The 57,671-nt window shown below is 46.8% G+C and carries 44 protein-coding genes, 1 tRNA gene and 4 pseudogenes (2 of these 49 running past the window's edge); 27 read left to right on the top strand and 22 right to left on the bottom strand.

Translation table 11 applies throughout. From position 1 onward, the window contains the following. The 11 genes and pseudogenes from BQ8005_RS00800 to BQ8005_RS00855 form a co-directional block, all read left to right on the top strand. Positions 1 to 1,303, top strand: partial view of a GH92 family glycosyl hydrolase gene (locus tag BQ8005_RS00800; RefSeq protein WP_075316751.1) — the 3' portion only. It extends 1,019 nt beyond the left edge of the window; 1,303 of the gene's 2,322 nt are visible here — the last part of the coding sequence; its start codon lies beyond the left edge, outside the window; it ends in the stop codon at positions 1,301 to 1,303. Between the two features lie 35 nt (positions 1,304 to 1,338). Next, a pseudogene (locus tag BQ8005_RS17560) lies at positions 1,339 to 2,817 on the top strand (beta-N-acetylhexosaminidase); the annotation flags it as partial. A gap of 552 nt (positions 2,818 to 3,369) precedes the next feature. Then, positions 3,370 to 5,592, top strand: a complete 2,223-nt coding sequence (locus BQ8005_RS17565) for a GH92 family glycosyl hydrolase (RefSeq protein WP_075318818.1) — start codon at positions 3,370 to 3,372, stop codon at positions 5,590 to 5,592. Between the two features lie 14 nt (positions 5,593 to 5,606). Beyond that, positions 5,607 to 8,108 carry a beta-galactosidase GalB gene (gene galB, locus BQ8005_RS00820; protein ID WP_075316752.1) on the top strand — a complete coding sequence of 834 codons (2,502 nt, stop codon included), beginning with the start codon at positions 5,607 to 5,609 and terminating at the stop codon, positions 8,106 to 8,108. 183 nt (positions 8,109 to 8,291) lie between these two features. Next, entirely contained in the window at positions 8,292 to 9,929 is a 1,638-nt protein-coding gene (locus BQ8005_RS00825) for a sialidase family protein (RefSeq protein WP_075316753.1), read from the top strand. Between the two features lie 188 nt (positions 9,930 to 10,117). After that, positions 10,118 to 11,305, top strand: a complete 1,188-nt coding sequence (locus BQ8005_RS00830; protein WP_234983979.1) for a cyclically-permuted mutarotase family protein — start codon at positions 10,118 to 10,120, stop codon at positions 11,303 to 11,305. Between the two features lie 77 nt (positions 11,306 to 11,382). Then, a tRNA-Ser gene (locus BQ8005_RS00835) sits at positions 11,383 to 11,470 on the top strand. Between the two features lie 412 nt (positions 11,471 to 11,882). Beyond that, positions 11,883 to 12,263 carry a winged helix-turn-helix transcriptional regulator gene (locus BQ8005_RS00840; RefSeq protein ID WP_075316755.1) on the top strand — a complete coding sequence of 127 codons (381 nt, stop codon included), beginning with the start codon at positions 11,883 to 11,885 and terminating at the stop codon, positions 12,261 to 12,263. 27 nt (positions 12,264 to 12,290) lie between these two features. Continuing rightward, positions 12,291 to 13,292, top strand: a complete 1,002-nt coding sequence (locus BQ8005_RS00845; protein WP_075316756.1) for an NADP-dependent oxidoreductase — start codon at positions 12,291 to 12,293, stop codon at positions 13,290 to 13,292. A gap of 14 nt (positions 13,293 to 13,306) precedes the next feature. Beyond that, positions 13,307 to 14,152: a nitroreductase family protein gene (locus BQ8005_RS00850; protein WP_075318819.1), complete on the top strand. Its 846-nt coding sequence runs from the start codon at positions 13,307 to 13,309 to the stop codon at positions 14,150 to 14,152. Between the two features lie 34 nt (positions 14,153 to 14,186). Beyond that, positions 14,187 to 14,948 carry an EFR1 family ferrodoxin gene (locus BQ8005_RS00855; RefSeq protein WP_075316757.1) on the top strand — a complete coding sequence of 254 codons (762 nt, stop codon included), beginning with the start codon at positions 14,187 to 14,189 and terminating at the stop codon, positions 14,946 to 14,948. 125 nt (positions 14,949 to 15,073) lie between these two features. Here the strand turns inward: BQ8005_RS00855 and BQ8005_RS00860 are convergent, their stop codons facing one another. Then, positions 15,074 to 15,484 carry a cupin domain-containing protein gene (locus BQ8005_RS00860; protein WP_075316758.1) on the bottom strand — a complete coding sequence of 137 codons (411 nt, stop codon included), beginning with the start codon at positions 15,482 to 15,484 and terminating at the stop codon, positions 15,074 to 15,076. Between the two features lie 142 nt (positions 15,485 to 15,626). Between BQ8005_RS00860 and BQ8005_RS00865 the strand changes: the two genes are divergently transcribed. Then, the gene (locus BQ8005_RS00865) at positions 15,627 to 15,998 is read left to right on the top strand and encodes a winged helix-turn-helix transcriptional regulator (protein WP_021846486.1); all 372 of its coding nucleotides are present in this window, start codon (positions 15,627 to 15,629) and stop codon (positions 15,996 to 15,998) included. A 260-nt stretch (positions 15,999 to 16,258) separates the two neighbouring features. Here the strand turns inward: BQ8005_RS00865 and BQ8005_RS00870 are convergent, their stop codons facing one another. From BQ8005_RS00870 to BQ8005_RS00880, 3 genes are all read right to left on the bottom strand, one after another. Beyond that, complete coding sequence (locus BQ8005_RS00870; RefSeq protein WP_075316759.1) at positions 16,259 to 16,843, bottom strand: hypothetical protein; 585 nt, start codon at positions 16,841 to 16,843, stop codon at positions 16,259 to 16,261. A 12-nt stretch (positions 16,844 to 16,855) separates the two neighbouring features. Beyond that, positions 16,856 to 17,335, bottom strand: coding sequence for an RNA polymerase sigma factor (locus BQ8005_RS00875; protein ID WP_021846488.1), 480 nt, complete (start codon positions 17,333 to 17,335; stop codon positions 16,856 to 16,858). A 239-nt stretch (positions 17,336 to 17,574) separates the two neighbouring features. Continuing rightward, positions 17,575 to 18,399: a DUF4377 domain-containing protein gene (locus BQ8005_RS00880; protein ID WP_075316760.1), complete on the bottom strand. Its 825-nt coding sequence runs from the start codon at positions 18,397 to 18,399 to the stop codon at positions 17,575 to 17,577. Positions 18,400 to 18,682: 283 nt separating this feature from the next. On the opposite strand from BQ8005_RS00880, the gene BQ8005_RS00885 reads away from it, so the two are divergent. After that, entirely contained in the window at positions 18,683 to 19,462 is a 780-nt protein-coding gene (locus BQ8005_RS00885) for a DUF5694 domain-containing protein (protein WP_159436187.1), read from the top strand. Between the two features lie 257 nt (positions 19,463 to 19,719). Here BQ8005_RS00885 and BQ8005_RS00890 read toward each other — a convergent pair whose 3' ends face one another. Beyond that, positions 19,720 to 20,922, bottom strand: a complete 1,203-nt coding sequence (locus BQ8005_RS00890; RefSeq protein ID WP_075318820.1) for an MFS transporter — start codon at positions 20,920 to 20,922, stop codon at positions 19,720 to 19,722. 15 nt (positions 20,923 to 20,937) lie between these two features. After that, entirely contained in the window at positions 20,938 to 21,264 is a 327-nt protein-coding gene (locus BQ8005_RS00895) for a DMT family transporter (protein WP_021928755.1), read from the bottom strand. A gap of 157 nt (positions 21,265 to 21,421) precedes the next feature. Between BQ8005_RS00895 and BQ8005_RS00900 the strand changes: the two genes are divergently transcribed. Beyond that, complete coding sequence (locus BQ8005_RS00900; RefSeq protein ID WP_021928157.1) at positions 21,422 to 21,985, top strand: Crp/Fnr family transcriptional regulator; 564 nt, start codon at positions 21,422 to 21,424, stop codon at positions 21,983 to 21,985. A gap of 77 nt (positions 21,986 to 22,062) precedes the next feature. On the opposite strand, the gene mobV is transcribed toward BQ8005_RS00900, so the two are convergent. After that, on the bottom strand, positions 22,063 to 23,433 hold the full coding sequence (gene mobV, locus BQ8005_RS00905) for a MobV family relaxase (RefSeq protein WP_075316762.1): 1,371 nt from the start codon (positions 23,431 to 23,433) through the stop codon (positions 22,063 to 22,065). Positions 23,434 to 23,860: 427 nt separating this feature from the next. Here mobV and BQ8005_RS00910 point away from each other — a divergent pair, with 427 nt between their 5' ends. Then, positions 23,861 to 24,190 carry a virulence RhuM family protein gene (locus tag BQ8005_RS00910; RefSeq protein ID WP_075316763.1) on the top strand — a complete coding sequence of 110 codons (330 nt, stop codon included), beginning with the start codon at positions 23,861 to 23,863 and terminating at the stop codon, positions 24,188 to 24,190. A 48-nt stretch (positions 24,191 to 24,238) separates the two neighbouring features. Here the strand turns inward: BQ8005_RS00910 and BQ8005_RS00915 are convergent, their stop codons facing one another. The 7 genes from BQ8005_RS00915 to BQ8005_RS00945 all read right to left on the bottom strand — a co-directional run bounded on the left by BQ8005_RS00915 (position 24,239) and on the right by BQ8005_RS00945 (position 31,495). Further along, positions 24,239 to 24,532, bottom strand: coding sequence for a helix-turn-helix domain-containing protein (locus BQ8005_RS00915; protein ID WP_075316764.1), 294 nt, complete (start codon positions 24,530 to 24,532; stop codon positions 24,239 to 24,241). 30 nt (positions 24,533 to 24,562) lie between these two features. After that, entirely contained in the window at positions 24,563 to 24,859 is a 297-nt protein-coding gene (locus BQ8005_RS00920) for a helix-turn-helix domain-containing protein (RefSeq protein WP_013616389.1), read from the bottom strand. Positions 24,860 to 25,090: 231 nt separating this feature from the next. Further along, positions 25,091 to 25,699 carry a metallophosphatase domain-containing protein gene (locus tag BQ8005_RS00925; protein ID WP_075316765.1) on the bottom strand — a complete coding sequence of 203 codons (609 nt, stop codon included), beginning with the start codon at positions 25,697 to 25,699 and terminating at the stop codon, positions 25,091 to 25,093. Continuing rightward, positions 25,680 to 28,049, bottom strand: coding sequence for a DUF262 domain-containing protein (locus BQ8005_RS00930; protein ID WP_075316766.1), 2,370 nt, complete (start codon positions 28,047 to 28,049; stop codon positions 25,680 to 25,682). Before BQ8005_RS00930 ends, BQ8005_RS00925 begins: the two co-directional genes overlap by 20 nt. Continuing rightward, positions 28,046 to 29,977, bottom strand: a complete 1,932-nt coding sequence (locus BQ8005_RS00935) for a DUF262 domain-containing protein (RefSeq protein WP_075318821.1) — start codon at positions 29,975 to 29,977, stop codon at positions 28,046 to 28,048. Before BQ8005_RS00935 ends, BQ8005_RS00930 begins: the two co-directional genes overlap by 4 nt. Positions 29,978 to 29,990: 13 nt before the next feature. After that, positions 29,991 to 30,542: a 3'-5' exonuclease gene (locus BQ8005_RS00940; RefSeq protein WP_013616393.1), complete on the bottom strand. Its 552-nt coding sequence runs from the start codon at positions 30,540 to 30,542 to the stop codon at positions 29,991 to 29,993. After that, a complete protein-coding gene (locus BQ8005_RS00945) occupies positions 30,530 to 31,495 on the bottom strand; it encodes a helix-turn-helix transcriptional regulator (protein ID WP_075316767.1) in 966 nt (321 codons plus the stop codon). Before BQ8005_RS00945 ends, BQ8005_RS00940 begins: the two co-directional genes overlap by 13 nt. A 177-nt stretch (positions 31,496 to 31,672) precedes the next feature. On the opposite strand from BQ8005_RS00945, the gene BQ8005_RS00950 reads away from it, so the two are divergent. Further along, complete coding sequence (locus BQ8005_RS00950; protein ID WP_075316768.1) at positions 31,673 to 32,191, top strand: hypothetical protein; 519 nt, start codon at positions 31,673 to 31,675, stop codon at positions 32,189 to 32,191. 133 nt (positions 32,192 to 32,324) lie between these two features. Here BQ8005_RS00950 and BQ8005_RS16990 read toward each other — a convergent pair whose 3' ends face one another. After that, positions 32,325 to 33,308, bottom strand: coding sequence for a hypothetical protein (locus tag BQ8005_RS16990; protein ID WP_083610471.1), 984 nt, complete (start codon positions 33,306 to 33,308; stop codon positions 32,325 to 32,327). Between the two features lie 140 nt (positions 33,309 to 33,448). On the opposite strand from BQ8005_RS16990, the gene BQ8005_RS00960 reads away from it, so the two are divergent. Both BQ8005_RS00960 and BQ8005_RS00965 read left to right on the top strand, forming a co-directional pair. Continuing rightward, entirely contained in the window at positions 33,449 to 34,714 is a 1,266-nt protein-coding gene (locus BQ8005_RS00960; RefSeq protein WP_075316769.1) for an RtcB family protein, read from the top strand. A 206-nt stretch (positions 34,715 to 34,920) separates the two neighbouring features. Beyond that, positions 34,921 to 35,259: pseudogene (locus BQ8005_RS00965) on the top strand (type II toxin-antitoxin system death-on-curing family toxin); the annotation flags it as partial. 256 nt (positions 35,260 to 35,515) lie between these two features. Here BQ8005_RS00965 and BQ8005_RS16995 read toward each other — a convergent pair. Next, the gene (locus BQ8005_RS16995; protein ID WP_013616401.1) at positions 35,516 to 36,487 is read right to left on the bottom strand and encodes a hypothetical protein; all 972 of its coding nucleotides are present in this window, start codon (positions 36,485 to 36,487) and stop codon (positions 35,516 to 35,518) included. Then, the gene (locus BQ8005_RS00975) at positions 36,456 to 37,436 is read right to left on the bottom strand and encodes a DNA-processing protein DprA (protein ID WP_111936086.1); all 981 of its coding nucleotides are present in this window, start codon (positions 37,434 to 37,436) and stop codon (positions 36,456 to 36,458) included. The genes BQ8005_RS16995 and BQ8005_RS00975 overlap by 32 nt, the downstream gene beginning before the upstream one ends. Positions 37,437 to 37,557: 121 nt before the next feature. On the opposite strand from BQ8005_RS00975, the gene BQ8005_RS00980 reads away from it, so the two are divergent. The 5 genes and pseudogenes from BQ8005_RS00980 to BQ8005_RS17875 all read left to right on the top strand — a co-directional run bounded on the left by BQ8005_RS00980 (position 37,558) and on the right by BQ8005_RS17875 (position 44,888). Next, positions 37,558 to 37,923, top strand: coding sequence for a hypothetical protein (locus BQ8005_RS00980; RefSeq protein WP_075316770.1), 366 nt, complete (start codon positions 37,558 to 37,560; stop codon positions 37,921 to 37,923). 20 nt (positions 37,924 to 37,943) lie between these two features. Then, entirely contained in the window at positions 37,944 to 38,396 is a 453-nt protein-coding gene (locus BQ8005_RS00985) for a DUF6557 family protein (RefSeq protein ID WP_013616404.1), read from the top strand. Between the two features lie 123 nt (positions 38,397 to 38,519). Beyond that, positions 38,520 to 39,410: a hypothetical protein gene (locus BQ8005_RS00990; RefSeq protein WP_013616405.1), complete on the top strand. Its 891-nt coding sequence runs from the start codon at positions 38,520 to 38,522 to the stop codon at positions 39,408 to 39,410. Between the two features lie 1,257 nt (positions 39,411 to 40,667). Further along, positions 40,668 to 42,038, top strand: coding sequence for an ATP-binding protein (locus BQ8005_RS01000; RefSeq protein ID WP_075316771.1), 1,371 nt, complete (start codon positions 40,668 to 40,670; stop codon positions 42,036 to 42,038). Positions 42,039 to 42,043: 5 nt separating this feature from the next. Beyond that, a pseudogene (locus BQ8005_RS17875) lies at positions 42,044 to 44,888 on the top strand (TOTE conflict system archaeo-eukaryotic primase domain-containing protein). A gap of 198 nt (positions 44,889 to 45,086) precedes the next feature. Here the strand turns inward: BQ8005_RS17875 and BQ8005_RS01010 are convergent. Beyond that, positions 45,087 to 46,127: pseudogene (locus BQ8005_RS01010) on the bottom strand (phage integrase SAM-like domain-containing protein); the annotation flags it as partial. A gap of 299 nt (positions 46,128 to 46,426) precedes the next feature. Between BQ8005_RS01010 and BQ8005_RS01015 the strand changes: the two are divergent. From BQ8005_RS01015 to BQ8005_RS01030, 4 genes are all read left to right on the top strand, one after another. After that, a complete protein-coding gene (locus BQ8005_RS01015) occupies positions 46,427 to 47,752 on the top strand; it encodes a DEAD/DEAH box helicase (RefSeq protein ID WP_075318823.1) in 1,326 nt (441 codons plus the stop codon). Positions 47,753 to 48,032: 280 nt separating this feature from the next. After that, complete coding sequence (serC, locus tag BQ8005_RS01020; RefSeq protein WP_075316773.1) at positions 48,033 to 49,100, top strand: 3-phosphoserine/phosphohydroxythreonine transaminase; 1,068 nt, start codon at positions 48,033 to 48,035, stop codon at positions 49,098 to 49,100. 130 nt (positions 49,101 to 49,230) lie between these two features. Further along, a complete protein-coding gene (locus BQ8005_RS01025) occupies positions 49,231 to 50,154 on the top strand; it encodes an NAD(P)-dependent oxidoreductase (RefSeq protein WP_075316774.1) in 924 nt (307 codons plus the stop codon). Positions 50,155 to 50,182: 28 nt separating this feature from the next. Continuing rightward, positions 50,183 to 51,430: a DUF1015 domain-containing protein gene (locus BQ8005_RS01030; RefSeq protein WP_075316775.1), complete on the top strand. Its 1,248-nt coding sequence runs from the start codon at positions 50,183 to 50,185 to the stop codon at positions 51,428 to 51,430. Positions 51,431 to 51,546: 116 nt separating this feature from the next. On the opposite strand, the gene BQ8005_RS01035 is transcribed toward BQ8005_RS01030, so the two are convergent. From BQ8005_RS01035 to BQ8005_RS01050, 4 genes are all read right to left on the bottom strand, one after another. After that, the gene (locus BQ8005_RS01035; protein ID WP_021847703.1) at positions 51,547 to 52,317 is read right to left on the bottom strand and encodes a patatin-like phospholipase family protein; all 771 of its coding nucleotides are present in this window, start codon (positions 52,315 to 52,317) and stop codon (positions 51,547 to 51,549) included. A 39-nt stretch (positions 52,318 to 52,356) separates the two neighbouring features. After that, positions 52,357 to 53,262, bottom strand: coding sequence for an ion transporter (locus BQ8005_RS01040; RefSeq protein ID WP_075318824.1), 906 nt, complete (start codon positions 53,260 to 53,262; stop codon positions 52,357 to 52,359). Between the two features lie 157 nt (positions 53,263 to 53,419). Next, a complete protein-coding gene (locus tag BQ8005_RS01045) occupies positions 53,420 to 54,790 on the bottom strand; it encodes an efflux transporter outer membrane subunit (protein ID WP_075316776.1) in 1,371 nt (456 codons plus the stop codon). A gap of 30 nt (positions 54,791 to 54,820) precedes the next feature. Next, a protein-coding gene (locus BQ8005_RS01050; RefSeq protein ID WP_075316777.1) for an efflux RND transporter permease subunit crosses the window boundary here: on the bottom strand, positions 54,821 to 57,671 show its 3' portion. Its footprint extends 284 nt past the window's final position; 2,851 of the gene's 3,135 nt are visible here — the last part of the coding sequence; its start codon lies beyond the right edge, outside the window — the gene reads right to left on this strand; it ends in the stop codon at positions 54,821 to 54,823.

Here is a 57,671-nt window from a genome sequence, read left to right on the forward strand (position 1 = left end):
GAGCCTGTTTACCGACATCGACGGCCGTTATCGCGGTTTGGACCGGGAAATCTATACCGCCGAAGCGGATAAGCCGATGTACACCATCTTCTCTTTGTGGGATACCTTCCGCGCCCTGCATCCGTTGCTGACCATTATCGAACCGGAAAAGAACGTCCGCTTCATCAATGCTTTGCTGAAACAGTATCAGGACGGAGGCATTCTGCCCATGTGGGAACTTGCCGGTAACTATACCGGTACGATGATTGGTTACCATGCCGTTCCTGTGATTGTGGATGCCTACATGAAGGGAGAACGCGGATTTGATGCCAAACTGGCTTTGGAAGCCTGTTTGCGTAGCGCGGAATATGATACGTTGGCGCCGATTGCCACTACTGATTATCTGAAGCACGCCGCCTTGATGCCCATCTCTAAATATTATAAGAATACATTGGGTTATGTGCCCTGTGACAAGGAACACGAGGCGGTGGCCAAGGGACTGGAATATGCCTACAACGACTGGTGCATCAGTCAATTGGCGGGAGCCTTGGGCGAGGATGAGGTGCAGCGGCGTTATGCCGAATTCGGACGTTCATACCGTCACTATTTTGACCCTTCCGTACGCTTCATGCGCGGAAAGGACGCGGAGGGCAAGTGGCGCACGCCGTTCAATCCCCGTTCGAGCAATCACCGTGAAGACGACTATTGCGAAGGCACCGCCTGGCAATGGACGTGGTTTGTTCCGCAAGATGTGGACGGGCTGGTTGAACTGATGGGAGGCCGTGAAGGTTTTATCGGTAAGCTGGACTCTCTGTTTACCGCCGATTCCGCTTTGGAAGGAGACCAGACTTCTGCCGACATCTCCGGGCTGATAGGGCAATATGCGCACGGTAATGAGCCAAGCCATCATATCCTGCACCTGTATAATAAGGTGGGACAGCCATGGAAGACTCAAGAACTGGTGGACAATGTGCTTCACAACCAATACTTCAACGACCCTAACGGACTTTCCGGTAATGAGGATTGCGGCCAGATGTCCGCGTGGTATGTGATGAACTCCATGGGATTCTATCAGCTTTGTCCCGGTAATCCGGAGTATTCCATCGGCCGCCCGTTGTTCGATGCCGTTACTGTTCGTCTTCCTCAAGGTAAGGAGTTCCGCATTGTGGCGAAGAACAATTCGGCGGCTAACAAATATATAGAGAGTGCTACGCTGAACGGAAACGTCTTGTCGAAACCTTACTTCACCCATCAACAGCTGATGGAAGGTGGAGTGCTGGAAGTGGTGATGACGGATAAGCCGACGAAGTGGGGCGCCGAATAAAATTCATAGTATAAATGATTTAAACACAGCCTGATATGTATCATGTAAAAACATTCTTGAGTGTCTTCCTGTTTGCGGCATCCTTTTCGTTTGGAAATGTGTCGGCGCAGCGGGTTATTCCCGTACCGCGGCACGTGGAGCAAACGAAAGGAGATGACTCGTTCCGTATTACGGAAGAGACGAAGATATATACCAATCTGAAAGGAGCGGAGAGAGAGGGGTTGCTTGCCTATCTCTCTTCCCAGCCTTCTTTCCTGAATAGGAAAATAGTCGCGAAGAACGTGGCCGGCTCTATTTCCCTTCAGAAGCTGCCGTCCGCCTCTTCTTCCTCCGAGGGATATACGCTGGTAGTGAATGCCGATGGCATAACCGTTTCATCGACTACGGACACCGGACTTTTCTATGGCTTGCAGACGCTGCTTCAGTTGGCGGAACCTGCCGGAGACAATCTTTGGCGAGTGGATGCCGTCCGTATAGAGGATGCGCCCCGCTTTGAGTACCGAGGCCTGATGATTGATGTTTCACGCCATTTCCGCACGAAAGAGTTTCTGATGAAACAGATAGATGCGTTGGCGCGTTACAAAATCAACCGCTTGCACCTGCATCTGACGGACGCTGCCGGATGGAGAATCGAAATTAAGAAATATCCCCGGCTTACGGAGTTTGCCGCATGGCGTCCTGAAGCCATTTGGAAAGAGTGGTGGAATGTTCCCGGAGGTCGTAAATATTGCGAGGAAACAGACCCTTCCGCATCCGGTGGTTACTACACGCAGGACGATATCCGTGAATTGGTGCGCTATGCCGCCGAGCGTCATATCACCATTGTTCCCGAAATCGAGATGCCCGCTCATTCGGAAGAGGCTTTGGCGGCTTATCCTGAACTTTCGTGCCAGGGAAAGCCCTATACGAGTGCCGATTTCTGTGTGGGCAATGAGAAAACATTCGCTTTCTTGGAAGACGTGCTGACCGAAGTGATGGAACTTTTCCCGTCCGAGTATATCCATGTGGGAGGCGATGAGGCCGGTAAACAGGCTTGGAAGAGTTGCCCCAAGTGCCAGCAGCGTATGAAGGATGAGGGGTTGAAAGACCTGAATGAACTGCAAAGCTATCTGATTCATCGGATGGAGGTATTCCTCAACAAGCACGGCCGCAAGCTGTTGGGATGGGATGAAATCATGGAAGGCGGTCTCGCTCCCAATGCTACCGTGATGTCATGGCGTGGGGAAGAAGGCGGGCTCAAGGCTGTGAAGTCGGGCCATCGTGCCGTGATGACGCCGGGCGCTTATTGCTATTTCGATAACTATCAGGACGCGCCCTATTCGCAACCGGAGGCAATCGGAGGTTATTTGCCTTTGTCCAAGGTTTATTCCTACAATCCTGTTCCCGATTCGTTTACGGCGGAAGATGCCAAACTGCTGTATGGGGTGCAGGCGAATCTGTGGGCGGAGTATATTCCTACGGATGAGCATTATGAGTATATGATTTATCCCCGTATTCTGGCGCTTGCGGAAGTGGCTTGGAGCCAGCCGGAGCGTAAGGCGTACAATCTGTTCCGTCAAAGCGCTTTGCGTGAAGTGGATTGGCTGCTTTCCAAGGGGTATCATCCTTTCCCGCTGAAGAAGGAGATAGGCGACCGTCCTGAGTCGCTTCAACCCATCAAGCATTTGGCTTTTGGAAAACCGGTGAAGTACAATGCTCCTTATAACGAGTACTACAAGGCGCAGGGCGACAAGGCGCTGACCGATGGGCTTCGCGGAGGATGGACCAATGCCGACGGCGTGTGGCAGGGCTTTATCTCGCGCGACCGTCTGGATGTGACCATTGATTTGGAGAAGGAAGAGGAGGTTCGCACAGTCAGCGCAGACTTTATGCAGGTCGTAGGACCGGAAATCTTCTTGCCTGCCGAAATCATCATTTCTGCTTCTTCGGATGGAGAGAACTTTACGGAATTGACACATCTGAACAACGTGGTATCTAAAGATTCCATTGTCTGCATCAAGAAATACGGTTGGAAAGGGGAGACCCGTGCCCGCTACATCCGTTACCAGGCGCATGCCGACAAGAACATCGGCGGTTGGATTTTTACGGATGAGATTGTAGTAGAAGGCGGTGAACGGCAACCGGTGGATTATGTGAATCCGTTTGTGGGGACTACCAACTACGGTACGACCAATCCCGGTGCGGTGTGTCCGCAAGGCATGATGTCCGTGGTTCCCTTCAACGTGATGGGAGCTGTGAACGGTAACATCGATAAGGACAGCCGCTGGTGGTCCACGCCATACGAATACAAGAATACCTATTTTACCGGCTACGCTCATGTCAATCTGAGTGGTGTGGGATGTCCCGAATTAGGTTCCTTGTTGCTGATGCCCACTGCGGGTGAACTGAATGTGGACTATATGCAGTACGGAAGTTCCTATAAGGACGAACAGGCCACTCCCGGTTATTATACGAATTATTTAACCAAATATGGCATAAAAACGGAAGTGACCGCCACTCCCCGTACCGGACGTGCCCGTTTCACTTTCCCCGCCGGACAAGGCAATGTCTTGTTGAACTTAGGGGAGGGCTTGACGAATGAAAGCGGTGCCACCGTCCGTTTTGTAAGCGATACGGAGATAGAGGGAAGCAAGGTGCTGGGAACTTTCTGCTATAATCCCAACGCGGTATTCCCGATTTATTTTGTGATGAAGCTCAACAAGGCCCCGAAAACCCGCGGCTATTGGAAACAGATGCGCAAGATGGGGGTAGAGGCGCAGTGGGACAATACGTCGGGCACCCGTAAAATCTATCCCAACTATACGAAGGAGATGAGTGGGGACGACATCGGTGTATGGTTCACCTTCGATGCCGATGAAAACGAACAGGTGGAAGTCAGCATGGGAGTCTCTTTTGTGAGCATCGCCAATGCCCGCCAAAACTTGGAGGCGGAACAAGCGGGAAAGAGTTTCGAACAGTTGCATGAGGCTGCCCGCCAGGCGTGGAACAGCGATTTGAGCCGCATCCTGGTAGAAGGCGGGACGGAAGAGCAACGTCAGGTGTTCTATACGGCTTTGTACCATTTCCTGATACATCCCAATGTCTTGCAAGATGTCAACGGACAATATCCGGCGATGGAAAGCGGTGAGATACGCACGGTGAAAGGAAACCGTTATACCGTATTCTCGCTGTGGGATACTTATCGGAACGTTCATCAGTTGATGACTTTGCTTTTCCCCGACCGGCAGCTTGATATGGTGCGTACCATGCTCGATATGTATCGTGAGCATGGCTGGATGCCCAAATGGGAACTCTATGGGCGCGAAACGCTGACGATGGAAGGTGACCCCTCCATTCCTGTCATAGTGGATACCTGGATGAAGGGCTTGCGCGATTTTGATGTCAAGACGGCATACGAGGCGATGTACAAGTCGGCCACTTCTCCGGGGGCGGTCAATCTGATGCGGCCCGATGCCGATGACTATTATTCTTTGGGTTATGTGCCTTTGCGGGAGCAGTATGACAACTCGGTTTCCCATGCGTTGGAATACTACATTGCCGATTATGCCCTTTCTCGTTTTGCGAAGGCGTTGGGCAAGAAGGAAGATGCGGAGCTGTTCTATAAACGTTCTATGGGGTACAAGCATTATTATTGCCGCGAGTTCGGTACGCTTCGTCCCATTCTGCCGGATGGTAAGTTCTATTCGCCTTTTGACCCGATGGAAGGGGCTGACTTTGCGCCGAGTCCGGGCTTCCATGAAGGAAATTCCTGGAATTATACTTTCTACGTTCCTCACGATGTGATGGGGCTTGCCAAGCTGATGGGGGGGAAGAAGAGTTTCGTGGATAAACTTCAGAAGGTGTTTGACGAAGGATTGTATGACCCTGCCAATGAACCGGATATCGCTTATCCTTATCTTTTCAGCTATTTCCGCGGTGAGGAATGGCGCACGCAGAAACTGGTCAAGGAGTTGCTGGCGCGTTATTTTGCGGCCAAGCCGAACGGCATTCCGGGGAATGACGATACCGGAACAATGTCCGCATGGGCCATTTTCAGCATGATGGGCTTTTATCCCGATTGTCCCGGAACGCCGGATTATACATTGACTACCCCCACATTCGATAAGATAACCTTGCGTCTTGACCCGCGCTATTACGGAAAGGAAGAGCTGGTTATCCGCAAATCATCTTCCGGGTCGGATTACATCAAGGAGGTGAAGTTGGATGGAGCGAAACACAATGGCTTCCGTATCACCCACGATGAGTTGGTACATTCGGGAGAAATGGTATTTGAAATGAAAGAAGAATAATAAATCGAAAAGATATGAACCGAAAATTTAAACTTGCAACTATTTTAATGTTGGCAATCCCCCTGTTGCTTCAGGCGCAAGTGCGTACCGTACAGACTTTCAAGAAAGGATGGAAGTTTACCCGTGAAGACAGTAAGGACTTCAGCCAACGAGTTTACGATGATGCCAAATGGCAGTCGGTGACGGTGCCGCATGACTGGGCCATTTACGGCCCTTTCAGCATCAACAATGACAAGCAGAATGTGGCCATTGCCCAAGACGGACAGAAGGAGGCGATGGAACATGCCGGACGTACCGGAGGCTTGCCCTTTGTCGGTGTGGGATGGTATCGGCTGAATTTTGAGGCGCCTGCTTCCCTGAAGGGCAAGAAGGCTACACTGGTGTTCGACGGCGCCATGAGCCATGCGCGTGTCTATGTCAACGGACAAGAGGCGGGGTATTGGCCCTACGGCTACAACTCCTTCTTTTTGGATGCCACGCCTTATCTGAAAGAGGGCGAAGTGAACACACTCGCCGTGCGTTTGGAGAATGAACCGAAGTCTTCACGCTGGTATCCGGGAGCGGGACTCTATCGCAATGTGCATCTGGTCGTCAACGAAGAGGCGCATATTCCCGTATGGGGTACGGTAGTCACCACGCCGGTTGTAAAAGACGGATTTGCCAGGGTCAATGTGAAGACCGAACTGGTGATGCCTGCCGGTAAGAATGTATCGGATTACCGCATCGTCACTCAAATTAAGGATGCGGATGGCAAAATGCTCTCTTCGGATGACAGGCCGGGTGATAAGTTGGACGACACTTGCTTCAGCCAGAATTTTGTAGTCTATAACCCCTCTTTATGGTCACCGGAAACTCCGGCGCTTTATACGGCGGAAACGAAAGTGTATGAAGGAGAGGTGCTGAAAGATGAATATGCAACCCGTTTCGGCATTCGCACGTTGGAAATCATTCCGGATAAAGGCTTCTTCCTGAATGGCAAGCTGACGAAGTTCAAAGGCGTATGTAACCACCATGACCTCGGTCCTTTGGGCGGTATCGCCAATGAAGCGGGCATTCGCCGTCAGATTCGTATTCTGAAGGATATGGGTTGCAACGCCATCCGTACCTCTCACAATATGCCGGCTCCCGAACTGATTCGTGCCTGCGACGAGATGGGTATGATGGTGATGGCCGAGTCTTTTGACGAATGGAAAAGCGCGAAGGTGCAGAACGGCTATCATAAGATTTTCGACGAATGGGTGGAGAAGGATTTGGTGAATCTGATTCGGCATTATCGCAACAATCCGAGTGTCGTGATGTGGTGCGTGGGCAATGAAGTGCCCGACCAGTGGAACGGCAATCGCGGAGCGAAACTTGCCCGTATGCTTCAGGACATCTGTCATCGGGAAGACCCCACACGTCCTGTCACGCAGGGCATGGACGCGCCGGATGCCGTGGTGAACAACAACATCGCCGCGACAATGGATGTTGCCGGATTCAACTATCGTCCCCATAAGTACTTGGAGAATTACAAAAAACTTCCTCAGTGCATTGTCCTGGGTAGCGAGACGGCTTCTACGGTCAGCTCTCGCGGTGTATATAAGTTCCCGGTAGAGCGTCGTTCCATGCAGAAATATGATGACCATCAATCTTCTTCCTACGATGTGGAACATTGCGGTTGGAGTAACTTGCCGGAGGATGACTGGCTCTGGCACGAGGACAACGCCTGGTGCATCGGCGAGTTCGTTTGGACCGGTTTCGACTATTTGGGAGAACCCACTCCTTATTATACGGATTGGCCCAGCCATTCTTCTCTGTTCGGTATCATAGACCTCGCCGGACTGCCGAAAGACCGTTATTATCTCTATCGCAGTCATTGGAATCCGAAGGAAGAGACCTTGCACATCCTGCCCCACTGGAACTGGGCGGGCAGAGAAGGGGAGGTGACTCCTGTATTCGTTTACACCAATTACCCGTCTGCCGAACTCTTCATCAATGGCAAGAGTCAGGGAAAACGCAGCAAGGATTTGTCTGTAACGATAGAGAACAGCAAAGATTCCGCTTCCACAGCCGATTTCAAGCGCCAGCAGCGTTATCGCCTGATGTGGATGGATACCAAGTACGAACCGGGAACGGTGAAAGTGGTCGCTTACGACAAGGATGGAAATGCGGTTGCCGAGAAAGAGATACATACGGCGGGCGCACCGCATCATATCGAATTGACTGCCGACCGTACGGCACTCAAAGCCGACGGTGAAGACCTCTCGTTCGTCACGGTGAAGGTGGTGGATAAGGATGGCAATCTTTGTCCGCTTGCCGAGAATGAGATTCGTTTCAAAGTGAAAGGTGCAGGTGTCTATCGTGCCGGAGCCAACGGTAATCCGGCTTCGCTGGAAAACTTCCAGACTCCAAAGATGAAAGTGTTCAACGGTATGATGACCGCTATCGTGGCGGCTACCGATAAACCGGGCGCCATTACGCTTGAGGCTACAGCCGGCGGGCTGAAAAAAGCTGTCTTGAAATTGGAGAGCAAGTAACGCGTAAGAGTTGCGTACTACGATTATCCCCGCATTAAATAAGCGACAATGTTTATTTAATGCGGGGATTAATTTAATTTTTTTTATTAATGTGTTGCTGTATATTTAAATATCGCTTATATTTGCAGACGTAGTAGTGACTATGACGGTTGTTAGTCTTATCATCTTAATACATTAAATATCATGAAAAAAGTATTGAATTTATTTTTTCTATTCTTTGTATGGAGTGCCGTTACCCAAGCGGTCTATGCGGCTGACTCCATAGCGGTTCGTGAAACACGTATTCCTATCCTGATTGAAAGACAGGATAATGTGTTGTTCTACATTCGTTTGAATGGTCAGGAAAACCAGACATTGGACAAGGTGGCTTTAAGTTTCGGCAAGGAAGTGAAACTGGCCGACATTCAGGCGGTGAAACTCTATTACGGCGGTACGGAAGCCCTGCAGGACAGAGGCAGAAATCGTTTCGCTCCGGTGGAATATATTTCCAGCCATAATCAAGGAAAGACGTTAGCCGCCAATCCTTCTTATTCTATCAAGAATAGCGAGGTTAGCAATCCGGGCAATGAAGTGCTGTTGCAGAGCGGCCAGAAACTTTTCCCCGGCGTGAACTTCTTTTGGGTGAGCTTGCAGATGAAGCCCGAAGCACGTCTGGACACCAAGGTCACGGCGAAGTTGACCTCCATTGTGGTGGATGGGAAAGAGGCTCCCATCAAGATGTTCTCTCCCGAAGGCATCGAACACCGCATGGGTGTAGGTGTGCGCCATGCCGGAGATGACAATTCCGCGGCATTCCGCATTCCGGGACTGGTGACTACCAACAAGGGGACGTTGCTTGGAGTATATGACGTGCGCTACAACAGCAGCGTCGATTTGCAGGAGCACGTGGACGTAGGTCTTAGCCGCAGTACGGATGGCGGAAAGACGTGGGAAAAGATGCGCCTGCCTCTGGCTTTCGGTGAGACGGGTGGACTGCCTTCCGCACAGAATGGTGTGGGAGACCCCTCTATCCTGGTTGATACAAAGACGAATACCGTATGGGTGGTGGCGGCTTGGACGCATGGTATGGGTAATCAGCGTGCCTGGTGGAGCTCACATCCGGGAATGGATATGAACCACACGGCTCAGCTGGTGATGAGCAAGAGTACGGATGACGGAAAGACGTGGTCCGAACCTATCAATGTGACGGAACAGGTGAAAGACCCTTCCTGGTACTTCTTGTTGCAGGGACCGGGACGCGGCATCACGATGAGCGACGGTACATTGGTATTCCCTATCCAGTACATCGGAGCGGACCGCATTCCCAATGCGGGCGTCATGTACAGCAAGGATGGTGGAAAGAACTGGAAAATTCACAATCATGCACGTACCAATACCACCGAAGCGCAGGTTGCCGAAGTGGAACCGGGTGTGCTGATGCTGAATATGCGTGACAATCGCGGTGGCAGTCGTGCCGTCTATACGACCACCGATTTGGGAGAGACCTGGAAGGAACACGAGTCATCCCGTACGGCTTTGATTGAACCGGTTTGCATGGCAAGTCTGATTAGCGTGAAAGCGAAGGACAATGTACTGAAAAAGGACATCCTGCTCTTTTCCAACCCTAATTCGACCAAGAACCGCAACAACATTACCATCAAGGTCAGCTTGGACGGTGGACATACATGGTCACCCGAACATCAGGTGTTGCTGGATGAAGCAAACGGATGGGGATATTCCTGCTTGAGCATGGTAGATAAGGAGACGGTCGGAATCCTGTATGAAAGTAGTGTGGCGCACATGACTTTCCAGACCGTGAAACTGAAAGACTTGGTGAAGTAAACTTGTGAACTTTTTTTCTTAATAAGAGGAAATCAAAACAGGAAAAGGGTAATCAACCTGATAGATATTAGGCACGGATTACACGGATTTCACGGATTAATTAAAGAAAAAGCCGTGTGAATCCGTGTAATTCGTGCCTAAAAATATGAGATAATTATTGGATGCTTCTTCTCTTTTATTTGAAATCAATGAAGAAATTTGTATTAGTATGCCTGATATTGGCAGGGTGCGCAGCACCCGAAGTGGAAAAGGAGTCGGTTTGGACGGTGCGGCAAATGCAAGGTGCCCCTGCAGAAGAACCGGGAATCGAACAGGGCGTTTCAGCTTGTTATGCCGGTGTTCATCGTGGAATGTTGCTGATGGCGGGTGGTTGTAACTTCCCGGAAGTCCCTGCTGCGGAAGGGGGAAAGAAACGATTCTATCGGGGCATTTATGCGACGGATGCTTCGGCCGATTCGCTATTCGCCTGGAAGAAGGTGGGCGAACTGCCGGTGGAGGCTGCATACGGCGTGTCTGTTTCCACACCCCGTGGGATTATTTGTGCGGGTGGCACCAACCAGAACGGTGCTTTGTCCGCTGTATTCCGGATTTCGTTGACAGAAAAGGGAGATGCGGCGGTCATCGATACGTTGCCTGCCTTGCCGTGTACGATAGACAATATGGGCGGGACTATATCCGGGCACACTCTCTTCGTTGCCGGAGGAAACGTCAACGGAGTGCCTTCCAATACGTTGTATTGTCTGGATTTGGATAAACCGGATGCAGGATGGACGCAATTGCCCGATTTTCCCGGTGCTCCTCGTACACAACCGGTCTGCGTGGCCCAGCGCAAGGGTACGGAGTCTCTTTTGTTCTTGTGGGGCGGATTCTCCGGTGCCGGCGAAGGGCGTAAGGCAACGCTTTCGATGGATGGCCTTTGCTATCATCCGGCAGAGAAGAGATGGACTCCAGTGGCTGCTCCCGTAGGGACGGATTCCGTGGAGGTTTCTTTGGGCGGAGGTGTCGGCATCGCTTGTGCCGACAGCTTGATACTTTGCACCGGCGGAGTGAACAAGGATATTTTCCTGTCGGCTCTGAAGCGTGAGGAGCACATGAAGGCTGCTTTGGCGGAGGGCAATCAGGCCGTGGTCGATAGCCTGAAAGCGGTGGCGAAAACCTATATGTCCATGCCTCCCGAAGATTATCGCTTCAATGACAGGATACTGGTTTATCATACATCCGGTGATTGTTGGGAAGAGATTCTTCGTTATTCGGGCACGGCACGCGCTGGTGCGGCATTGGTGGGAGCGGACGGTGTCTTCTACAACATAGCCGGAGAGCTGAAACCGGGCATCCGTACTCCTGAAATAGTAAAGATAACGGTTGAAAAGAGGTAGGATAGTGCGGGGTGCGTCACTTTATTCCCAAAAAATTTGGTAATTCCGAAAACTTCTTCTACTTTTGCGCCCCGTAAGGAGAGATGCTCGAGTGGTTGAAGAGGCACGCCTGGAAAGCGTGTATACCCCTAAAGGGTATCGGGGGTTCGAATCCCTGTCTCTCCGCTGAAACCTAAGACATTAGGTAGTCAAATTAAGACAAGTCCCGTAAAATCAACGTTTTACGGGACTTTTTCTATTTATCCGGTGGACAACCGAAAGACATTAAAATGCCCACTTCAGACAAAGTTCCGTTACAAAATCGTTACAGGAAAATTGGGAAAATCTTCAGTAACGATTTTCGATGTAAGTCCTTGATTTGTATATCATTGACGTTTAGATGTCTGCTTATAACCCAATTATTAATTATTCCTTTGCAGAGGGAAGTCATTACACTTCAATAAAACTGAATTACAAAAAAAATGACTTATCAATCATTCTTTAGATTATAGTATAAAAAAAATACTTGGTAATTATAGTATATTATATATCTTTGCGCATTGAAATTTATTAGAGATAGACAGTTTTATTATAAATCATGAAAAGATCAACAATACAAGACGCCATGTTTCCAGGCTGTCCGGTAAGGAACATACTGGCAAGATTATGTGACAAATGGACATTGCTCGTTATTTATATTTTGGATAGGTCTGGTAAGGAAAATATGCGTTTTATGGAATTGAAACAGCAAATGCCGGATATAACACAAAGAATGCTGACAATGACACTCCGTACATTGGAAGAAGACGGATATGTGACAAGAACAATATTCTCGGAGATACCGCCGAGGGTAGAATATGCTCTTACAGCAAGAGCAAAATCTTTGAAGCCTATCCTCGATTCACTACTCCAATGGTCTGTTGATCATATGGATGATATTATGAGTGACCGTAAAAAAACAGCTTCTATTAATGATTGATAGTTTTATTTTAATAATAACATAATAATGAAAGCAGCACAAATCAAGAAATACACAAAGGGAATTAAGGTTTCCGTAAATGAAGTTTTTATTCCCGAACCAAATGAAAATGAAGTTATTATAAAGGTTATAGCTGCCGCCGTAAATCCTTTGGATATTCTTCAACTGACAGGTAGTGTCAGACTGATACAGGATTACAGAATGCCTCTGACATTGGGTAATGAGTGTTCCGGTATAGTGGAAAAGACGGGTAATAACGTAAAAGACTTTCGTGCAGGTGACCGTGTATATACACGACTTCCAATAAACAGGATAGGTGCCTTTGCTGAATATGCTGCAGTTGACCATGAAGCTCTGGCTAAAATGCCGTCAGGCTATGACTTTGTTACTGCTGCCGCTATACCATTAGCCGGACTGACAGCCTATCAGGGACTTATTGAAGAACTTGAAGTCCAGGCGGGAAAGGCACTGCTGATAACAGGTGCGTCAGGCGGTTTTGGACAAGTTGCCGTACCCATAGCAAAGTCAATGGGACTTCGTGTTATAGTGACCGGAAACACTCGTTCAAAGGATAAACTTCTAAAAATGGGTGCCGACCAATATATAGACTACAAGAAGGAAAATTATTGGGAAGTCCTATCCGATGTGGATTATGTAATTGATACCTTGGGAGCAAATGAATTTGAGCATGAGTTGTCTGTCCTGAAAAAAGGAGGACGGCTGCTCAGCTTGAGAACTGCTCCAAACAGGATGTTTGCAAAAAGGAACGGTTTTTCATGGCTGAAGACAGTCCTGTTTACGCTTGCCGGAAGTAAATTCGATTCGGCGGCTCGCAAACAAGGTAAAGAATACCGCTTTATGTTCGTCCGTTCAAGTGGTGACCAGCTTAAACAGGTAACAGAGATAGTGGAAAAATACCATATCATGCCTGATATTGAATCAAGAACATTCTCACTGTCTCAGGTAAATGAAGCACTTGAACTTATGGCTAATGGTAAACTGAACGGAAAGATTATCATTAGAATATAATGGAGGATATAAAAATGTGCAAAAAATTACCTATACCAATAGTTGAAACAATCAAGAGGCGTTGTAGTGTACGTACTTATCAGGACAAAGAGCTTGAGCCTGATGTAAGAGAAAGGCTTCGAAGCTATATGGATAACCTTGAAAACCCTTTTGGAATGCAGGTGAAGAAATATATCATCGATAAGAAGCTGGCTTCAGAAGGTGAAAAACTTGGTACATACGGAGTGATAAAAGGAGCAAGTACTTTTATGGGTATTTCTGTTCCAGATAAAGATCTGGCCTATGTGGCTGCCGGATACGAGTTTGAGAATCTTATTCTGGAGGCAACGGCATTGGGACTGGGTACAGTCTGGCTGGCAGCGACATTCAACAGGGAAGGTTTTGCTTCTGCAATGGGAGTTCCTAAAGACGAACTGTTTCCAGCCATTTCACCTGTCGGATATCCGGCTGCCAAGCGCAGTCTGACAGAATCGCTGATGAGGACTGCTATGCGCTCTTCCAGCCGAAAGGAATGGAGCACATTATTCTATCTGGATAATTTTCAGACTCCTCTTTCTAGAGATCTGGCCGGTGATTATACTGAACCACTGGAAATGCTCAGACTGGCTCCGTCTGATAAAAATACACAACCTTGGCGTGTGTTGAAGTCTGGAAGCGATTATCATTTCTATGTAACATACAAGTCTGGAATTTCGAGAGGAGAGGAAATCATCAAGAGGGTTGATGCCGGCATTGCCCTGTCACACTTCCATCAGACAGCTTTGGAACTGGGTCTGAAAGGATGTTTTAAGCAGACGGAACCTGAAAATATCAAATTGCCCCAGAATACTTATTATATTACCTCTTGGTATGCAGAGTAGAAATAGAGAATAAAAAATAAAGGAGATAGAGAATATGAAGATATATGTAATAACTTTCAGTCCAACAGGCGGAACAAAGAAGGTTGCTGATTTCTTGGCAAACGAACTGAGTCGTAACATTACGGATATTGACTTGTCAAACGGGAATGAGGATTTTCATAAATACTCATTGGTAAATGAGGATACAGCCATCATTGCCGTTCCATCCTATAGCGGGCGCGTGCCTTCCATAGCAGCAGAACGCATCTTCAAGATTCAGGGAAATGGTGCAAAAGCAATCATAGTTTGCGTGTATGGGAACCGTGCATACGAAGATACTTTGGTTGAACTTCAAGATATTGTACAGCAGACCGGATTTTCAGTCGTATCGGCCATAGCGGCCGTTGCAGAACATTCAATAGCCCATAAATATGCCACGAACAGACCAGACAAGGATGATTACGAACATTTACGTGAGTTTGCAGACAAGATAGGGAAGAAACTGGAGGAAGATGATCTTTCCACTCCTGTAATACCCGGTAACAGACCCTACCGGAAAGCTGCCAGTGCAGGTATAGTGCCTAAGCCAACAAAGGCATGTATCAAGTGCGGTCTCTGTGCTTCCAGATGTCCTGTCGGTGCCATTGACAAGAACAACCCTGCAAAAGTGAACAAGAAGGCTTGTATTTCGTGTATGCGATGCGTTTCAGTATGTCCGCATCAGGCTAGAAAGATAAACGGATTGCTTCTTGCAATCGTAAACATGATGCTGAAGAAGGTTTGTAGTATAAGAAAAGAATGTGAGCTGTATATCTGAAATATAGCTTGAGTACACCTCTGAAAGTTATTGACATACATCTGAGGTGGATAAAAATCCCTGACAATGATATACTTTTAATTTTATCATTGTCAGGGATTCCAATTTATGCGATAATTATCATTTTACAAAAGATTCTCACGTTCTGTTATCTTAGCATCCGTCATCGTATAGCCTTCCAGGCTTCCATCTTTTGCCTGAATACAGATATAAGTCATCGGTTCAGCTGAAGTGCATTTTAAGTTACGGTCACATCCTGGTGATACACGTATGATTGACCCTTCTCCAATCTCGAAAACTTCATCATTTACCTGAAATTTCCCAGCTCCTGATAGAATGATGTAGTTTTCTTCATTTGCCTTATGGCTATGAAAAAACGGAACAGATGACCCAGACGACAATGTGCCAAATGAGACCTCGCATGAAGTAGCCTCTGTAGCCTCTTTTACAAACTGCTTACCTTCAAAACCCTTGATGCAACCTATTGTTGCGTGAGCGTACTTTTCGCCCTTGTTCATAATTTTAATATTGCTCATATTTTCTGTTTTTATAAAGTTGATTAACTTTGCATTATAAACTTACTATTGTTTTGATAGTACAAAGGTAGTGCTTTTTATATTGATAAACAATAAGTTACAAAAATGTAACCCACTTACTTTAAAGTAATTATTATTGGAAATGAACAGTTTACAACTACAAGAAAATCTCAAAAAATATACCCGTATAGAGGATTGCCCTATCCGTAATGTCCTGTCAAGGTTCTCCAGTAAATGGGCCATGCTCATATTATGTGTACTTTCTGAAAATGAGGCTACACGCTTCAATACTATAAGTAAGGCAATTCCGGATATATCGCCTAAAGTACTGACCGAGACATTAAAGAATCTTGAAGCTGACGGATTGGTCAGAAGAAAGCTATATGCTGAAATACCACCAAGAGTCGAATATTCCCTGACGGAGCTGGGACAAAGCCTGATTCCTATACTAAACAATCTTATAGCATGGGCATTAGAACATTTTGCATATATGTCAAAATGCAAGAAACTTTAGATCTGATATGCGATGTGAAATGGTAACCCGGAGACCAAGGTGAGAAAAACAATTGATTTCCATTCAATAAATACTTCTTGTCGGCTAGGCCTTATACTGCAACAATAGTATTTGGGCATGATATATAGGGGGATCGGTCCTATTGAATACATGAAAACCAATACCCTCTTTAGCTCCGTAAAGTGGCACTTTAGCGCGCTAAAGTGCCACTTTACGGAGCTAATGTTGATGTTTAGGTAGGTAATGTTGGCTATGGAATTTTAGTCTTCCCGGGTGTATTCCTCGATGTCGCGGATGGCCTCCTTGGCTTTGCGACGTTCATTCTTGAGATACCGCAGGCCTATGACGGCTCCGGCCACGAACCCGACACCTCCTCCGATGCAGATGGATTCTCCGCTTTCTTTGGGGTAGCTCTCAATGATGAACCAAATAATCCATAGCAGGGCGAACGGCAGTCCGAAACACAGCCATCTCAGCCCCAGACGGTTCATGCGTATCAGGGCTTTGCTGATATCCACCAGGTTGTCGGTCGATATTTCTTGGATGTTTACGCCTTTGTGGCTGTATATCTGATACAGGCAGGCGGCAATCAGAAAGAGGGAAGTGGCGACACAGAACATCCATGAATAGTTCATCCAGATGAAAAACATATTGCAATAGATCAGGGCAAACGGAATTCCTATATACATGAGTCTCTTATTGCGATTGATATAGGCCAGTTTCTCCCGGGTGGATTGCATCATCATTTTTTCGCTGATAATGGTTTCTTTGGCCAGCTTGTCTTTCAATAACCGGATTTGTTGTTTCATTTCTTCCAGTTCGAAGTTATCTTGATACTTTTCCATACTGATGCGTTTTTAGCGGTTCGACATTTTTTTCAACTCTTCCTTGATGCGATACAGGCGCACGGATACGTTTTTAGTCGAGATGCCGACGATGGCACCTATCTCTTCGTAACTCATGTTTTCCAGCCATAGCAGGACGATGGCACGATCGAAAGGCTTGAGCCGATGGATGCGGTCGTAGAGTTGCCGGATTTGCCGGGAGTCTTCGTCCTTGTCTTCAAACAGGTTGATGTCCATGGTCAGTGGGAGGGTGGCCCGCTTCTGCTTTTTCCGTTCGTAGGAGATACAGGTGTTGAAGCTCACCTTCCAAATCCAGGTGTCAACGCTGCTGCGGTTCTGGAAAGATGCGTAGCCTTTCCACAGATTGATGAGTACTTCCTGAAACAGGTCGCTGACTTCATCGGAATCTTTCGAGAACATGAAGCACACTGTGTAGATGGTGCTTTTGTGCTCCCTGATCATTTGCGCAAATGTAGTATCCAATGTTTCCATATCGAATTAAGTAGTTGTTTTTTGTCCGTTAGACGCAGGCGCCGTCGGAAAAACTACACAAAAATAGAACTTTTTGGGGAGGAATATGAGAAAGTGGTAAAGAGTGATTGGCCGATTGTAGCATGAAGGCGCGGATTACGCGGGAATTCACGGATCGTTTTTTTTATTCTTTTCCGTGCTCTTCCGCGTAATCTGCGCCTTAATAATGTACTTTATGTATTTAAGGATGACAGTTCGTATTATTGCTTCTTCAGCGTGAACTCCAATTTCTGCAATCCTAGTTTGTAGACATTGGCAAGAATCAGTGCGTAATGCAGTTCTTCGCCTGCCTGCATGGAACCTGTGATGTGATTGAACTCGTTCTCCGGAACTACATCCTTGAACATCGGTCCCGATGAACCGTTTCTGATCAGGCGGATTTCATCAGTAAGGGGTGACAAAACATAAATATAAGTTGCCATATAAGGGATACGTTGGAGATCTATCCAATTCGGATCATCTTTAGGGAGAATGTTTTCTATCCAAAGCCGGGCCATATCATAAGATGGTAACCAATCTCCGTTATTATATCTTATATTACCTTCACTGTCAACCAACAGTTCTTTTCCCATAGCAATAGCATACTTGTTGATGGGGCATAATTCTTCGTACTCGATATCTTCTTCCGATTGGATTTCTTTGTCATCCGGTATTTCAGGCTCAGTGACAAGCCGGTCCTGAAGAATGGATACAAGCGTATAGGTGCGGTCTGGAGCATCCATCGGCGGATTGGCAAGAATGGTTCTTTTGACCCGAAGTTCATATTCATGCTCTTTTTCGTAGGTGAAGCCTTCGATGGCACCGAAAGCAAGCGGTTGCCATTCTTTGAAATTGTCTTCAGTCTTGATGAGCATACATTCTATGGGGTGTTCTTTATCGGTATCGGAGGGGGCATACATGATGCCTGTTTCCGAAGAAACCGACATGGCAATTTCTTTCACGATATCTGTCGGCTTGTCGTCGTCATTGCAAGCTGTCCAAAAGAGACTGATGAACGTAAACAGGGGAATGATAAATCTATTCATGGTTATACAATTTCTCTATGGGCTCAATAGAGGTTTAAGGTTTGGAATACAGAAACGTGAGCCGATTATGCCGTTTTTCAAGTATGAGACAGGCATAGCGTTTCTTCTTTTTCTCTCTCATGCGTATAGGTTTGGAAGGATATTCTTAACCCGATTACAAAGATAGTAAACCTGTTATAAATTTCTAGCATCGGACGTGATTTTTCCTTTTCGCTTGTTCAAAGCTGTTTGCTTTTGAAATGGAAGTGTTATCTTTGTACTGAGGTGTACCATTATTAAGCGTATGAAAAAAAGTCTGATATTTTGTCTGTTTATTCTTTGCAGTCTCTGCCGGATGCAGGGACAGACCGAAGTTTGCCTGGTGGGGACGAAACATAATCCTTGTACGTATTTCAATAGTGATAGTGTTTATGCCATCCTGTTGCGGGTTCAGCCCGATGTGGTGTTGATGGAGCTGGATTCTACTTTCTTCGACAAAAATTTCCGCTTCGATCTGGAGAAGTATCCCGACCTTCTGTCGACTAATGAAAACATAGGAGCGCATCGCTACCAGCAGGAGCGGGGCGTAGATTTACGTCCTTTCGAAATTACGGGTCGAAATGAATGGTATCGGGAGCATCGGTACTTTGAACGGCAGGACAGCATGTGGCGCGACGCATTGTCCTTGTATCGGGCGGATAAACTGAGCCGGAAGAATCGGGAAGATATGGAGCTGATCCTCCAAGTGATGAACTATAATGATATGAAATTTGCTTCACCCCGTGACATGAATTCCAGCATGACGATGGGATACTTGTCGCTTCGTGAGTATATTCTTTATCAGAAACTGGTGTCTATTGTGGAAACGGAGGAATTGCTCAGCCGTTGGCGAAGCTTTGTTCGTCTTTGGTCGTCCCGTTGGTATGAGCGCAATGAGGTGATGGCTGCCAATATCCGGCGGATGGCCGAAGCCTATCCTGGCAAGCGTCTGTTGGTATTGGTTGGCCTGGAACATAAACCCGGACTTCTGAAGTTGTTGAAGGCGTGTGACGGGTTAGTGCTTAAAGAGTATTGGGAGTTTTAGAAATGATGCTGTAGCCGGATAAAAGGAAATATCTGTTGAAGTTGGGGCGTTTTTCCATGAATTTTCCGTAAATCTGTATAAGGAATATACCTCTTTGAAATCAAGAGAGTTAGAAGAATTACCTCGTTTTCAGGTAATGAGTTGGCAACCGTTCTAATTGCCGTGGTCTGCATCGCTTTGCTTGTTCGGGAAACTCTTACGGTACAAAGGTATGAAAAATATTCAGACTGAAAGAATCATTCCAAAAATTATTTTAGTCAGAATATTGAGCATTCATCCTTATGCAGTCTTGGTTGGAAGCAATTAACGAACAAGGAAGCCACGGTAAAGGCAACTCCTACTCCTACCACGCCTGCCCATCCGTAATGTTGCCAAAACAGACCTGAAACGAACGTACCAGCAGAACCGCCCAGAAAGTAGATGGTCATATAAACGGTATTGACTCGGTTGATGGCGGATGCGTCAAGGGAGACCACGCTGGTCTGATTTGACAAATGGATGCATTGCATTCCTGCATCAATCAAAAGGATGGCGATTATCATCCACAAGTAGCTGTCATTTCCAAAAAATGCCAACAACCATGCAGCCAATACCACACATCCTCCGACAATAGAGAAAAACCTTGCGCCATACTTTTGGATATAGCCGCTGATGAAAACCACCGTGGATGCACCTGCCAGTCCGCACAAACCGAGTGCGCCGATAATATCGTCACTCGCGAAGAAAGGCTCTTGCTTCATTCGGAAAGCAAGACAACTCCATAAAGCGAAGAACGAGCCATAAGCCAACGCCGCCCTCAAAGAAGCGATACGCAAGTACGGATATTGGGATAACAGGTGCAACAGGGATTTCATCAGACCCGCATAATTTTCACGTGAACGAGCAGGCAGAACGGGAAGCATCTTGTAAATCATAAGAAAGCATCCGAGCATAAACACACAAGCCACAAAATAGACGGAACGCCATCCCCACATATCAGCCAGGAAACCACTTAACACCCGTGAGCCAAGAATGCCTATGAGCAGACAGGACTGTATAATCCCCACGTTGCGTACCTTGTGTGCTGGTGCTGAATGGAAAGACACCAACGGGATGAAGAACTGCGGCATAACCGAAGATGCTCCGGCAAGCAAGGATGCGCCCCACACCCAATAGATGTTAGGGGCAAGTGCTATGGCAAGCAATGCGCACGATGAAATGATATAATTGGTCAATATCAGCTGCTTTCGTGAAACCAAATCGCCAAGCGGAATGACAAACACAAGTCCGACTACATAACCTATCTGGGTCAATGTCGCAACCATGCTGGCAGAAAAGTCGCTTACCCCAAAATCCTTTGCCATGCTGCCCAACAAAGGCTGGTTGTAGTAGCAGTTGGCAACGGAAAGCCCGGTAGCGACTGCCAGCAGAGCCAGCAGAGGTGCCGGAATGCCGTGGTTTTCTCTCAATTCATATTTCATCATTTATTCCTCCTTTCAGTATGACACAACTTTCAATCCAATCAAGGAGGCAATGAGCGTGAACAGGAAGAAAAGCCGTATGGGAGTGGCCGGCTCTTTGAAAACGAATATCCCAATCAAGACCGTGCCGACCGCTCCGATACCCGTCCAAATGGCGTATGCCGTGCCCAAAGGCAAAGTCTGAACCGCTTTGGCAAGTAATGCCATACTCAATACCGTGGAAGCCAAGAAACCGCTTCCCCACAGATAAAAACCAATACCTGATGCCTCTCTCGTTTTTCCCAAGCAGAATGTAAGGCTTACCTCAAACAATCCTGCCAAAAATAAAATTATCCAATTCATACCTATGATTTATTAAATTCGGGTGCAAAAGTAAGCAAGTAATTTCTAACCGTTTTTTACATTTGGTAAAAACGGATTTTGCATTTGACAAAAAAACAGCCGTTAGCAGCTGTTTCTGTGCGCTATTTTATAATTTTGTACCACAACAAAATGACTTATGGATATAAAGGAAATCATCAACCAGAGATATGCCATGCCGGATGCGTCTTTGGACAAGTTGCGGCAATGCCTGACGGAAGTCTCATACCCAAAAGGATTCCAAGTGTTGGAATATGGCAAGATAGAAAAAGACATCTTTTTCATCAAGAAAGGCATTGTCCGCGCCTATACTTCGGTAGAGGGGAAAGAAATTACCTTTTGGGTCGGCAAGGAAGGGGCGACTATTGTTTCCATGAAAGGATATGTGAATGACGAACCGGGGTATGAAACAATGGAGCTGATGGAAAATTCTGTCTTATATGTATTGGAAAGGAAAAAACTGAAAGAGTTATTCTTGAAGGATTTGCACATAGCCAATTGGGGACGGCGTTATGCGGAAATGGAACTGCTTGCTGCCGAGGAACGGCTGATTTCCATGTTGTCAGCCGTCGCCTCGGAACGGTATCACGAGTTGTTGGAGAAAGAGCCTGATTTGTTACAGCGGTTGCCGTTAGGAAGTATCGCCACCTATTTAGGCATCACACAGGCAAGTTTGAGTAGGATTCGGGCACAAATAAAATGACGTTTCAACCAACTGAGGATAGCAAGCGGTTTTGGTCTGCCCCAAACACAAACTTGCTATTTTTCCGTTGGTATTGTTTATAATCCCATGCCCTTGCCTCTCCTAAGCGGTTCAACCGTCCTTTTAACGGATGAGAACAGCCTGCCAAACTGCTCCTTGAACCACTCTCCAATCACTTGCCCGTTGATGGCAAGTGCAAGCTTGGACTTGTCTTTCGGGTCTTTTACCACTTGGAAGCCTGCTTCCTCGGTCGTGAACTTCCGCCTGTGCTCTTCCGAATAGAGTTCGCCCTCGTAGAACAGCGGTTTGCCGCTGATGAGCGTGGCAGTCTGCCTTTCGTTGAAGCCGACTTTAAGGCAGAACTTCTCCATATACACCAGCTCTTGAAACAGCGGAAACCATTTCTTGGCTTTTTGGATAATGGATTTTAGGAATGACACTTCCTCTTGGTGTGCCGCTTCCTTGTCTGCCATTTCCCTGCGGTACTTGGCTTGCAGTTCCACCAATTGGCGGCTGTGTTCCTTCTGCTGCCGCTCCATCTGCTTTTGCAATAATTCGATACTCTCGTCACGGGCGGCAACCTCGCCTTGCAAGGTTCGGTTGTCGGCTTCCAACTCTTTCAGTCTGCCGCTACCAAAAAGAGAACCTACTTTTGCCACGAGTGCCGCTTTCGCCTCGGTCTTGGCGGCTTCCAGCTTCTCCGATTTGATTTCCTTCCGTACTTCGTCAAGCTGCCGTTCCGCCTGCTGTTGTTTGACTTGTAGCTGCTGTACGTTGGCTTCCAGTTCTCCCGTCTGTCGTTTCAGTTCACGGTAGTATTGGGCGGTGGTGGTGTGCCGCGCTTCCGAACCACGGATGCCGCGCTGCAATCCGTATTTCGCCATCGCTGCGGCGTAACTGTCGTGGTAGGCGACAAGCCTTTCACGGGTCAGGAGGTCATCGGCGCACAAGCGCACGGCGTTGGCTTTCTTTCGGTAGGTGCGTTTGCCCTCCGTCTGCTTCCGCTTGACTTTCCTGCGCTCGCCCGTCACTATCGGCACGACCGTGGCGTGGATGTGCGGCGTGTGTTCGTCCATGTGCAGCACAGCCGAAACGGTGTTCTCCCTGCCGAATGTGCGGTACAGCCATTGCAGGTTGTCATCGCACCATTCGCCAAGCCTTTCCTCGTCCTGCACCCTAGCCATGTCCTCGTGCGTACCCGAAAGCACGATGCGGATTGCCCTCACTTGGTCGGGCGTTATCTTCCGCCTGATGCCTGCCGTGCGGATACGGTGGCTTATCGCTCCGGTGCGGTCTGCCACGCCATCGGGAAATTGCACCAGCTCACGGTTGAGGTGGGTGCGTGTGGGGTCTGCATTCTTGGGCGTGGTCTTGCGTTCTATGTGGTCGGATGCGCCCGTGTCAGCCGACCCTTTCGCCTTGTTGATTTGTATGCTGATATATCCCATGTTCGTTTCTTGTTTTTGAGGTTATACAAACTTGTTTGTCGGTGTCCGCCTGCCTGCGGTCATAGCCGCATGGGGCAAACGGGGGTGTCCAGAGGGGTGCAACCCCGCTGGCTCATTGGGGCATTTTTAGCTGTGCTTGCACTGCGTAAAGAAAATGCCCTAATAAGCTATGGCTTTTCTGTTTCCAAATTCACATAGCCCCCGCCAATGCGGGGCTGGTTCACAATCTTGTAGAGAGTTGCACCTACGCAAATGATTTCTTCTTTTTTCTTCATATTCTTGATACTGGTTTTAGTGCTGCCGACATTTTGTCGACAACGGGTTAAACATGGTTGCAAAGCTACGTAAGTGTCGGTAAAATCTTGATACGCAAATTTATGCGGAACAGCGCAAAATAATCACAATCACAGAAAACGGGGCGGTTGCCATGCCGACCGCTCCCGTCTGGATGACGCAGCAGGAAATGTCCGATGCGTTCAATGTGTTCGGCTGCCACATCCGCAAGGCTGTCCATGCCATATACAAGAATGGCGAATTGTTGGAAAGCGAAACGAAGCGGTACATCAAACAGGACAACGGGATAAACTACGATGTTTACAGCCTTGAAATGGTGATAGCCGTTTCCTTCAAGTTAAGAGGTCGGGAAAGCATGGCTTTCCGGCGGTTCATCATGAGCAGGCTGACCATGAACAACAGACAGCCCGTCAACCTTTTCTTTTCGCTCTCCCCGTCGCGTGGAAAGAGAACGGGAAATTGAGCAGACCTCAGACGGCGTAACACTGTTTTACAGGGAATTCCCGTCAGCCTACATGAACGCTTCCCGGTAATTGGCGGCAAGCATCCGTTCGATGTCCGATTCCTTGTACAGAATCTTGCCGCCCAACTGGTAATAGGCGATTATGCCGTTGTTGCGGTAGTCCTGCAAGGTGCGTCGGCTCACTTTCAGCCGTGCCGACACCTCCTTGTCCGTCAGGAAGCGTTCGCCGCCCAATATCGGACGGCTGTTTGCCATAAAGTTCTCGATACCGTCCAGCAGACGGTCAAGGCTGTCGCCGAACTCGACGACAAGCGCATGGTTCTTGGTAATCATTTCACTCATTGTTACGTTGGATTTAGTGGTACATAATAATCAAACGGCTTTGTCTGCCAGCTTACCTTCAACGGGCTTGACGATGCGCAGCATATCCTCCGGTCGGTAAAACACCTTGTGGTTTATCTGCGAATAAGCCAGTGTGCCGTTGTCACGCAGGGTCTGCAAGGTGCGCGGACTGATGTTCAACTGTTGGCAGACCTCTTGGTTGTCCATCCAGCGGTTTAATGACTTGCCGCCTTGCTTGGCAAGGAGTTCGTTCACACGGTCTGAGAAGCGGCTGAACTTTGCCGCCATTTCTTCAAACGCCTCTTTCTGAAAAATCAATACTTCCATTGTCAATACTGTTTTTAATGTTGATACTCGGTTTTGGACGCAAAATAAATGGGTATCGTGCATCAAACAATAGGTTGGCACAATCGTGGCAGCTTGTGGCAGGGAGTGGCGTTGTTCGTAATCTAAGAGATATGGATTTTTAGCGAAAAAATGCTACCATATAATAATTCTGAACTTGCTATAACACAGCAATATTACTATCTATTTGAAATCTATATCCGACTTATGCCTTTATATTTCAATCAGGTTCGGGAGGTTAAAGTTTGTATAATCTCCATTCATAATAGATCCATTTGAGAAAATGGTTGGACCATCTTCCTTCACTCCGTGTTGTTTATGGATATGGCCAAACAGATGTAAACGGGGTTTTATTTCTTTTATCCTCGCCAAAAGTTCTGTCGAACCATAGTTTAACTCATCGTCAAAATCAAGAATACCATAGGGCGGGCAATGGGTAATCAATACGTCAGTATTGGTAGGTACGGCTGCATAGTTGCGACTCTGACGGTCAGAAATACAATCTTCCATGAACATGGGAACACCATAGAATTTAACTCCATCAATAACCACACCGGAATTACATAGATAATGTACATTCTTATCCAGTCCATCTATCTTAGATCCGTATAGGCAGGCATCGTGATTGCCACAAATAAAAATCTTGTGAGGGTAAGGAAGGTCGCAAAACCAATTCATGAAATCAATGGCTTCTTGCTCGCTTCCATTCATGGTAAAATCTCCTGAATGTATAAGGATGTCAGCATCGGGCAGCTGTGTGAGCCGCCGATGCTGACTGTGAGTGTCAGAGATGTGGAGAAAATTAATTGAGTTGGTCGGCATTTCCTTTTGAATTTCTATAACGGTCTATACATTGGTCCATCTTCTCAACCAAATCCTTTTCATCCTTTATCTCGCTACCATTAATGGTCAGGTTGTTGTTTTCTTCATAAAGGCGTTTATTGTCCTCATACAGGTCAATCCAATTCCAATGTTGCCAACGGAACGCATACTCTGCATCATCAACATAAATGAAATGGATGTCCCATCCCCAGAAAAAATCACACCCTTCAATCTTCTGGTTGGTGTAGATCTTGCCAAGCTGTTTGTTGGACAGGTCAATGCACCCGCCGTAAAGGGGTGACAATAGCTTGTTACGCTTGTCAGCGATTATGTATTTCTTCCGATCAGCTTTTGCGTTGTAGGGATAGAGAATGTAAATGTCGTTGTCCCTGTAGTTCAAATGACATCCTCTCTCAATATAGTCCAATAAACCGGATATCACAAGTTCTTCTTGCACAGCCTTTTGCTTTCCTTCGAATGATGAGTGGTAATCAGGATTAACCTCGAAACTGGAAGAACACAACATTTCATCGATTGGGCAACTCCACTTGTCATCTAACAAATTAGAACGCCAAGACGATTGCGTACTATCAAAAGTAATCCCCCAAAACATATCCCATTCTGTAAATTTACTAATAAAATACCGCAATAAAGTGGATTTGTTCTTGTAAAATCCTTTTTCGCCGAATAGAAACTGAGCATTTCTCCATTTTGTCGTAAAATTATTCCACTCCCATTTATTGTTTTTATTTCTAAACAGAAATCGGATTGCACCATTGAAAAAGGCATATCCTTCTGCTTCCGATATAGCCGACTCCCAATTCCATTCTTTATCGTCACTCCAATCAGTAGGCCGCTCGGGTAGTTGCGCTTCCTGAGGTTTAAGTATTTGCTTGGCTTTCGCTATTTCCTCTCCTAATTGTTCAGGAGACGCTTTTGATTGTATTTTGAAATCTTCGCTTGCCAAATATTCATAGATGTTTTCCACGTGTTTGCTCAATTCATCTATTAATTTCAGACGAGCGACCATTGCGTCAACCGTATTTATCGTGGTGTTCTCCGCTAAATTGCACACCACTCTCATCCACCTTCTGAAGCGACGCTCATTGAACGCTGAGCAGGATTCCAAATACCGGCATACCCCGAAGAATACCACCCTTTGCGTCTGCGTGAGCGTGGAAATGGTATTACCAGTATATTTAGGGATGAAATCAAACTCCCCGAACCACTTTGGAAGATACTCTTTGACATCTTCCTTGGCTTCTGCCAAATGCTTAAAAAGGGTACTTAGGTTTTCCAAAACTTCCAACCTTGAGAGGATGGCGGCGTAGATGTCGTCAAAACCATTGTTATAGCCAAGCAACGAATCGTCTGACTTATTACCATACAGTTTCCATTCTTTTGATGTCTCCTTTGCATTATTATATATGATAGCGTAATTCAGGAAGTAACGGTTTAGGAAGGCGAAGTAAATCTTGTCAATTTCTCCATTTGATGCGGCTTTTTCCCAAAAAATGTCAGTCCAAGTAGTATCGAGTTTTAAGGGAATGCCCCTTTCGATATCAAGGAAACTTCTCCAGGCACAATTCTCTTTTGCCTTCCTTTCAATGTACCCGATTAAGTCGGCCTTGAAATTCTCAAACGAAGTGAGTTGCTTGCCACGTGCATTCATTTTGATGTACAGCTCATCTGTCAGTCCAAAATTTTTAAGCGGAAGATAATAAAATACGATAGGAGCATTTTCAGAAATCAAAGCCTTCCAATATTTTTCAAAGCTTTCTTTGTTTCTTTCGTCAAACAACTCTTCCAAGCCATCAATAATATCGTTACCTTGTTTGTCGTTAATCTTTGTACCGCCAATCATTCTCAACATTGATCGTATGGTTGGGTCTTGCTTCCAGGAAGAGTAAAACCAAGTGCGGCTGGTTATGAAATCCACAATTCCTGTGTTGCCGTCATATTCTTCAAAATTTTGGGGTATGCATAGGTTTCTGCAAAACTCCCTTGAAGATATTCGCGTCTCGTATGTGAAATTTCTCAGCCTTACAGAGGCTTCTTCGAGCTTGCCAGCCCTGAGTGCCACGTACCAATGAAGCAGCCATAGCGTGGTAAGCCTTTGTTGACCGTCAAGTGGAGATAGTTTGCCTTCGTCTTCGGAACCATAAACAAAATCAAGTTTCAATGCAGGTTCCGGCAATTGATAATCTAATGCTAGCTTTAGGTTCACGAGAAAATTGTTGCGCAAGTGTTCTTTGCCCAATCTGCCCTGTGCATAGTCGCGTTGTATTATCGGAATTTCTATTTGGTAATTGCCGATAAATTTCCAGAAAGAAGTTGCTTCGTTTGTCATTGTTTGTCCTCCTGATCGTTTTGTTCAAGCTTTTCCAAGCATGAGTCTATGTCGTTTTTGTAAGCTTCAGCGTCAGCTTTTGTCCAATAGTTATTGTCACCGATTGTAGATGAGTAATATTTTAGGAATACTTGTTTCGTGCACGGTGGAACAAAAGAGGAAGTGGCCCACTTGCTTTCTTTGTCTATTGCGAGCTTCCCGTCTTTCATTAGCTTCGGTACTGGTATCAGTTTGCCTTGGTCCTTGCCAATAATGACACGGCGTTTCGCGGAAAAAATGGCGTTGCCATAACTCCTGTTTGTTGATGAATCAAGCAGGGTGTAATTCCATATTCTGTTCTTTTCTTCTGGCGTCCAGACCTCAGGACCTTCATTGAAGTTCTTTTTTATTTTCTTGAAAAGCTCGTCTTTTGTATTTTTATCCTCGGTGTCGAAATAGTTGTTTATGTATTTCCGTATATCTTCATCGGCACTTAGATAGACGTTGACAAGCCATTCCTTGCGTGTGCCGTCATCTTCTTCTGGGTTGCTTGTGCTGGAATTGATGTGCTCCACGTCCCATCCTTCCAACTTATACAAGTGGAACGGAAATTTGTAAAATATCCCTATCTGGTATTTATTGTTGCTTTGTTGTGCCTGGTTTTGATTTATCACAGTCTGTATGTTGTGAAACAGCAATAGGCAGCAGCAGTTGCGCTTGTCGCTTCCATCTTCTTTGTATGGGTAGTCTGTGCTATTGTTGCCTATCGCTTTCTTGATTTCGTCTTTCAGGTAGCGTACAAATTCCTTCTTACCTTTCTTCGCTTTCCATGAGTTTACAAGTTGTTTAATGGGAATGGTGCCTACCGCAAGGAGAAAACCCACGTAATGATAAAGTTCCAAGTCATCATACCATTCATTAAACGTCTGGAAATAGGATTTTACAGTCTGCCAAGCCTTTTCTGTTTTTTGCAATAGGGTTTCTTCGTCATTATTCCCATCTATGTGTGAGGACTTGAAGTATTCATAAAAATATCGGAATGTCCTGTGTTCGTCAGAACCAATAATCTTTTCCTTTTCATCCTCTTTATTGAGTTTTTCAATATTAAGCGAATTTCTGCTGCAAATCAAATCGAAGATGAAGTCTATACGCGTCGGACGATCATAACCCTTGTCGTGCAGGAATAGCCAAAACTCGTCGCTTTGCAGGGTATATTCTATCTTATCCCATTCGCTTGCGATTTCTTGTTGCCTCAATCTTAAACTGTCCGTCGACTTTCCCGCAAAATTAGATCTGTTGAGGAACAATGCCTTTATCAGCTCTGAATTGGTAAGGGCTATTTTGCCGATGTTCAGTCGGGTGAACACCTTTATGGGGTCTTCGTCAACAGATTCATACCATATAAAATTAACTTTGTTTTTCAGCTTGTCCAAGAATGCCCCTTTGTCAAAGTCTGGTTTGAGCCATTCCTTCACGGTTTTCTTGGCTTGATCCATATAATAAAAGTCAATGTTTTCATTCTCGTCATACTTATCCATATTGAGAAGGAACTCCCTGCTTTTGGCGCGAGTTGCGTATTCCAATGAATAAGGCTCATTGGAGTCAAGGCTTCTGAGAATGATGTATATAGTGGTAAGTCGCTGTTGACCGTCTATAACTTCCCACTTGCCAACGCTCTTATTGAGAATTTCCCTTATCTCTGAAAGTTTATTCGTTTCATGTATTTTTGTTACAATATCTTTTTCGTTGCGTAGTCTCACCACCAATGGTTGCAAGCAATAGAATCCATCCTTGCTGGCATCGAACTCGTTGATGTCGTTGAGCAAGTCCTTCACTTGTTGGCGTGTCCACCTGTAGCCGCGCTGATAATTCGGGATGAAAAAGCTCAAGCCTGAAAGCTCTCCTATTGTTTTCAACCCAATTTGATTGTCGTTACATTGTTGTCCCATAATATTCGTAATTTTATAATTTTCCACTATAGTATTTCATTTCCTCTAATCCACAAAGTCCGAAGTCCTTTATTTCTCTCAGAAACAGCCGTGCACACATCTCCGCGTCATCTCCTGCCCGGTGATGCCGTCCGTAGGGAATCTTAAACTGGTCGCAAAGGTAATCCAGACTATTGCAACCGAAGTCATAGAGCTTGCGGGCGGCACGCAGGGAGCAATAATAAGTAATGTCAGGCTTCTCCATGCCGTATAGTTCCAATGAATGACGGATGCAACCGACGTCGAAAGCGGCATTGTGAGCCACAAGTATAGGAATATCTTTAAGGTATTCACTGATTTCCGCCCATACTTCCGGAAACTCTGGAGAGTCAACTGTATCATTCGGGCGGATGCCGTGTATCTGCATGTTCCAATAACTGTACCTGTTTCCTTGCGGACGGACAAGCCACGAACGGGTCTTGGTCACCTCACCGTTACGCACCACACAGATACCGGCTTCGCAAATGGAAGCACGTTTGCCTGTGGCCGTTTCAAAATCTATGGCTATGAAATTTATTCCTTGCATGGCTTGCCCTCCTTCTTCTCTGTATAAAAGTCCAATATGTTTTGGGCGAAGTTGCGCATCTCGTCACGTACCGATTCCGGCTCCAATACTTCCACTTGGTCGCCTTGGGCAAGCACCAACTGATAGAAGTCGAAAGTTGGTTTTAGGTGGTATTCAAAGAGAGTCGATTCGTCATCACTTCCAATCTCACGCTGTGATTCATGCAAAGGCAATGTGCGCAAATAGTCCGCAAAACCATTGTATGCCCGAAGAACAATCTTTTGAGACGATTCGTTAGAAGTGATTATGCCACAACATCCTTCAAAATAGCTGTGTACATCGAAGTTCTTTTTCATCTTGAACGTCCGTCCCGTATCTTGAATGTCTGAAATATGGTCGAGGGCGTACACCAAATACACATCACTTGGCTTGACGCCTTGTTCTTTATTCCGCTCGGAGTAATAAGGACTGCGCGCCACCACATACCAACGGCGTTTCACCACTTTCAAGAAGTAAGGCTCAATGTCGAATGTGCTGGGTTCCGGTTTGCCGAAGCCTTGGTGCGTAATGCTCAACACATGGTTACGACGCATGGCATCCGCAATGCAGGTCAGCCAGGTCTGTCCCGAAGGGATTTCCTCAAAGATAATCCGGTCTTCCAGCTTGTTATCCGCTTGTATCTGGTTCAATGTGGCGTATGAACTGATAAGCCAGCTGCGCAGATTATTGCCCTCTATGCGTTCCGGCTCGTCAATATAATAACGGTATCCGTCCTTCCGGTCACATTCTATATATACATCAAAAATGTCTTTGATGGCTTTCTTATGGTTATGAAAGGTCTTCAAAGGCAGTTCCTCGCCATAGCCTAATCCACTTTCCTGCCAAAGTTCATTGATTTCCTGAAACGTCAGCCGTTTGTATCTGCGCAAGATGTCCATCAGCCATACGTATCGTCCAAAAAGATTTGCTGCCATATTGCTGTCATTTAATGGTTATGCCACAAAGTTACGCATTTCCTTGTGCCAAATCGTAGCTCAATATTAAATTTTCTCTTTTTCCTGCATTTCTTTTTATGATATGCCGCGTTTTGGCATTTAACGCTCTTTACTTTGCAGCAGAATGAATGATAAACTTCTAAACATTAACGTATTATGGTAACAAAGAATTTAAGCAACGATTTTATGGCGAAAGTATTGGAAGATGCCGCTTGGAAGGAACTTTCGGGCGACTTTGCTTGGAACGAACAACTGCTGGAGAAATACAAGGACAAAGTGGAATGGAAAACGATTTCCAGTAACAGCAATATCCTTTGGACGGTTTCTATGCTTGAGAAATTCAAGAACAGGATTGACTGGGAAGAAATCTCCGGCTCAAGCAACGAACACCTGTTCACGGCAGGAAACTTGGAGAAGTACAAGAACTATTGGAACTGGCGGGAATTATCCCGTAATTCCGACCTGATACTGACTCCGGAACTTTTGGAGCAGTTTGCCGACTACTGGGACTGGAATGAAATCATTGATTGCTACGGCAGGGATGGCCTGTACAGTGCGGAGTTTCTGGAAAAGTATCAAGACCGTATTCCCGCTTCCTCTTTGCAACATTCACGTCTGTGGGATAAGTTGGTTGAAGATGAAGCAAAGCGGCTGAAAATACAAATACTATCCTAACGCAATTGATTATTTCATGAAGAGGCTACCTCAAAGCTGGTTAGGAAGGTAGCCTCTTTGTAGTGTGCTCGGCAGACTTATTGCTTACTTGCCCATTTATCCAAATAATATTTGCTCATTTATTATTGGATATTTAGGCAAGTAATCTATGATTCAGTAACAGCGTGGCTTTAATATCCTGTTCATTGTTTTCATGAGTAATCATACCGAAAAGCATGTCGTCATATCCTAAATGCCGGCGTATAGCTTCTTCAAACCGTTCCTTTTCTTCACCTGTCGGTGGGCTGCAAGCCGGAAACGATAGAAAAACGACAGCATTATTGTACTTCTCATACGTTAGTTGTTGGTATTTGGTCATTGACTCTAAAATGTAGTCCAAACGTCCATCAGTTCCGCTTGTGATGGACAAATAGTCGTATCGTCTTCCATACTCAATGTGAAGAAGGAAATCTACATCGCTTCTCTTGAAACTGCTGCCTTCGGAGGAAAGCTGCGTTATTAGGTTTTCACGGGTAGCCATCTGTCTCAGATATTCATCACGTTTGTTTTGACGATATTTCCTTTTCCGCTTTGAGCGGTTTTTCCTTTCATTGGAAAAGCAAAAAGGATTTTCCACTTTGGTGTACCGCTCTCCGTTCCTTCCCTGCCAGCGTAGTTTACGTGGAATCTGATGCTTCCAAATACTTTCTTTCAACTTGTCCAAAGCAACCTCATATTTATTAATTGGCTTACGGTGGTTGAGTATTCTGTCTAACGTCTCCTGTTGCCTTTTCGGAAAAAAGCCCCAAAGGGTGATTTCCCTTAAACAATTCATTGCCAGTTCCTCATCAGTTAAGTGAACATCACTGTCAACAATAATATTAGCAGCCAGATTTTCTTTCCAACAGGCTGTATGCATTGGATACACGCAGATCCATTCCTTTTCTCCCTCTGTTTTTCTGCCGCTCTTGATTACACGGATTTCGTGCAGTCCGCCCTTTTCTGGCTTCATGCGGCGCAAAATGTCGTATGCCTCACGGAAAGCATAGATGTTGTCAAGATTCCTCTGTTCAAACTTTTCCAAATAAGGGCGAAGACTGTCGAAGTCGACTTTCATAATAAGTTCTTTCAGTGTCATAAGCATAAAAAAATCTTTTCGGGCAAAGAAAACAAATACTTGCGTAAAAACAAAGCATATCCATAATCTTTTTGCTTGTGCTTCAATTCGGCATACGTAATCGTTACTTTTGCAACGAAAATCATGAAAATAAGGCAACGATGAAAACAATTCAAAATCACAACGTGAAGATATTTACGGACAACATAGAGACAACTGCTATCGAACAGATAGAACAGTTGCTGGCTATCCCCGCATTCAGCGGTTGCAAAATCCGCATCATGCCCGACGTTCATGCCGGGGCAGGCTGTGTCATCGGCTTTACAGGTGACTTGGGAGACAAGGTTATCCCCAATATCGTAGGTGTGGACATCGGTTGCGGCATTCTTGTGCAGTCGTTCACCTGCATGAAAGAGATAGATTACCACGCCTTGAATGAGTTCATCCTACATCACATCCCGTCAGGACGCAATTATCGGGACAACAAGTATGCAACACTGCCACAAAAGTATATGGATGCTTACCGCGAGAGCAAGGACCTCATCAAACAGATGTGTTGCTACCGGGAATTGAAAGAGACGAAACGCCTCAATCTCTCCATCGGTTCGCTGGGCGGAGGCAACCATTTCATTGAATTGGATAAGGATGAAAGCGGTCTATTTTATTTGGTTGTGCATACCGGAAGCCGTAATCTGGGCAAACAAGTTGCCGATAATTACCAGAAGTTAGCCGTGAAATGCCAGTCCGGTTGGGCGGAACTGATGGAGGAACAGAACCGTCTGATTGCGGAATACAAGCAGGCCGGACGGAAAGACGAGTTGCAGGACGTTATCCGCGAACTGCACAATTCATTCAAGATGCGTAAACCTACGATACCGCCCGATTTGTCCTACTTGGAGGGCACCTATCGGGAAGACTACCTGTACGACATGCGCCTCTGCCAGCAATGGGCAAAGATAAACCGGCGCATGATTACGGGGCTTATCATGGATTACCTTATCCGTCAGGGATATGCCGACATGTGTGAAGACAACCTTCAGTTTGAAAGCATCCATAACTATATTAGCGATGATAACATCATCCGTAAGGGTGCCATCTCTGCCAATGCCGGAGAAAAATGTATCATCCCGTTGAATATGCGTGACGGTTCTCTCATCTGCATCGGTAAAGGCAACGAAGATTGGAACTGCTCTGCTCCCCACGGTGCAGGCCGCATCATGAGCCGAAGTCAAGCTTTCCAGAACATCAGTTTGGATGATTATGCCCGCTCTATGCAAGGCATCTATACAGAATGCGTGAACGAAGAGACCAAGGACGAGTCGCCGATGGTGTATAAGCCAAAGGACGAGATTATCCGCAATATCAACGATACTGTATCAGTGGTGAATGTCATTAAACCGGTGTATAACTTTAAGGCGGCGGAGTAAGCCACCTATTGGAAATGAATAGGACAAGAAGTATGACGGATTTTCAACAAATTTTCAATGTATTTGAAGACTATAGCTTGGCGCTTTCCATGCTCGATGATTACGATCATCAACGGATGTCCCGACCGCAGGGATGTAAAGGCACATACGTTCTTACCTACGAAGAGTGCCGAAGCCTGATTGACACAATGCGTTTCAGCTGCGAGTCGGACTTGTTCGGTCATGAAAAGGATGATTCATTCAGAGGCAGCATTGGAAACATTTACCAGAGTTTCGCAGGAAAGGATGTCTATCCATCGGTGGAAGAGAAAGCTGCCAATCTGCTTTATTTCATCACCAAGAACCACAGTTTTAACGATGGCAACAAGCGTATAACGGCAGCTTTGTTTCTATACTTCCTCAACCTCAACGGTATCCTGTATGACGGAAAAGGTCAGAAACGCATAGCCGACCATACGCTGGTTGCACTTACAATTATGGTTGCTGAGTCACGCATGGAGGAGAAAGAGATTATGGTCAGTATCGTCATGCACTGTATCGGATAATTTTTTCCTTTTTCTATAAATCCCATATAAGAAAATATGAATGTTCGTAATTTACCCAACCCGACCACATTGAAAATGAAGATATACTTCGTTTGCCGATGAAGTATATCTTCGTTGGCTGTTGTAGTATATATTAAACTGGCGATGAAGTATATCTTCGTTCTCAGAGGGTATATATTGGCCGAATCGAAATTCAAGGAAATACAACAAAGAAGAAGGTGCTAAAAATTGATCTGCACTTTCTTCTTTGCTATCTTCAAACAGCTTTATTCAATAGCAACATAACTTTTATTTGTTCACATTCATTATTCTCTACGACAGTACCGAACAGGATATTTTCATATCCCAACCGGTTATGCACCGCTTGACGGAATGTCTCCAGTTCTGTATTATCCGGCGGATAACAGGAAGAATAGCGGATAAATACAATCGCATGGTCATATCGGCTTAAATCAAGCTGTTGGTATTTTGTCATGGACTCAAGGATATAGTCCAACCGTCCGTTTGTTCCAAGAACAACGGAACAATAATCATACCGGATGCCATACGCAATATCGAACAAAAATTCCACATCGCTACGCTTAAAGCTGCTGCCCGGAATGGTAAGCATCTGTATGAGCGTTTCCCGTTTTGCCATGACCTCAAGATATTCTTCGCGCTTGTCTTGACGGTATTTCCGTTTTTTCTTGCTGCGGTTCATCGGCTTGTTACAAAACTTGAATGGGAAATGTGCAATGGTCAGCCGTGCACCGTCTTCATCCCTTGCACGGAACTTGCGAGGGGTCTGATGCTTCCACATGCTTTCTTCCAACTTGTCCAATGCCACTTCGTAACGATTCAGAGGCTTCCGCCTGCCGAACATCTTGGAGAATGTGTCTTCACGATCTACGGGTGAGAAACCATAGAAAGTGATTTCCCACAGGCAGCGCATGGCAAGTTCTTCCATATTGAGCTGCATGCCGTTGGGAAAAACAAATTCTTTAGCCAATTCTTTCTCCCATACATTATCGTCCAAGAAGTTTACCTGTGTGATTTTTGTTCCGTCTTCTCTTGTTGTCGTTATTATGGTAACTTCCCCTCTATAATCCTTGTCCGGTTCCATGTTCCTAAGAATATCGTATGCTTCACGGAAGGCATAGATGTTATCCAAATTCTTCTTTTCCCATTTCTCCAGATACGGGAGAAGGCTGTCGAAGTCAACCTTCATGATAAGTTCTTTCAGTGTCATTTTTGATGTCGTTTATTGTTAGTTGATAAGATTGATTCAGCGTAATGTTTTGTTCCGGTCGGAGAGGAATGGCAAGATTATAGTCTAGTAAGAATTTGTTGCCGGAGTTTAGTTCATCCCATGTGTCATACTCCACCGCATAAATGTCGTTCTCCCAACCAAAGAAATCACCGTCATATTCCTGTGCGAAGCGCACGGCATACATGGTTCCGCTGATAATGGGGCATTGCGCCACAATGACCGATTGGGTCAAAGCCACTTGCATACGGCATCGGGCAACCAGCCTCGTAGGGTTTGCCTTCATGCCGAACGGATGTTCGGACACGATAGTTCCACCTTTTGCCACGATTTCCTCCTGTAAGGTTTTGTTTACTTTTGGATGTGTGATGTCCAATCCGGAAGCGACAATGGCGATAGTCTGCCCCTCCGCATCAAGACAACCCCGATGCGCCGCCGTGTCGCATCCCAATGCAAGACCGCTGATTACCACATGGTCTTGCCCGCCTATCTGCTTGCCAAACCGATAAGCTGCGTCCAAACCTTCAGCATCGGCTGCACGGGCACCGATAATGGTCACTGTATCGTTCCGGTTGAGCAATTCCAAATTGCCTGATACATGAATGAGAGGTGGGGTGTCATTGCATAGATTCCTGAAATGGTAAGGATAATCGACTGCATAATACGGAATAGTGATAACTCCTGCTTTAGCCTGCCTGTCCAATATCCGTTTCGCTTTGTCAAGCTCACGAGTGGCTTTTGCTGCCGTCCTTTTTAGCTGTTCGTTAACTTCGGGATTAACTCTTTCTATTATTTGCCGGGAAGAATATCCCAGCAGTTGCAAGCAAAGCAATTCTTCCACTGAAAGACATGAGGCTTTCCATTCGGTTTCTTCTTCTTTCCTTTTCTCAATTCTTCCTTTCAGAATGTCTGGCAAATCAAAATCTTCCATAATAAGTTTTTGCTTGCAAAAGAAATCATTAAATGTGCTGAATTGAAGCATAGGCAAATTATTTTTCTGTTCTGCCACGATTTGGCATTTAGCGCGAATACCTTTGCAAAAAACAGAAGGTATGAACAAGACACCGGCATGGAAAGAAAAAGCGTGGAAAGCCAAATGCCACGAGGGATATGCGGAAGTATCGTATGAAGACGTATGGTCTTTGGACACACGTTTGGCAAGGATTATCGCCAACCATCTTCGGGCTTTCTTGAAGGCAGAAAAAGGGTCATACGGCGGTACACCGGGCAACATCATTGAAAAGCATGGAGAAGACAAAGGCTATGCGGAATGGCTGAACATCATCCGCAAGATGATTTATGCTTTCGAGGAGTACCAGCGTACAGACCAATGGAGCGAGGAAGATGCGGAGAAGCGGAAACGCATCCGTGAAGGCATGAAACTCTTCATCGACCATTACGGAGATTTGTGGATATAATAATTTTAATTTTTTGCAATATGACATTCAAAGATTTATTGGAACAATTCAGTTTTGACGAGATAGCCCCGGCGTTCAAAACTTTGTGGCAACGGAATGCGCCGGAACAGGCCGCACGACTTGACATGGAGGGCTGGCGAAAAATCTATCATTCGATACAGGAGATAAAACCGGTGCATTCCCCTTACTATATCCGTTTGGGGTATCGTTGGGAGGGTTGCATACCAATGGTGGACATGAACTGTTCTGTCTATGCAAAAGAAGACAATGCACTATGCTATCCCCTCTCGAATCACTCACATTGGGCAGAAAGTGTCGGTATGGAAATCGTAATAGGGGAAGACGTAAAAATCGCTCCGAAAGAGTTGGTTGCCGGATTGCTTTGGGAAATCACATACTATGGCGGTACGGAGGCGATGTCGAATGAAAATCAGGAACGTTTTTTTAATCGGAGTAGGAATGCCAATAAATAAACGAAGGGTATTTACCGCCATACTAATCGGATTGGCTATGGCCGTTGTGCTTTATTACATCGTCCACTCGTGTGGCGGCATGTCAGAAGAACGGTGGATAAGAATCTTTTAATTATCATTAAAATGGAAACAACCAACGAAATCTTTTTCAGCGAGCATGGATTGACCTCTACTTCGGCATCCCATCTGGCGGATATCGCACAAGAAGTCATAGCCGGTTGTGAGGCAAAACTGAAAAATTTGACCTTTGTCACTACAAAAGTCGATATTGTAGGCTCTGCTTCCGAATCGGGCAAGACCGTCAACATCGGCTATGATGAAAAAATGTTGGAGCAAGTGCGCCCGCTTTTGGAGGAAATTTCTTCTATGAACGCTTTCTGCGCTTGGATGAGGGAAGCGGTCAAAGCCAAAGACAAGGAACTGAAACGGGTTGCCAATCAGACTTTTGAGGAATGGTGTACAGACAAAGGGATTGAACTCCCTTCCAAACCGAAGTATCCGGAAGAGACCAAGGAAGCGGATATAATTTCGCTGCTGAACATCAAAGAACGTAACCGTTATTTCCAACTGGAAGCCGTGGCCGCTACCATTGGCAAATATATTCATCCGGGCGGCGCGTTCTCTGCTGCCCGTGAAGAATTGCAAAATAAAATGGTGAAACCTTATAGCACGGACGGCAATGGGAAAGACACGCTGATTTATGCGCATACTCCATCCGTAAACCCGCAAAAGGTGGAAGACGTGTTCTTTGAACTTCAGAAATGGCATCGCCAAAATGAACGTGAGCTGAACAGGATGAAGTTTGCCATCAAGAAACAAGCGGAAAAGAAGACCTTGGAGGACATCCAGCAATTCAAGCAGGCATTGGAACAGGAGAAACAGCGTCACATGCAGCTTTTTACCCAATACAAAGAGTGGCAATTGGAAGAACGGGAACGTATTTCCCGCTTGAAGATTGTGGTGCCGGAAGCCTTGCAAGATACTTATGAGAGATTGAATAAATTGGAAGAATAAAACAAGGTGTTGTGAACCTGCTTCTCAATGGAAGCTAATCATGGCTTTGATGGAACGGGAGCTGTCAGTCCTATTGTGTGTGAAAAGTACGAAGGTACAAGGTATGTCAAATAAAAAAAACGGCGGATGTAGCTAATGCCTGCATGATGCACATCCGGTCTGAGCCTTTGCCGTAGTCTTTGTCTGTGTCTTGATGTTCCGGAATGGACATCGTTCGGACAGCTCCGTTCCTAACTTGAAATATCTGGTCTGTATATGGAATCATTAAGAAATGCGATACAACATCCCAAAGAACCATTCACTCTTGTTGAGAAAATTAAGATATGCCTGTTGTCTGTCTTTTTGTGTATAGGTCTGATGGCTCATATTTGTATGAGAATGTTAGGAATAAGAAAAACATCAGCTTGTCATCCAATGTCTCTTGTCAGATTGTTTGGGAATAAACGGAGGAATTAGTGTCATCCGTTATTCAGGTTGCCCGACTTCGGAGGTGCAACCAGCGGCAAGGCTTTCGGGGAGTAACCCGAAAGGTTTCGAGTAACTCGAAACATACCTTGCTGCTGCCACTTTTCGGCAGTAACCGAAAAGCCTTCGGGTAACCCGAAGGACACCTTGCTGTGCTTTTGAGAGCACAAGAAATCCGTCAATAAACGGATTTGAACAAGTGTTGTTATTTCGGCTTTCAAAGCATCGTTTCCCGATGCCCAAGCTGCCCAAAAGAAGAAAGGGAATAGGGCGGTGTGTAAGCCTGCACCTTATTGAGATTACAGGGAACAAAGCCGGATTTTCATCCTTCTGAAAAACAGACAATAGTGTCAATTCGATGTCGATATGTGCCAATCACAGCCCAAACTGACATTAGACTAATAAGGAAATGCTATTTTGAGCAAATACATCCTCGCTTGTTCACAAACTCAGCGAACCAATGGTTTGCAAAATCTACGATGAACAGAACCGGACAACCAAGAAAGTAATCCAATGCAGATAGGAAGCAACATAGTTTCAATGATATGCTGGTTTGCTGTCGTGCTGTTGTGCTGGTTTACAACAGCGAAACTTCAAATAAAAGTTTCATCAATGGGGCGCGGATTTAGAGGAGTAGAGTTCAGAGGAAGTAAATCGGTGGTACAATGAGTTCGCCTTTCAATGTGGCGATATCAAAATTCTTTCTAATACAAGAAAATGTGTATATTTGCAGACATAATAATCTCGAATACGTGAAATATTAATCAGACAATAAAGGCGAATAGGTGAATTATGAAAAGAAAGATATATGATAAACTGTTGGAATGGAAGAAAAACCATAAGGGTGATACTGCCCTTTTGATAGAAGGAGCCAGGCGTATAGGGAAAAGTTATATCGTGGAAGAATTTGCACGCAAAGAATACGAGTCTTACATTCTGGTGGACTTCAGCAAGGTAAATCCTCAGGTAATGGAGTTTTTCAACCTTTATCTGGATGACCTCGATATGCTTTTCATGAGTCTGGAACTTTACTTCAGGCGGAAACTTACTCCCCGCCAGACGAAAGGCGAGGAAGCCCGTTCCTTGGTCATATTCGACGAAGTACAGTTCTGCCCCCGTGCCCGTGCAGCCATCAAGCACTTGGTTGCAGACAGGCGTTATGACTATATTGAGACTGGCTCGCTTATTTCCATTAAGAAGAATGTCAAGGACATCATGTTGCCATCCGAAGAACATGCCATTGAAATGTTTCCGATGGACTTTGAGGAATTCCTGTGGGCAATGGGTGATGAAATGCTGATGTCTTACATCCGGATGCGGTTTGACAAACGTCTTCCGATGGAGGCTTTCCACCGCCGGGCAATGGACTATTTCCGGCAATATCTGATTGTCGGAGGAATGCCACAGGCTGTACAGAAATATGTGGAAACGCGGGATTTTGAAAAGGTAGATGAGGTGAAGCGCGATATATTGGCTCTTTACCGCAATGACATCCGCCAATATGCGGACAATCAGGAAACAAAAGTTGCCGCTATCTTTGAGGAGATTCCGGGGCAATTGCAGAAACACGAAAAGAAGTTTGTCTTATCCGCATTGCAGAGTGAAGCCCGTATGCGTGATTATTCACAGGCTTTCTTTTGGCTGAGTGACGCTAAAATAATTAACTGTTGTTATAATTCGACCGAACCGAGTATCGGCTTGAAACTGAATGAAGAACGTACAACGCTGAAATGTTATATGGGTGATACCGGGCTGCTCATCAGCCACGCCTTTGACGAACGTGGAATCGTAAGTGCGGACCTTTACCGTAAACTGATGTTTGACAAGCTGGAAGTAAACGAAGGTATGTTGGTGGAGAACATCGTGGCGCAAATGCTTCGGGCGACAGGACACAAACTCTACTTTTTCAGCAACAGTTCCCGGACATCAGCCGAAGACCGTATGGAAATTGATTTCCTGATAGCCAAACCTATAACGACCAGCAGGCATAATATTTCCCCCATAGAGGTGAAGTCCGGGCAACGTTACACACTGAATTCATTGAGAAAGTGCATAGCCAAGTATGGCTCCCAGTTATCCACACCCTACGTGCTTCACGACAAGGATGTGAAAACAGAAGATGGCATTGTGTACCTACCTTTATATATGACACCGTTGCTTTGAATGATATGGGAAAACAGCTTACATACCAAGAACTGTTGGCGGCATACAACAAACTTCTTATGGAAAATGAGCTTCTTCATAAGGAGGTAGACAGACTACAGTCTTTGCTCTGCAGCAAAGGTACTCACTTGACACAACCCATTATAAAGCGACATTTGTCTTTGGAAGAAAAAGTGGATGTGTTCCGCAATCTCTTCAAAGGACGTGAGGATGTATTCGCGCGGAGATGGTACAGCCGGACAAGCGGAAAATCCGGCTACCAGCCTGTATGTCGGAACGAATGGGATAGGCAATTGTGTGACAAGAAAAGATATAAATGTACGGAATGCCCCAACAGGGCTTTCAAGCCCTTGGAGTATGAGGATATCTATCGACATCTTGAAGGGAAGAGTTCGGACGGGCAGGATGTAATCGGTGCCTATGCCATTCTTGCCGACAATACGTGTAACTTCCTGTGCGCGGATTTTGATGACAAGTCATGCGAACATGGATACAAGAAAGATGTGTTGGCGTATGTCGGGGTCTGCAAGGATTGGAATGTTCCTTGCTCCATTGAACGCTCCCGTTCCGGGAACGGCGCACATGTTTGGATGTTCTTTGAACAGCCGTTGCCTGCATCCAAGGCACGAAGGCTTGGAAATACGATATTGACGGAAGCGACAGAAAGATACGGAAGGATGGACTTCAAATCATACGACCGTTTCTTTCCTAATCAGGACAGGTTGCCAGAGGGTGGTTTCGGGAATCTGGTGGCGTTGCCATTACAAGGGAAAGCACGCAAAGAAGGAAACAGCGTATTTGTAAACGAGAATTTTACAGTTTACGAGGACCAGTGGGACTATCTACTTCAGATAAAACGGATTTCCGAAACAATGATTGATGCAATATTGGCTAAACATAGAACAGATTCTGATTTGGGTGAATTGTCCACTACCAGTGAATCCAAACCGTGGGAGACTCCGGTACCTCAGAAAATCACTCCTAACGATTTTCCTGCTAATCCTAATTCTCATACGTTCCAATATGCTATACATCCCTTTGTCTGGGTTTTCCGCAAGAGCAATCAACCATCTGAAACGGATTGCCTCATTCAAGAATCCGGAGTTTTATGCCAGACGAGGTATGCGCTTGTCTACTTACAACATTCCCTGTATCATTTCCTGTGCCGATATGGAAGAGGATTACATCACCCTGCCCCGTGGATGTGAAGATGCGGTTGTTGCTCTTTTGGAAAGCAACCAAATCACCTACCGGATAGAGGATAAGACCAATCATGGAGAGAACGTAACCGTAAGGTTTAAAGGCGAATTCCGTGAAGAGCAGAAAGCAGCCATAGCCAGTTTGACAGCACATGACAACGGGGTATTGAATGCCACTACCGCATTTGGAAAAACGGTTACGGCTATTGGCCTACTTGCTGAATGGAAAGTAAATACGCTGATACTTGTACACACTAAAGCTTTATTGGACCAATGGAAATCCCGTTTGGAAGAATTTTTGGAAATAGACTTTACGGAAGAAGATACTCCAAAGAAACGTGGCCGTAAAAAAGCCTTTTCACCGTTCGGTACATTGGATTCTAAGGGAAATTCACTGCATGGGAAAATAGACATTGCCTTGATGCAATCCTGTTTGGAAGACAACGGGGTGAAATCTTTTGTTCGGAATTACGGAATGCTGATTGTGGACGAATGCCATCATGTATCAGCTGTGAATTTTGAACGGATATTGAAGTATGCCAATGCCAGTTATGTCTATGGACTGACAGCTACCGCAATCCGCAAGGACGGGCACCAGCCTATTATTTTCATGCAATGCGGCCCTATCCGCTATTCGGCAGATGCAAAGGTCCAAATGACCTCCCAAACATTCACACGCCTGCTTGTTCCCCGCTTTACTTCTTATAGAGAGTTGACGGATGAAAAGTCCACTTATGCCCGGATGGTTCAGAAAATGGCTGATGATGAAAATAGGAACGGACTTATAATAGAGGATGTATGCGTGGCTCTGAAAGAAGGGCGTTCACCAGTTGTACTGACCAACCTCACCGCCCATGTCGAAACATTAGCAGGCGCGTTAATACCACACTGTAAACATGTCATTACTCTTGTCGGTTCCGAATCGGCAAAGGAGAAACGTCAGAAAATGGAATACTTACAAGACATATCATTATCGGAACCGCTTGTTATAGTGGCAACCGGAAAATATGTGGGTGAGGGTTTCGACTATCCCCGGTTGGACACTTTGTTCTTGGCATTGCCTGTCTCATGGAAAGGTCTCATCGCGCAATATGCCGGACGGTTGCATCGGGAATACCCGGGTAAGAAAGAAGTCCGGATTTACGATTACATTGACATTCGCGTACCGATGTGTGATGTCATGTACAAGCGTAGATTGAAAGGATATGCGTCTGTCGGCTATCAGATTAAGTCAAACGCGCCAATAGACTTGTTCAACGAAAGTCAAAGCGTTATTTTTAATGGACATACATACCAAAGTGAATTTTTCAAGGATTTACACCAGGCAAAGCGTTCGGTTGTCATTTCCGCTACAAAACTTTGGTTTGCCAAGCACTCTTCCGTACTTGAGATGCTAAAAGAACTATCGGCGCGGGGTGTGGAAGTTGTCGCTTTTATCAAAAGTAATTTGGAAAAAGAGGAAAAGCTAAAAGGCATAGGAGCAAGTATTAGGATTAATGACACATTGGCTATTGACGTTGCAATCATTGACAAATCCCTGATATGGTATGGCAATATTAACTATCTTGGTTACAACACAGATGAAAACAATGCCATACGTATTTATGATTCAGCTTTGGCAGAGAATGTTTTGGAAGTGCTTTATACGTAACGCTAAATTTTCTCTATTTTTCAGAGGAATAACTTTGGTAATAAGGGATAAAAACACTACTTTTGCAAATGAGAGAAGCGTTCTTTTGATTAGTGCAGAACATTGTAGAATATAGAAGCCCGCTGGTTTCCATATCGTTACCTGTTAAGCTGATAATCTTTGTAAGTTTCTTGTTTTCAATGAGTAAGAAGAATTGATGTGTCTTGACGCGTGAAAGCTGATTTTCTTGGTGATGCCGCATTCCTTTATCATCTTTCCCATACGCTTGCATATTGACCAATAGTTGAGATTGGGAAATACAAGATTGTTTTCCTGAAAAGCCTTGTAACGCTCGATTATCTGCAAGGGAATATCCAGCAGCTTTACCTGAAACGGTACACCCGTCTTGTGTCGTTTGGAAATAATCCATTTCTCACCGTTCACTTCCACAATCTGGTCATTGTTTAATTCCTTTATATCCACGAATGACAGGGCGGTAAAACTGGCGAAAACAAAAATATCACGGAGATAGGAGTTCTTAGGGTCTTTGAACTGAAATTCCATTAATGTTTTCAGCTCATTCTCCGTCAGATATTCACGCTCTTTCGTGTTCGGGCTTATATGGAACTGGGCAAACGGATTTCTCGGTATATGTCCGTTGAAATGCGCTCGCATCACCACACCTTTCAGCCACATGCAGTTTTCCCATATCGAACCGTTGTGAAGTCCGGCTTCGTTGGACAGGAACACGGCGAACTCCTTGATGAAGTCGGGCGTAAGTTCAGGCATGGAGATGTCGTTCCGCTTGTAATGTGACCTGATGAATGCCGCCACATGGTTTCTTGCCCGTACCCTTGCCATATAGGTAGCCCTGACCCTGTCTTTTCCGACACGCTTCTTGAACACTTCATTTTCCTTGTCAAAAGCACCGAGCAACGTTTCATACTCACCGCCCAATCCCTGATAGGCATTGCGTACCATTTCTGCCGTTACATACGCTTCACGGTCGGATATACGCTGGTAATGCTTGATGATTTGAGCCTTGATGTTGTCAAGCGCAAGATTGGTTTCCCTCGCTTCCATACTCTTGCCCTTTGCCTTGTTCCCTTTGGCATCCCAAAGCTCTTTCGGGATAGTCCGCTTGCAGCTGAACTGTGCTACCGTTCCGTTGATTGTAACCCGTCCCATGATGGGGACAATTCCGTTCTTTTCCTTACTGCCGTTCACGTAGAACAGCACCTTGAATGTGCTTCTTGCCATACTCGTTTCTTTTTGGTTGCAAAACTATAAATCAACAAGTTACCTATTGATAAGTAAAGCTGCGCAGAACGCCGCAAAATGAAACAGGGACTGTTAAATCTGCACTTTCATCGGGTAATGATTAGGAAACCGTTCTTTTGCTTTAATCTGCTTTAAGACGATTTTCAACTGTCTGCCCAACTTCTGCGTTTTTCCTCTAACTCCCTAATTATCAAATCCTGTTGCGTTAATCTGCTGCAAATCGGCGGATATTCCGGAGATTTTCCGTAAGTTTGTCGAAACCAAGATTTGATTGAATGATGAAAACAACCGATATACTTGAGAATTTGAAAATAGAACAGTTGAACCCTATGCAGGAAGCCGTGGGTAGGGCATATGGGGAATGCAGAAGTCTGATTGTCCTTTCGCCTACGGGTTCGGGAAAGACGCTGGCATTCCTCCTGCCGCTGGTACAACGCTTGTCGGCTTCGACGGAAGAGGTACAGGCTGTGGTGCTGGTGCCATCGCGCGAACTGGCGTTGCAGATCGAGGGTGTGTTCAAGGCCATGAACACGGGCTTCAAGGTGATGAGCTGCTATGGTGGGCGTCCGGCCATGGACGAACACCGCACGATGAAGAGTCTGAAGCCGGCGGTCATCATAGGAACGCCCGGCCGTATGAACGACCACCTGCATAAGGAAAATTTCGGAGTAGCGCAAATCAAGACGCTCGTGATCGATGAGTTCGATAAATGTCTGGAGTTCGGTTTTCAGGAAGAGATGGCCGAAGTGGTGGGCCAGCTGCCCCGGCTGGAGAAGCGAGTGTTGCTCTCGGCTACCGATGCCGAAGAAATTCCTCAGTTCACGGGAGTGGAAGAAGGGGATAGGGGAGTGGTGAAACTCGATTTTCTGGAAGGTGAAGTCGTTTCTTCCCGTCTGAACCTGCAACAGGTGCTTTCTCCTCAAAAAGACAAGCTTGAGACCCTTTATCGGTTGCTTTGCACCGTAGCCCATAAGCCGACACTCGTGTTTGTTAATTATCGTGAGAGTGTGGATCGTGTGGTTTCCTTCCTGAAGTCGAAGAAGTTTCCTTGCGAAGCCTTTCATGGCGGCATGGAGCAGCCCGACCGCGAACGGGCGCTCTACAAATTCCGTAACGGCAGTTCGCCTGTGCTGGTATCGACCGACCTGGCTGCCCGCGGACTCGACATTCCCGGCATCGAGAATGTGGTCCACTACCACCTGCCCGTTAATGAAGAAGCTTTCACGCATCGCAACGGACGTACGGCCCGATGGGATGCCACCGGCTCGTCGTTCCTGCTTCTTCATGCCGAAGAGCGTCTGCCTGAATATATCCATCAAGATGTTCCCGTTTTCGATTTACCTGAAGAAACACCCAAACCCGTCAAGGCTCGTTGGACAACTTTATATATAGGTAAAGGAAAAAAGGACAAGCTGAATAAGGTGGACATCGTAGGTTTTCTATATAAGAAAGGTGGGCTGTCGCGCGAGGATGTCGGTCAGGTCGACGTGAAGGATCACTATGCCTTTGTGGCCATCCGTCGCAGTAAGGCCAAACAGGTGCTTTCTTTGGTTCAAGGTGAAAAAATCAAGGGAATAAAGACGCTTATTGAAGAAGCGAAGTGATTTTGGAAGCTGTTTTAACTTACATTTTGTAAAGTAGATATTGGAATATTTCCCGGAAAATAAGTGTGAATTTTACATTTTGATACTTCTTTACCCTGATTATTGCTATCTCTACATAACAAAATAGTGTATTTATTGTGTGTAAAGCAATAAAATGGAAAGCATTTTGCCCTGAAAAGCGAGAAATTGGATAGAAAAATTTGGATTATAGAAATAAATCCGTAATTTCGCCTTGTCGAAAGACATAAATAACGCATCGTATAACCAAAACTTTGTTACAATGAAAAAGCATAATTTCAGTGCAGGACCCTCCATCCTTCCGCGTGAGGTCATCGAAGAAACAGCTAAAGGTGTATTGGATTTTAATGGCTCCGGACTTTCCGTTATGGAAATCAGCCATCGTTCCAAAGATTTTCAGGCCGTGATGGACGAAGCAGTTGCTTTGTTCAAGGAATTGCTGAATATCCCTGACGGTTATTCCGTCCTGTTCCTCGGTGGTGGTGCCAGTACCCAGTTCTGCATGGTTCCCTATAATTTCCTCGAAAAGAAAGCTGCTTATCTGAATACGGGCGTATGGGCCAAGAAAGCCCTGAAGGAAGCCAAAGGTTTTGGCGAGGCTGTAGAAGTGGCCAGCTCGGCAGAAGCTACATATACCTATATTCCGAAGGATTATACCATCCCGACAGATGCCGACTATTTCCACATCACGACGAACAATACTATCTATGGTACGGAAATCCTGAAAGACATTGACTCTCCCGTGCCTTTGATTGCCGACATGTCGTCCGATATCTTCTCTCGTCCGATCGACGTATCCAAATATACTTGTATCTATGGCGGTGCACAAAAGAACCTGGCTCCTGCCGGTGTGACCTTCGTTATCGTGAAGAACGAGGCTGTAGGCAAGGTTTCCCGCTACATCCCGACCATGCTGAACTATCAGACACACATTGATGGTGGTTCCATGTTCAATACGCCTCCCGTACTGCCCATCTATTCGGCCATGCTGACTCTTCGTTGGATCAAGGCTCAGGGTGGTGTGAAGGAAATGGAGCGTCGTGCCATTGAGAAAGCCAACATGTTGTATGCCGAAATCGACCGCAACAAGCTGTTTGTGGGTACGGCTGCCAAGGAAGACCGTTCGCGCATGAACATCTGTTTCGTGATGGCTCCCGAATACAAGGAACTGGAGGCTGACTTCCTGAAGTTCGCTACCGAAAGAGGAATGGTGGGCATCAAGGGTCACCGTTCGGTAGGCGGTTTCCGTGCTTCTTGCTACAACGCCATGCCGAAGGAAAGCGTACAGGCCTTGATCGACTGCATGCAGGAATTTGAGAAACTCCATTAATTCAAATAAATCAATTGTTGTTCACCACAGATTGCACAGATTACCACAGATACTCTTATGGGATGATGGCTGTGATGATGGGTGTATTCTGTGGTGAATTCTTTTTCCAACCATTTAAAACACTATAGTTATGAAAGTATTGGTAGCAACCGATAAGCCGTTCGCCAAAGTGGCTGTCGACGGTATCCGTAAAGAAATAGAAGCAGCCGGTTACGAACTGGCTTTATTGGAAAAATATGGCGAAAAGGCTAAATTGCTGGAGGCTGTGGCCGATGCAGATGCCATTATTATCCGTAGCGACATTATCGATGCTGAAGTGCTCGATGCCGCCAAGCAACTGAAGATTGTGGTACGTGCCGGTGCTGGTTACGACAACGTGGATTTGGAAGCCGCTACGGCTCACAACGTATGCGTGATGAACACGCCGGGCCAGAACTCCAACGCCGTGGCTGAGCTGGCATTCGGTCTGATGGTGATGGCTGTACGCAATATGTACAATGGTACTTCCGGTTCTGAGCTGAAGGGTAAGAAGCTAGGTATTCATGCCTATGGCAACGTAGGTCGTAACGTGGCACGCATCGCCAAGGGCTTCGGTATGGATATCTATGCTTACGATGCTTTCTGTCCGAATGAAGTGATCGAGGCCGATGGTGTGAAGGCGGTTGCCAGCGCTGAAGAGCTTTATTCGACTTGCGACGTCGTTTCTCTGCACATTCCTGCTACGGCTGAGACGAAGAACTCCATCAACCATGCCCTCGTAGGCCGTATGCCGAAGGGTGGTTTGCTGGTGAACACAGCCCGCAAGGAAGTCATCAACGAAGCTGAGCTCATCCAACTGATGGAAGAGCGTGCTGACCTGAAGTACATGACCGACATCATGCCTGCTGCTCATGAAACGTTTATGGCCAAATTCGCAGGTCGTTATTTCTCTACACCGAAGAAGATGGGTGCCCAGACCGCCGAGGCCAACATCAATGCCGGTATCGCTGCCGCCAAGCAGATTGTCGGCTTCCTGAAAGACGGTTGCGAGAAATTTCGTGTGAACAAGAAATAATAGTAATTCAGATTTCAGAAACTGTAACATGGCAACAATCAAACCATTCAAAGGCATCCGTCCACCACAGAATCTGGTGGAGAAAGTTGCATCACGCCCCTATGACGTGTTGAACTCCGATGAAGCTCGTGCCGAGGCCGAAGGCAATGAGATGTCCCTCTATCACATCATCAAGCCCGAGATAGACTTTCCTGTAGGTACCGACGAGCACGATCCGCGTGTCTATCAGAAAGCTGCCGAAAACTTCCAGATGTTTCAGGACAAAGGATGGCTGGTGCAGGACGAGAAGGAAAACTATTACATCTATGCCCAGACGATGAATGGCAAGACGCAGTTCGGTCTGGTGGTAGGTGCATACGTGCCCGACTACATGAACGGTGTCATCAAGAAGCACGAGCTGACCCGTCGCGACAAGGAGGAAGACCGCATGAAGCACGTCCGCGTGAACAATGCCAACATCGAACCCGTGTTCTTCGCCTATCCCGACAACAAGACGCTCGATGCTATCATTGCCCGCTATACGGCACAGAAACCTGTTTATGACTTTATCGCTCCGGGTGATGGTTTCGGACATACGTTCTGGATCATCGACCAGCAGGAGGATATCGACGCCATTACACGCGAATTTGCCAAGATGCCTGCCCTCTACATTGCCGACGGACATCATCGTAGCGCTGCCGCTGCCTTGGTGGGCGCCGAGAAGGCCAAGCAAAATCCCAACCATCGGGGCGACGAAGAGTATAACTACTTCATGGCCGTCTGCTTCCCTGCCAACCAGCTGACCATCATCGACTACAACCGCGTGGTGAAAGACCTGAATGGACTGACGCCGGCGCAGTTCCTCGAAGCGGTGGGCAAGAACTTCACGGTGGAAGAAAAAGGTACAGACATCTATAAACCTGCGTGCCTGCACAATTTCTCCCTCTATCTGGACGGCAAGTGGTATAGCCTGACCGCCAAGCCGGGTACTTATGACGACAATGACCCCATCGGTGTGTTGGACGTCACCATCTCCTCCAACCTCATTCTGGACGAGATACTCGGTATCAAGGACCTCCGTTCGGACAAGCGCATCGACTTCGTGGGCGGTATCCGCGGGCTGGGCGAGCTGAAGAAGCGTGTGGACAGTGGTGAGATGAAGGTGGCTCTGGCCCTCTATCCGGTCAGCATGAAACAGCTGATGGACATTGCCGATACGGGCAACATCATGCCACCCAAGACGACGTGGTTCGAACCCAAGTTGCGTTCGGGGCTCATCATTCACAAGTTGGAATAAAAGGTGCGGGGAGAAGATGTCCCCGCCAAGATAGATACGCCCTTTCCCGTGAAAAAGAAAACGGTGCTTTTCGGATACGAAAGCATTGTTTTCCTTAGTGGAAAAGGGCGTATTGTTTATTGTTGGTCCAATGTCTTTCGGGCGGCTTCGGCTCCACTTTGGATGATACGGCGGGCGTGGTGAAACTCCATCATGTCGTAGTCGTGGGCAGACATCCGGATGAGGATGTCGGGCTTGAAGCGTTCGATGTCGTAGCGGGTAATTTGCTGCATCATCAGGCGCGACGATTCGGCCAGGAGTTTGTAAGGGTTCATGCGGCGGCGTTTGCCGTTGTCGATGGGAGCATTGACATCGACGGCCACAAGCAGATCGCCTGATGTACGAATGGCGTGGCGCAGAGGCAGGGGATTGAGCAAGCCTCCGTCCACTAGTATGCGTCCTTCCGTGCGGACGGGACGGAACACCATGGGAATGGAGATAGAAGCACGAATGGCGTTGAATAGACTGCCAGAGGTGAATTTCACCTCCTGCTCGCTCACGATGTCCGTGGCCAGGGCGGCATAGGGAAGGGGGAGATTTTCGATGGGCACGTCGGGGACAATCTGTTTCAGTTCGCGGATGAAGCGGTCGCCCTTCACCAGGCCATCGCGGCTCAGGGTGAGATCGGCCAGCTGGAACATTTTGCGTTTGTCCCAGCTACACAGCCATTCTTTGCATTCGGTCATCCGTCCTGTGGCATACATGGCACCCACCATGGCTCCCATGGAGCTGCCGGTGATGGAGGCGATTTCGTAGCCGTATTCCAACAGGGTTTCTATCACACCGATGTGTGCAATGCCACGGGCGCCGCCCATGGAGAGTACGAGGGATATTTTCTGTTTCTCCATAAATTTACAATAAACAATGTATAATATAGAGAGGAACGTTCAGAAACGTTCGTCGTTGCGCCGTTCCTCATTGGCTTTTTCGGGTTCGGTCTTTTTCAGTCGTGCGCCGCAATACTTGCAGTAGAGGGCTTCGAAGTCGTGACCGTCACGGTGGCAACGGGGACAGCGTCGCTTCTCCAGCTTCTTATGTTCGCTTACCATCGTAGCCGAGACAATGCCCGTAGGGACAGCTATGATGGTGTAGCCGATGAGCATAATGACGGCCGAGAGGAAGCGGCCCACGGGGGTAACGGGCGTGATGTCGCCATAGCCGACGGTCGTCATGGTGACGATGGCCCAGTAGATGCTGTTGGGAATATTGTTGAATTGAGAGTTGGGGGCATCGCCTTCGATGGCATACATCACCGTGCCCATGGACGTGACGAGGATGAGCACGAAAAAGAAGAAGATGAAAATCTTCGGTGCACTGATCCATAGCGACCGCAAAAGCAGGTTGCCTTCGTTGATGAAGGTAAAGAGCTTGAAGATGCGGAAGATGCGGATGAGGCGGAAGGCACGGATGACGAGCAGATAGTGTGTGCCGTGCAGGAAGAAGCTCAAGTAAACGGGCAGCGTGGCCAGCAGGTCGACAATGCCGAAGAAGCTGAAGATGTACTTTCGCGGCTGCTTCAGGCAGTACACACGTGCCAGGTATTCGATGGTGAAGAACAGCGTGAGCACGTACTCCACGACCCTCAGCACCAGGTATGCCGAATGGGGGAAGATGTGCATACTTTCCAGGATGACGAGCAGCACGCTGAGCACGATGCTGCCAATGAGTATGATGTCGAACAGTTTGCCTTTGGGCGTATCCGATTCGAATACGATGGAGTAGATTTTCTGTTTCAGTTCTTCGTTGTGCAGGAAGTGATGCCAACGTTGGTGTAGGATGGAGAAGTATTTCATCATGCTTTTTGCTTGGTTATTGTATGGCAAAGTTAGCAATAAATATGAAATAAGCCCGCACGGTTCATCACGAATGGTGCGGGCTTCAGGTTGACTTCATAATAAATTGGTTTATGAAGAGAGAGTAGATTTAGTTAACACGGTATTAGAGATGCTTTTATTGGTCAGCTCCTCCACCCAAAGCATGGTAGAGGTTGATGACTCCCTGTATTTCGCTGTAGCGGTCGGATGCCAATGTCAGTTGGGCCGAGAGAAGTGATTGGCGGGCGGTGAGCACTTGCAGATAGTTCACCGTACCATATTGCATCAGCAGGCGGGTATCCGAAACGGTGGTTTCCAGCTGCTTCACTTGCTCCATGTCCAACAGAATCTGTTCGCGGGCTGTCTGCCATTGGATGAGGGCATTGTTCACCTCCTGCCCGGCATCGAGTAGCGACTGTTTGAAGGCCAGTACCGCTTCCTCTTGTTGAGCTTTGGCTATTTTCAGATTGGCAATGTTTTGTCCACGATTGAAGAGTGGCTGTACGAGAGATCCCACTGCCTGCAGGAGCCAGGCACCTGGATTGGTGATGGCTGCTCCGCCACTATTGGTCCATCCTGCACTTCCACTTAGCGTGATACTGGGGTAGAAGGCCGAGCGGGCGGAATTGGTCGCATAGAAGGCTTGCATCAGCGAGGCTTCAGCCTGGCGTACATCCGGACGGCGTGACAGCAGTTCGATAGGCAGGCCTACGGACATACGGTCGGGGAATTGCTGGTCGTTCAGTGTGCCTCGCTCGAGGCGGTGAGGAACTTCGCCGATAAAGACGCATAAGGCGTTTTCCTGCTCGGCTACCTGTCGCTGGAGTGAGAGGAGCGACGATTCGGCACTGAGCCGTGATGCTTCGGCCTGGCTCAATGTAGCACGATCGGCTTCGCCTGCATTCATCAGGGCGTGGAGAGACTTGACATATTCACGCCAGCTTTCGGCTGTTTGCGTGGTGACTCTTACCTGTTCGTCGAGCATCAGCAGGGCATAGTAGCTGTCGGCTACGGTGGCTATGACTTGTGTCTGCATAGCCTGCCGGTAGGCCTCGCTTTCGAGCAGGGCGGCACGGGCGCCGCGTTTGGCGTTGGTTAGCTTTCCGAAGAGGTCGATTTCCCACGAGGCAGAACCTCCCAGCGAGTAGGTCTTCTGCGTCTTGCTTCCGTCGAAGCTGGAGAGATTTCCTTGCGGGTCGAGCTGCAGGGATGGCAGGTAGGCTAGCTTGGACGACATCAGGGTGGCCTGTGCTTCCTTGACACGCAAGGCAGCTGTCTGCAGGTCGGTGTTGGCCTCCAGGCCACGGTGTATAAGCGACTGGAGACACGGGTCGGTGAACAGTTCCTCCCATCCCAACGAGGCGATGGACGAGGCTGTGTCGGGAGCGGCGTCGGAACGGTAGAGGCTGTCGGCCTGTACTGTACCCAAGTCGGGCCGTTCGTATTTGTTATATATGCCGCAACCGGTTGTCAGTACGGACAGGGCGGCTATCAATATCTTTTTCATTCTCTTTTTCTGTTATGGTTTGTATAATTGTCAGTCTTCCTCGTGTTTGCGGGCAGGCATCAGTCTCTCCTGCAAGGTCTGGAAGACAATGAACAGTGTGGGCACCACGAAAAGCAGCGCCAATGTTCCGACGATCATTCCGCCTACGGTTCCTACACCTAGGGAGATGTTACCGTTGGCTCCGGCACCCGAGGCAACAACCAGTGGAAACAGACCGATGATCATCGTAAGGGCTGTCATCAGGATGGGACGCAGACGGACGCCTGCTGCCGATACGGCTGCTTGTGCGATGGTCATGCCCTGACGGCGGCGGGCTGAGGCATACTCGGTCAGAAGGATGGTTGTTTTGGCCAGCAGGCCGATTAGCATGATGAGACCTGTCTGCATGTAGATGTTGTTTTCCAGTCCCCACATTTTGGCGAAGAGGAAACTTCCCATCAGTCCAAACGGTACACTCAACATGACGGCCAGCGGTACAAAGATGCTCTCGTACAGGGCGCAGAGGATGAGGAAGACGAAGATGATGCAGATGGAGAAAATGATAACCGTGTTGCTTCCGCTTCCGGCCTCTTCACGCGTGATACCACCGAACTCGTAGCCGTAGCCTACGGGCAATGTCTCCTTGGCCACTTCGGCAATGGCGGCAATGGCTTCACCCGTACTGTAACCGTCGGCCGGAAGTCCGTTTACCTGAATGGAACTGTAGAGGTTGAAACGGGTAAGAGTTTCAGTACCATATACCTTGGTCAGATTGACGAATTGGCCGATGGGGGCCATCTCACCCGACGAGGTACGTATGAACATATTGTTCAAGGCGTTTTTGTCCAGACGATAAGTCTTGTCAGCCTGTACCATGACGCGGTAGAGTTTGGAGAAACGATTGAAATTGGACGAATAGTTTCCGCCGATGAAGCCCGACAGAACGCTAAGCACATCGGTAGTCGTAACGCCTGCACGTTGGCATCGGGCGGCATCCACTTCGACGGTATATTGCGGGAATTTTGTGTCAAATGAAGTATAGGCCATCTGGATTTCGGGACGCTGGTTCAGAGCAGCGATGAAATCCGTGGTATATTTCTGTAATGTGTTGATGTCGCCACCTGCACGGTCTTGTACATAGAGTTCGAAGCCGTTTCCCATACCGTAGCCCATGATGGTCGGTTGGGCAAAAACGAAGAGCTTAGCCGATTTGATATTGGCTGTGCGACGGTAAATCTCGCTGATGACAGCGTTGATGTTGTCTTGGCTTTTTGTCCGTTCGTCCCAGGGTTTCAGTTTGATGATGAGCATACCACCTGACGGTGCCTGTCCGCCCATCATACTATAGCCGCTGACATTGGAGTAACGGGATATCTGGGGAATGTCTTTGATACATTTCTCGACTTCGGACATGGCTTTGATGGTCTGCGAGAGACTGCTGCCCGGAGGAGTGGTGACGTTCATAAAGATACAGCCCATGTCTTCCTCGGGGACCAGACCAGTCTTGGTCGTTTTCATCAAGACCACCAGCAAGGCGATACTGGCTACCAGTGCAGTTCCTACTATCCATTTGCGACGGAAGAACCACTTTACTCCACCTTTGTATCGAAGAATCAGACGGTTGAACGAAGCTTCGAAAGCCTGGTGAAAACGGGAAGAAAAACTTAGTTTCTGGCCGGTAGAGGTATCGATGTGCGGTGTCATGATCAGGGCACACAAGGCAGGACTCAGGGTAAGGGCGTTGATGGCTGAAATGCCCACGGCAACAGCCATAGTCAAACCAAACTGCATGTAGAAGGTTCCGCTGGTGCCTCCCATGAACGAAGAAGGAATGAACACGGCCATAAATACCAGTGATGTGGTAACAATGGCAGCTGCAATGCCGTCCATGGCGCCCGTCGTGGCTTTATAAGGTGAACGGACACCTTCGTCGAACTTGGCCTGTACCGCCTCGACCACTACAATGGCATCGTCAACTACCGTACCGATGACCAACACAAGCGCGAAGAGTGTCAACAGGTTGAGGCTGAAGCCGGCTATATAAAGGAAAGCAAACGTACCTACCAGCGACACGATGATGGACACAGCAGGAATGATGGTGGAACGTACACTTTGCAGGAAGACATACACAACGAGGATAACGAGGATGATGGCTTCAATCAAGGTCTTCACCACTTCGTTGATGGAGGCGTCGAGGAAGTCCTTCGTACTCATCAGGTCGGTCAATACCAATCCTTTTGGCAACTCTTTGGCTATTTCTGCAGTCAGTTTGTCGATTTCTTCAATGATTTCGTTGGCATTGGAACCGGCTGTTTGCGAAATCATACAAGTGGCACCCGGATGACCGTTGATCTCACTGTTGTAGGCATAACTTTGGGCACCAAGTTCAACTTTAGCAATATCCTTCAGACGGAGTACTTCACCGTTTGAGAGAGATTTGATAACGATGTTGCCGAATTCTTCAGATGTCTCGTATCGTCCGCGGTATTTGAGGGTGTACTGATAGGTGTTTTCCGAATCCTCACCCAGCGTACCGGTAGCAGCTTCTACATTTTGGTCACCTAGAGCACTGATAACGTCGTCGGGTACCAGCGAATACTGAGCCATGACTTGGGGATTGAGCCAGATACGCATCGCGTAGTCGCCACCCATCACGTTCACATTACCTACACCAGTGATACGTGAAAGACGAGGTTCGACGTTAATCTTGAAATAGTTGTTGATGAATGTCTGGTCATAGCTGTTGTCGGGACTGTAGAGGGCCAGAATTTTCAGCATACTGTTTTGCCTTTTTTCTACGGTTACACCGATTTTGGTCACTTCAGCCGGCAAAAGACCCTCGGCTTCGGACACACGGTTCTTGGTGTTGATGGTAGCCATGTCGGGGTCTGTACCCTGCTTG

Source organism: Bacteroides togonis, from assembly GCF_900130135.1.
GTDB classification, from domain to species: domain Bacteria; phylum Bacteroidota; class Bacteroidia; order Bacteroidales; family Bacteroidaceae; genus Bacteroides; species Bacteroides pullorum.

Coding starts and splice junctions, on each gene's coding strand:
- BQ8005_RS00880 (WP_075316760.1), bottom strand. CDS start 18,399: ATGAATAGATTTATCATTCCCCTGTTTACGTTCATCAGTCTCTTTTGG.
- BQ8005_RS00850 (WP_075318819.1), top strand. CDS start 13,307: ATGTGCAAAAAATTACCTATACCAATAGTTGAAACAATCAAGAGGCGT.
- BQ8005_RS00885 (WP_159436187.1), top strand. CDS start 18,683: ATGAAAAAAAGTCTGATATTTTGTCTGTTTATTCTTTGCAGTCTCTGC.
- BQ8005_RS00945 (WP_075316767.1), bottom strand. CDS start 31,495: ATGGCAGCAAATCTTTTTGGACGATACGTATGGCTGATGGACATCTTG.
- BQ8005_RS01045 (WP_075316776.1), bottom strand. CDS start 54,790: ATGAAAAAGATATTGATAGCCGCCCTGTCCGTACTGACAACCGGTTGC.
- BQ8005_RS00990 (WP_013616405.1), top strand. CDS start 38,520: ATGGAAACAACCAACGAAATCTTTTTCAGCGAGCATGGATTGACCTCT.
- BQ8005_RS00900 (WP_021928157.1), top strand. CDS start 21,422: ATGGATATAAAGGAAATCATCAACCAGAGATATGCCATGCCGGATGCG.
- BQ8005_RS16990 (WP_083610471.1), bottom strand. CDS start 33,308: ATGACACTGAAAGAACTTATTATGAAAGTCGACTTCGACAGTCTTCGC.
- BQ8005_RS00875 (WP_021846488.1), bottom strand. CDS start 17,335: ATGGAAACATTGGATACTACATTTGCGCAAATGATCAGGGAGCACAAA.
- BQ8005_RS00890 (WP_075318820.1), bottom strand. CDS start 20,922: ATGAAATATGAATTGAGAGAAAACCACGGCATTCCGGCACCTCTGCTG.
- BQ8005_RS00930 (WP_075316766.1), bottom strand. CDS start 28,049: ATGACAAACGAAGCAACTTCTTTCTGGAAATTTATCGGCAATTACCAA.
- BQ8005_RS00935 (WP_075318821.1), bottom strand. CDS start 29,977: ATGGGACAACAATGTAACGACAATCAAATTGGGTTGAAAACAATAGGA.
- BQ8005_RS00865 (WP_021846486.1), top strand. CDS start 15,627: ATGAACAGTTTACAACTACAAGAAAATCTCAAAAAATATACCCGTATA.
- BQ8005_RS16995 (WP_013616401.1), bottom strand. CDS start 36,487: ATGACACTGAAAGAACTTATCATGAAGGTTGACTTCGACAGCCTTCTC.
- BQ8005_RS00960 (WP_075316769.1), top strand. CDS start 33,449: ATGAAAACAATTCAAAATCACAACGTGAAGATATTTACGGACAACATA.
- galB (WP_075316752.1), top strand. CDS start 5,607: ATGAACCGAAAATTTAAACTTGCAACTATTTTAATGTTGGCAATCCCC.
- BQ8005_RS00980 (WP_075316770.1), top strand. CDS start 37,558: ATGAACAAGACACCGGCATGGAAAGAAAAAGCGTGGAAAGCCAAATGC.
- BQ8005_RS00915 (WP_075316764.1), bottom strand. CDS start 24,532: ATGAGTGAAATGATTACCAAGAACCATGCGCTTGTCGTCGAGTTCGGC.
- BQ8005_RS00855 (WP_075316757.1), top strand. CDS start 14,187: ATGAAGATATATGTAATAACTTTCAGTCCAACAGGCGGAACAAAGAAG.
- BQ8005_RS00825 (WP_075316753.1), top strand. CDS start 8,292: ATGAAAAAAGTATTGAATTTATTTTTTCTATTCTTTGTATGGAGTGCC.
- BQ8005_RS00925 (WP_075316765.1), bottom strand. CDS start 25,699: ATGCCGACCAACTCAATTAATTTTCTCCACATCTCTGACACTCACAGT.
- BQ8005_RS01000 (WP_075316771.1), top strand. CDS start 40,668: ATGAAAAGAAAGATATATGATAAACTGTTGGAATGGAAGAAAAACCAT.
- mobV (WP_075316762.1), bottom strand. CDS start 23,433: ATGGGATATATCAGCATACAAATCAACAAGGCGAAAGGGTCGGCTGAC.
- BQ8005_RS01030 (WP_075316775.1), top strand. CDS start 50,183: ATGGCAACAATCAAACCATTCAAAGGCATCCGTCCACCACAGAATCTG.
- BQ8005_RS01035 (WP_021847703.1), bottom strand. CDS start 52,317: ATGGAGAAACAGAAAATATCCCTCGTACTCTCCATGGGCGGCGCCCGT.
- BQ8005_RS01040 (WP_075318824.1), bottom strand. CDS start 53,262: ATGAAATACTTCTCCATCCTACACCAACGTTGGCATCACTTCCTGCAC.
- BQ8005_RS00860 (WP_075316758.1), bottom strand. CDS start 15,484: ATGAGCAATATTAAAATTATGAACAAGGGCGAAAAGTACGCTCACGCA.
- BQ8005_RS00910 (WP_075316763.1), top strand. CDS start 23,861: ATGCCGACCGCTCCCGTCTGGATGACGCAGCAGGAAATGTCCGATGCG.
- serC (WP_075316773.1), top strand. CDS start 48,033: ATGAAAAAGCATAATTTCAGTGCAGGACCCTCCATCCTTCCGCGTGAG.
- BQ8005_RS00975 (WP_111936086.1), bottom strand. CDS start 37,436: ATGGAAGATTTTGATTTGCCAGACATTCTGAAAGGAAGAATTGAGAAA.
- BQ8005_RS00845 (WP_075316756.1), top strand. CDS start 12,291: ATGAAAGCAGCACAAATCAAGAAATACACAAAGGGAATTAAGGTTTCC.
- BQ8005_RS00830 (WP_234983979.1), top strand. CDS start 10,118: ATGAAGAAATTTGTATTAGTATGCCTGATATTGGCAGGGTGCGCAGCA.
- BQ8005_RS01025 (WP_075316774.1), top strand. CDS start 49,231: ATGAAAGTATTGGTAGCAACCGATAAGCCGTTCGCCAAAGTGGCTGTC.
- BQ8005_RS00950 (WP_075316768.1), top strand. CDS start 31,673: ATGGTAACAAAGAATTTAAGCAACGATTTTATGGCGAAAGTATTGGAA.
- BQ8005_RS00985 (WP_013616404.1), top strand. CDS start 37,944: ATGACATTCAAAGATTTATTGGAACAATTCAGTTTTGACGAGATAGCC.
- BQ8005_RS00940 (WP_013616393.1), bottom strand. CDS start 30,542: ATGCAAGGAATAAATTTCATAGCCATAGATTTTGAAACGGCCACAGGC.
- BQ8005_RS00895 (WP_021928755.1), bottom strand. CDS start 21,264: ATGAATTGGATAATTTTATTTTTGGCAGGATTGTTTGAGGTAAGCCTT.
- BQ8005_RS00840 (WP_075316755.1), top strand. CDS start 11,883: ATGAAAAGATCAACAATACAAGACGCCATGTTTCCAGGCTGTCCGGTA.
- BQ8005_RS00870 (WP_075316759.1), bottom strand. CDS start 16,843: ATGGAAAAGTATCAAGATAACTTCGAACTGGAAGAAATGAAACAACAA.
- BQ8005_RS00920 (WP_013616389.1), bottom strand. CDS start 24,859: ATGGAAGTATTGATTTTTCAGAAAGAGGCGTTTGAAGAAATGGCGGCA.
- BQ8005_RS01015 (WP_075318823.1), top strand. CDS start 46,427: ATGAAAACAACCGATATACTTGAGAATTTGAAAATAGAACAGTTGAAC.